Source organism: Actinomadura sp. GC306 (assembly GCF_004348665.1).
Classification (GTDB): Bacteria; Actinomycetota; Actinomycetes; order Streptosporangiales; family Streptosporangiaceae; genus Spirillospora.
Genome location: NZ_SMKM01000013.1, coordinates 1 through 49,032 on the forward strand (window position 1 = coordinate 1; position 49,032 = coordinate 49,032).

The following is a 49,032-nucleotide window of genomic DNA, read 5'->3' on the forward strand; positions in this document are numbered from 1 at the left end:
CGGCAGGACGGAACGCAAATCGTTCAGCGATGTCTGAGACCGCGTGAAATACCGGTGCACCCCCGTCGGGTGCACCGGTATTTTGCTGACCCCGCCGGCCGGGGGCCGGGCTATTTCGGCCGGGCGAATGCGGGCTTTCCCGGTGCGTCCGCGCGCCGCCGCGCCGGCCGCGCCGGCGGGCCGCCCTCGCCGTCGCCCTTGTCCTCCAGAGCCGCGGCAATGCGGTGCAGCGCCTCCGCGACCGAGACCATCGCCTGCACCTGGGCGGCCGCCATGAGGTTTCCCGGCGACGGATCGGCGGCCTGTGCCTCCGCGGCCGCGTCACATGCCTGCTGGCTCCACCAATGCACGCGGCGATTCTATTGGCCGGTCGAATTCCGCACCCGCCGCCGCGCCGCCCGTTACCGGAACCGAAAAGGAAAGGCTTTTATCCGTGACCACGGAACCGCGCGCCGCACCGCGTCCGGCGCCCCCGCGCTGGGCGGGCAAGCCGGTGCGCCAGCTCACCACCGGCGAGCTCGCCGAGGCCCTCGCCTACCTCGAAAGGCACCGTCCCGACGACGACGTCCTCGGCCGGGCCCTCGCCGGCGAGTTCGCCCGCCGCACGGCCGCCGCCGAGTTCGCGCGCCGCACCGCCGACCGCGCGCCGGAGCCCGGCGGACCGCCGCGTACGTGAGGGTTGGGAGGGAATGGGAGGGAGCATGGAGGTACGACTGCGCAGGGTGTACGACGACGCCTCGTCCGACGACGGCAAGCGGATCCTCGTCGACCGGGTGTGGCCGCGCGGCCTGTCGAAGGACAAGGCGCGGCTGGACGAGTGGGCGAAGGACGTCGCCCCGTCAACGGAGCTCCGCAAGTGGTACGGCCACGAGGCCGGCCGATTCGGCGAGTTCGCCCGCCGCTACGAGGCCGAGCTGGACGAGCCGGAGCGCGCCGCCGCCCTGGAGAGGCTGAGGGAGATCGCCGGCGGCGGACCGGTGACCCTGTTGACCGCGACCAAGGACGTCGACCACAGCCAGGCCGCCGTCCTCGCCGACCGTTTGCGCGAGGACTGACGGTTCCGGCGACGCCCCCCGGCCCGCCGCCGGGGGACGCCGCCGGGGGACGCCGCCGAACCCGTGGCAGGGGCTGTCACGTGCGGTGATGCGCACGTCCTACAGTGGAGGGGTCTTCGAGGAAGGGATCATCACATGCCGTTGGCCCCCCGCCTGCCGGCCCCACCCGAGATGCTGTCTGCCCTAGAGGAGACCTACGACAGGGTGCTGCGGCGCGATCCGGGCGAGGCGGAGTTCCACCAGGCCGTCCACGAGGTACTGGAGTCCCTCGGGCCGGTGCTCGCCGCGCGGCCGGGCCTGGCCTCGGCCAAACTGGTCGAGCGCCTGGTCGAGCCGGAACGTCAGATCATTTTCAGGGTGCCCTGGCAGGACGACCAGGGCCGTGTCCATGTCAACCGCGGCTTCCGCGTCGAGTTCAACGGGGCGCTCGGCCCGTACAAGGGCGGGCTGCGGTTCCACCCGACCGTGAACCTCGGCATCGTGAAGTTCCTCGGTTTCGAGCAGATCTTCAAGAACGCGCTGACCGGGCTGGGCATCGGCGGCGGCAAGGGAGGCAGCGACTTCGACCCGCACGGCCGCTCCGACGAGGAGGTCATGCGGTTCTGCCAGTCGTTCATGACGGAGCTGTACCGGCACGTCGGCGAGCACACCGACGTCCCCGCCGGCGACATCGGCGTCGGCACCCGCGAGATCGGCTACCTGTTCGGCCAGTACCGACGCGTCACCAACCGCTGGGAGGCGGGGATGCTGACCGGCAAGGGCCAGATGTGGGGCGGGTCCGCGGGCCGGACGGAGGCGACCGGCTACGGCAACGTCATGTTCACGGCCGAGATGCTGCGGCGGCGCGGCGAGGACCTGGACGGCCAGCAGATCGTGGTGTCCGGTTCCGGGAACGTCGCGATCTACACGGTCGAGAAGGCCCAGCAGCTCGGCGCGAACGTCATCACGGTGTCCGACTCCAGCGGCTACGTGGTGGACGAGAAGGGCCTCGACCTCGATCTCCTCAAGCACGTGAAGGAGGTCGACCGCGGCCGCGTCTCCGACTACGCGGACCTGCGCGGGTCCTCGGCGCGGTTCATCCCCGGCGGCTGCGTGTGGGACGTGCCCGCCGACATCGCGCTGCCGTCCGCGACGCAGAACGAGCTGGACGCCGCCGCGGCGCGCACCCTCGTCCGCAACGGCGTGAAGGCCGTCTCGGAGGGCGCGAACATGCCGACGACGCCCGAGGCCGTCCACATCTTCCAGGAGGCCGACGTCGCGTTCGGCCCCGGGAAGGCCGCCAACGCCGGCGGTGTCGCGGTCAGCGCGCTGGAGATGCGGCAGAACGCGAGCCGCGCCGCCTGGACGTTCTCCCGGGTCGAGGAGGAACTCGCCTCGATCATGACCGGCATCCACGAGAAGTGCTACGAGACGGCCGAGCGCTATGGCGCGCCCGGCGACTACGTCGTGGGCGCCAACATCGCGGGCTTCGAGCGCGTCGCCGACGCCATGCTCGCCCAGGGCCTGATCTAGGGTCCGCCCCCGCCCGGCCGCACGCCGGGCATCCGTTTCCGACGGGTCGTCCGCCTTCAACGGCGAGGGCGGCGACACCGCGCCGGACGAGCGGACGAACGCCTCCGGCGACCCCCCGCACCTGCACGACTTGCCTGTACGCGCCCATGCGGGGCGCTGATCGGATGATCCGGGCAACGCGTCGTTCCGCGCACCTCGCAGCCGGGTTTCCGGGATCCTGCCACGGGCAGGGGTTCGACCATTGCCAGACGTTGTCGTTCCGTCCGGGGGGTCTTGGAGATGGCATCGGGGTGGTACGGGTCCGGGGGCGGCATGGACCCGTTCGAGGAGATGCTCGCGCGGTTCTTCGGGTCGCGGGCACACCGCCGTCCGATGGAGCGGATCAGCATCGCGCGGCTGATGAGCGAGCCCGCGCGGGAGCTGGTGCGGGACGCGGCCACGCAGGCGGCGCAGTGGGGCAGCGTCGACCTCGACACCGACCACCTGCTGTGGGCGGCGACCCGGCAGCAGGGCACCCGGCACTGGCTGGAGCGCGCCGGCGCCGACCCGGACAAGATCCGGCGCGAGATCGAGGAGCACGTCCGGCGCGGTGAGCCGCGGGACGTGCCGCCCGAGCTGACGCCGTCCGCCAAGCGCGCCCTGCTGGACAGCCACCAGGTGTCGCGGGCCCTCGGCTCGTCCTACATCGGGCCGGAGCACCTGCTGTTCGCGCTGGCGCTCGACCGCGGCTCCGGCGCGGGCCGGATCCTGGACGCCGAGCACGTCACCCCGGACACGCTGCAGTCGGCCGCCGGCGCCGGGCAGCACCCCGCGGGCGGCGGGACCGGCGGCGGGCAGCAGAGCGGCACCCCGACGCTGGACGAGTTCGGCCGCGACCTGACCGCGCTCGCCCGGGAGGGCCGGATCGACCCGGTGATCGGCCGCGACGCCGAGATCGAGGAGACCGTCGAGGTCCTGTCCCGGCGCACCAAGAACAACCCGGTGCTGATCGGCGACCCGGGCGTCGGCAAGACCGCGATCGCGGAGGGGCTCGCGCAGCGGATCGTGGACGACGACATCCCGGAGACGCTGCGCGGCAAGCGGCTGGTGCAGCTCGACCTCGGCGGCGTCGTAGCCGGCACCCGCTACCGGGGCGACTTCGAGGAGCGGCTGAAGAAGGTCGTCGACGAGATCCGCGCGCACGCCGACGAGCTGGTCGTGTTCATCGACGAGATCCACACGCTGGTGGGCGCGGGCGGCGGCGAGGGCGCGATGTCGGCGGGCAACATGCTGAAGCCGCCGCTGGCGCGCGGTGAGCTGCACGTCGTCGGCGCGACGACCATCGACGAGTACCGCCGGCACATCGAGAAGGACGCCGCGCTCGAACGCCGGTTCCAGCCGATCCTGGTGCCCGAGCCGTCCGTGGACGACAGCATCGAGATCCTGCGCGGGCTCCGCGACCGGTACGAGGCGCACCACCGGGTGCGGTTCACCGACGAGGCGCTGGTCGCGGCCGTGGACCTCGCGAGCCGCTACCTGACCGACCGCTTCCTGCCGGACAAGGCGATCGACCTGATCGACCAGGCGGGCGCCCGCGTCCGGCTGCGCTCCGGGCGGGACGGCGGCCGCCGCGAGCTGGAGGACCGGCTCGACCGGCGGCGCCGCGAGAAGGACCAGGCCGTCGCCGACGAGGACTACGAGCGGGCGTCCGAGCTGCGCGACGAGGTCGCCCGGCTGGAGAAGGACATCGAGGCGCTGCGCGACAACGGCGGCCCCGCCACCGTCCCGGAGGTGACGACGGAGGAGATCGCCGAGGTAGTGTCGCGGATCTCCGGCGTCCCGGTGACCCAGTTGACCCAGGCCGAGCGGGAGCGGCTGACGCGCCTTGAGCAGACCCTGCACGAGCGCGTGATCGGGCAGCAGGACGCCGTCGCGGCGGTGGCGCGCGCCGTCCGCAGGTCCCGCGCGGGCATGGGCGACCCGGACCGCCCGATCGGCGGGTTCCTGTTCCTCGGCCCGACCGGCGTCGGGAAGACCGAGCTGGCCAAGGCACTCGCCGAGGCGCTGTTCGGCAGCCGCGACCGGCTCATCCGCTTCGACATGAGCGAGTTCCAGGAGCGGCACACGGTGAGCCGGCTGATGGGCGCGCCGCCCGGATACGTCGGGTACGAGGAGGCCGGCCAGCTCACCGACGCCGTCCGGCGGCAGCCGTACTCGGTGATCCTGCTCGACGAGATCGAGAAGGCGCACCAGGACGTCTTCAACGTCCTGCTGCAGCTGCTGGACGACGGCCGCCTCACCGACGCGCAGGGCCGCACCGTCGACTTCCGCAACACCGTCGTCATCATGACCAGCAACCTCGGCTCCGAGCTGATCACCGGCCGGACCGACATCGGGTTCGGCACGGCCGGCGGCGAGTCCGCCGCGCTCAGCGAGCGGATCACCCGCCGGCTGCGCGAGGCGTTCCGGCCCGAGTTCCTCAACCGGATCGACGAGATCATCGTGTTCCAGCGGCTGGAGGCCGGGCAGCTCCGACAGATCACCGACCTGCTGCTGGACGAGACGCGCCGCCGCCTCCGCGCGCAGGACGTCGACGTGACCTTCAGCACCGAGGCCGTCGACTGGATCGCCGAGCGCGGCTACCAGCCCGAGTTCGGCGCCCGCCCGCTGCGCCGCACGATCCAGCGGGAGGTGGACGACCAGCTGTCCGACCTGCTGCTCGCCGGCGACCTGCGGCACGGCAGCCACGTGCGGGTCGGCGCGGTGCAGGGCGGCCTGGAATTCCACGTGATGACCGAGGAGAAGGAGCCGGGGGAGGGGCTACAGTCGCGGTCGTGACGACCGCTCCCCTCCACGGCTCCCTCCGGCTCCCCGACGGCACCTGGGTCCGGGCGCGCGGCCTGCGGCACCCGATGCCCGCCGGCCCCGCCCCCGCATTCGGCCTCTACCTCGGCTCCGGCCGGCTCCGCGGCCGGCACGAAGCCGCGCTGACCTGGCCGTCGGTGTGGCTCGACTGGCCCGACTTCCGGCTGCCCCGCGACCGGGACGAGGCCGTCCGGCAGATCCGCGCGCTGCACGAGCGGGCCCGCGCGGGCGAGGCGGCCGAGGTCGCCTGCGGGGGCGGTGTCGGGCGCACCGGGACCGTCGTCGCCTGCCTCGCCGTCCTGTCCGGCGTGCCGCCGTCCGAAGCGGTCGCGTGGGCGCGCGAGCACCACCACCCGAGGGCCGTCGAGACGCCGTGGCAGCGCCGCTGGGTGGCCGGTTTCCCGCACTCCGGTCTCCCGCACTGACCCGCCGTGCCGACCGGGTCAGCCGCCGAGGATCAGCGACGCGGCGTGCTCGCCGATCATCATGCTCGGGGCCGCGGTGTTCCCGCCGGTGATGCTCGGCATGATCGAGGCGTCGGCGACGCGGAGCCCCTCGATGCCGCGGACGCGCAGCGCCGGGTCGACGACGGCGCGCTCGTCGGTGCCCATCCGGCAGCTCCCCCCGGGGTGGTAGACGGTCGTCGCCCGGTTCGGCAGCTCCCTGGCCATCGTCGCGCGGTCGGGGAAGTCCGGGCCGGGGGACAGCTCGGCGGTCACGTCCGCCGCGATGATCTTGTTGGCCATGATCTCCCGGACGAGTTCGATGCCGTCCAGCAGCAGCCGCGCGTCGTCGGGCTCGGACAGGTAGCCGGGGTCGATGACGGGCGCGGCGGCCGGGTCCGCGGACGCGAGCCGCACCGTCCCGCGGCTCTTCGGGTAGATCAGCGTCGGCATGATCGTGAGGGCGGAGCGCTTGTCGACCTTGTGCCGCGTCGGCGCGTCCTGGTTCGGGAACGGGTACGACCACGGCAGCGCGTGGATCTGCAGGTCGGGGATGTCGCCCGCCTGCGGGCTGCGGACGAACCCGACCGCCTCGAACACGCTGCGCGCCATCCACGTCCCGCCGCGGGTCCACTCCTTGAGCAGCCCCGAGGCGAAGTAGGGGGCGGTGCCGCGGTGCCGGGCCGTGCCCATGACGAACGTCATCGGGACGAACATGTGGTCGTGGAGGTTGTCGCCGACGGGCAGGTCGGCGTGGACCTCGATGCCGTGCTCGCGGAGGTGCGCCGCGGGCCCGACCCCCGACAGCATCAGCAGGTGCGGCGACCCGAACGCGCCCGCCGCGAGGATGACCTCGCGCGTCGCGCGGATCGTCCCGCGGCCCTTCCCGGTGACGACCTCGACGCCGGTGGCGCGGCCGTCCTCGACCACCACGCGGCCCACGGTCGCCTTGGTGACGATGGTCAGGTTGTCGAGGCCGTGGTCGTCGAGGTACCCGACGGACGAGCTGTAGCGCAGCCCGTCGTGGGCGCTCTGCTGGAAGATCGACGCGCCCTCCTGCTCCTCGCCGTTGTAGTCGTCGTTGCGCTTCACGCCCGCCGTGTCGGCCATCGCCTCCAGGAACGCCTCGGACGCGGGCGTGAGGTCGCGCTGCCGGGTCACCTGGATCGGCCCGCCCGCGCCGCGCAGGCCGGTCGAGCCGTCCTCCCAGTTCTCCATCCGCCGGAAGCTCGGCAGGACGTCGTCGTAGCTCCAGCCGGTGCAGCCCTCCGCCGCCCAGTCGTCGAAGTTCTTCCGGTGGCCGCGCACGAACAGCATCCCGTTGATCGACCCGGAGCCGCCCAGCACCTTGCCCCTGGTCTGCGGGATCTTCCGGTCGAGCGCGTTCGCCTGCGGGGCGCTGTAGAAGCCCCAGTCGAGCCGCTTCTTCAGCTGCGGCACGTTGTGGAAGATGGCGATCAGGCCCGGCTTGCGGACGAGCGCGGTCCGGTCGGGCCCGCCCGCCTCGACCAGGACGACGTCCGCCCCCGACTCGGCCAGGCGCTTGGCCAGCACGCAGCCCGCGCTGCCGGCTCCCACGACGACGTAGTCAGCGGTCCGATCCATGTGCACCTCTTCAGCGTCCGCGGAGGCGACCACTCGTGCGGACCGCGCCTGTCCCGATCGCCCGGATGGCTGCACGGTAGAAGCCTCCGGACGTCCTGGAAACCGGGAGTCCCGGTGACCGGAACCCTCGGCCACCCGCTCACTCGTAAGGGTTCTTCGGCTTCTCGACCTTCTTGAGGGAGTGGGCGCGGAGGGTCTGGACGACGGTGCGGTCCGTCTGGCGGGGCGGCTCCCAGACGCCCGTGACCCGGACCCAGGAGTCGGCGGGCGGCTGCGGGACGCCGCGCACCCGCACCGGGAACGGGACGGCGTCGCCCGCGCAGCACGCGATCTTCATCCGGGTGAGCTGCCAGCCGCCCCGTTCCGTCCCGGCCGGTGTCACGAAGCCGGTCAGCCGCACGGGGACGCCCTGGAGCTCGGCGGGGTCGCCGGTCTGGGCCTCGTGGGCGCGGCCGATGAACTCGCCCAGCGACATGTCGACCGGGCCCCCGGCGGCGGACAGCGGCCGGAAGCCGTCGTCCGGCGGGGCGGGCGGCGGCGCGGCGCGTCCGGTGTCGCGCGCCGCGCTGAACGAGCCGAGCGCGGGCGGCGCCACCAGGAAGATCGCCAGCACGGGCAGGCCGAGCAGCCACGCCACCCGCGGCCCGCGCGAGTGGTCATGCCCGTGCCCGTGCCCGTGGTCATGCCCGTCGTCATGGTCCGGGACGTCCCGCCACTCGCGGCGCAGCCCGGCGCCGCCCAGCACCAGCAGCGCCACCGCCGCGGCCACCAGCGGAAACCGGAAGCCGGGCCGCACGTAGTTGACGTACTCGCCGCTGACCAGCGTGATCCACAGCACCGCGGCGCCGAGGAACACCAGCAGCAGGTTCTGCGCGGCCCTGGTCACGACAGCAGCCCTCCCACCAGCACGCTGACGCCGACCGCCAGGCAGAACGTCAGCGGCACGAACCGGACCGCGAAGCGGCGGCCGAAGAAGCCCGCCTGGAGCGCGATGAGTTTCAGGTCCACCATCGGGCCCACGACCAGGAAGGTCAGTTTCGCGGTCGTCGAGAACTGCGACAGGCTCGCCGCGACGAACGCGTCGGCCTCCGAGCAGATCGACATCAGCACGGCCAGCAGCGCGAGCAGCAGCACCGAGACGACGGCGTCCCCGGCGGCGGCGTTCACCCAGTCCGCGGGGACGACCACGTTGATCGTGGCGGCCGCGGCCGCACCGACCACAAGGAACCCTCCGGCGTGGACGATGTCGTGCCGCATCGCCTGCCGGAACGCCTCCACGCGCCCCGCCCGCCCGTGCGCCTCCGGCCGGGACGGGATCCGGATCCACTCGCCCTTGCCCACCAGCAGCCACACCCAGCCGACCAGCACCGCGACGATCAGCGACGCGGCGAACCGGCCCACCACCATCTCCGGCCGCCCCGGGAACGCGACCGCCGTCGCGATCATCACGACCGGGTTGATCGCGGGCGCGGCGAGCAGGAAGGTCAGCGCCGCGGCGGGCGCCACCCCGCGGGCCATCAGCCCGCCCGCGACCGGCACCGACGCGCACTCGCAGCCCGGCAGCACGGCCCCCATCGCGCCGGCGGCGGGCACCGCGGCACCCGGCCGGCGCGGCAGCACCCGCCGCCACAGCGACGCCGGGACGAACGAGGTGATCGCGGCCGACAGCGCGACCCCGAAGACCAGGAACGGCAGCGCCTGCACGCACACCGCGACGAAGATCGTGGTCCACGCGTCAAGGGCGGCGGCGCCGGCGAGCGGCGCCACCCACGTCCGGCCGAGGACCAGCACGGCGGCCAGCAGGCCGAACACCAGGGCGGCGCGGGTGCCCGGAGCGGCGGGCTCGCGGCGGCCCCAGTCGGCCGGCGGAAGCAGCTCGTCCTCGGCCTCCCGAAGGCCGACGCGGTCGCTCATGGCGGCAATCGTGCCAGAGCCCCCGGTCCGAAACGGGGACCGTTCGTGAAACACATCCGGACCGAATCGTGGGGTCGGGCTGCCTGTCGGGCCCCGGGAGGCGCATACTGGTCATTGATGAAACCCACAGGAGCCGCCAGGCGGCGACATCTGCCCACCAGTCCCTTCAAGCCCCCGCCCGCCGCGCCACCGGCCAAGGTGTTCGAGCCCGAGGACCGGGTGACGCACGACAAGTACGGCCTCGGCCGCGTGCTCGAAGTCGAGGAGGGCCAGGCGGTCCTCGTCGATTTCGGAACGGGGAAGGTCCGCATTCCGGCCCCTTACAGCAAGCTTCTGAAGCTCTGACACCGGCTCAGCGTTCCGGCGGGGGGTCCAGGAGGCCGTGATGCAGGGCCTTCAGCACGGCCCTGGTCCGGTCCCGGACGCCCAGCTTCGCCAGGACGCTGGACACGTGGTTCTTCACCGTGCCCTCCGCCAGGTGGAGGGCATCGGCGATCTCCCGATTGGCGTACCCGGCGGCCAGCAGGCGCAGCACGTCCCGTTCCCGGCCGGTGAGCGGCTGGGGCGGCAGGTCCCGCGGCTCGTCCGGGTCCGGCATGCGCCGCATCGCCTGGAGCAGCCGTTCGGTCAGCCCCGGCTGCACCAGCGTGCCGCCCGCCGCGAGCGTGCGTATCGCGGTGACGACCTGGTCGAGGGTGACGTCCTTGAGCAGGTAGCCGGCGGCTCCGGCGCGCAGGGCGCGCAGCACCAGCTCGTCGTCGTCGAACGTGGTGAGGACGAGGGTGGGGACGTCGATCCCGCGCTCCCGCATCGCGGTCAGCGTGGCGATGCCGTCCCGGCCGGGCATCCGGAGGTCCAGCAGGAGGACGTCCGGCGGGTCGGACTCCAGGACGGCCAGCGCCTCGTCGCCGTCCGCGGCCTCGGCGGTGACGGTCACCTCGGCGGACAGCTCCAGCAGGTGCCGGATGCCCTGGCGCACCAGCGTCTGGTCGTCGGTGACGCATACGCGGATCACGGCGCCGGCACCCTGGCGCTGACGGTGAAACCCGGCGAGGTGGCGAACGACACCTCGCCGTCGAGCTGGGCGACGCGTTCGCGGACGCCGGTCAGCCCGTTGCCGAGGCGCAGCGCGGACGCCCCCCGGCCGTCGTCGCGTGCGGTGAGGACGATCTCGCCGTTCCCGGCGTGCCCGACGTCGATCCAGAGGTTCTCGGCCTCGGCGTGGCGGACGGTGTTCGTGACGACCTCCTGGACGCAGCGGATCAGCACGGCGGTGCGCGTCTCGTCCGGCTCGATCCCGCCGGCGACGCTGAGGTGGATGCGCGGGTGCGGCAGGTCCGCGACGACCTCCGCGAGCGCGTGGTGCAGCGGCGTGGTGCGGGCGCGCAGTTCCCCCACGGCGGTGCGCACATCGCCGAGGAGGTCCCTGGCCAGCCCGCGGGCGCGGGCCACGTGGGCGGCGGCGGGCGGCGTGCTGTGGTGCGCGGCCACTTCGAGTTCGAGGACGAGCGCCGTGAGCTGGTGGCCGAGGAGGTCGTGCAGCTCGCGCGAGATCCGCAGCCGCTCGGCGGACCGGCTCGACTCCGCCAGCAGCGCGGTGGCGGCGCGCAGCTCGGTGTTGGCCACGGCGAGGCGTTCGCGAGCGGCGGCCTCGCGCCGCTCGCTGCGCACCGCCCACACCGTGCAGACCTGGAGCATCGTGTAGAGGGCCGCGGTGAGGACCACGTCCATGACGGTGCCGTCGCGCAGCAGGGGGGCGGCGCCGGCCACGAGGCCGTTGAACACGAGCAGGACGGCCGTGTTGCGCAGCGTCGTCCGGTAGGCCGCGATCGCGGTGCCGAACACCAGCAGGATCGCGAGCCAGGCGGCCTGCGCGCCGAGCAGCACGGTCGCGGCGCCCGCCGCGGCGAGGGCGAGCAGCACCGCCCACCGGCCGGTGCGGCGCGGGGCGTCGTCCAGGAGCGCCACCGTGAACAGCCCGAGGAACCCGAGGTAGCAGACCCACCACAGCCAGGCCGGCCCGATCGTGGCGTCCCCGGCGGAGAACGCGACCGGCGCCCCGACCAGCAGGCACACGGCGAGGACGCTCGCCGCGCCCCAGACCGCGAGATGGGACTTGGCCATGTCCCGAGGTTACGGCCATCGCGCCGGCGCGGACCGTGCCGGAAGTCACGGGTGCGGTTCGTGACGTCCGGCACGCGCGTGCGCGCACGGCCGCCGCCTAGCGTCTACCGCCGAAAGGGGCGTGGCGATGGCTGTGGTCGAGGTCGAGGGGCTGCACAAGCGGTACGGCGAGACGGTCGCCCTGGACGGCGTGTCCTTCACCGTCGAGCAGGGGGAGATCTTCGGGATCGTGGGCCCGAACGGCGCCGGCAAGACGACCCTCGTCGAGTGCGTCGAGGGGGTGCGGCGGCCCGACGCGGGCCGGATCAGGGTGCTGGGCCTTGATCCGCTGCGGGACCGCGCGCGGCTCAGGCAGGTGATGGGGGCGCAGCTCCAGGGCGGCGGGCTGCCCGACAAGCTCCGGGTCGGCGAGGCGGTCGCGCTGTACCGGTCGTTCTACACCGACGGCGCCGACCCCGAGCGGCTGCTGGACGGGCTCGGGCTGACCGGCAAGCGCGACACGGCGTTCGAGGACCTCTCCGGCGGCCAGGCGCAGCGGCTGTCGATCGCGCTGGCGCTGGTCGGCGCGCCCCGGATCGCGGTGCTGGACGAGCTGACCACCGGCCTCGACCCGCGGGCTCGCCGGACCACCTGGGCGCTGATCGAGCAGATCCGCGAGACGGGCGTGACGGTGCTGCTCGTCACGCACTTCATGCCCGAGGCCGAGCGCCTGTGCGACCGGGTCGCGGTCATCGACCGGGGGCGGCTCACCGCCCTGGACACCCCGGCCGGCCTGATCGCGCTGGCCGGGGAGCGGACCGGTGTCCCCGCGACCGGGACGGCGAGCCTCGAAGACGCCTTCCTCGCGCTGACCGGGCGCCCGCCCGAGGAGGAGTCCCTGTGACGGCGCACCGGCCGCCCGCGCGGGCGTGGGCCATGCTGACATGGACCGAGGCGAAGCTGATCGCCCGGGACACCGCCGGGCTGGTCATCCCGCTCGGCCTGCCGATGCTGATCATGGTGATGTCCGGGCTCGGCGCCGGCGACGCGGGGACGGAGCGCTTCCGCGGGCTGCCCGCCATGGACGCCTTCGTCGTCCCGATGGTCCTGGTGATGGTGGTGGCGCTGATCGGCCTGGTGAACATGCCGGCCGTCCTCGCCACGTACCGCAGGACGGGCGTGCTGCGGCGGCTGGCGGTGACGCCGGCCCACCCGCTGATGGTGCTGGCCGCCCAGGTGGCCGCCAGCCTCGCGCAGGTGCTGGTCGGCGTGGTGGGCGCGCTGCTGGTGGCGCGGCTGGCGTTCGACGTGTCGATGCCGCGCTCCGCGTTCACCGCGGCCGGGGTGTTCTGCCTGGTGACGATGACGATGTACGCGCTCGGCATGCTGGTCGCGGCGGTCGCGCCGTCCGCGAACGCGGCGGTCGCCATCGGGCTCGTCGGGTTCTTCCTGACGATGGCCTTCGGCGGCGGGTTCGGGCCGCGCGACAATCTGCCGGACGCGTTGGCGACGCTCGGCGGGTACCTGCCGTACGGGGCGGGTGTGGAGTCGTTGAGCGCCGCGTGGACGGGAGTGTCGCCGGACCCGGCGCACCTCGGGGCGCTCGCCGTGACGGCGCTGGTCGCCGGGGTGGTCGCGGCGAAGGTCTTCCGCTGGGACTGAGTTCCGCCGGGCGCCCGCGAGGCCGGGAGAGGGGACCTCCCCCGGCCTCGCCGGTCGGTGCGGCGCTTCGTCAGTTCTTACAGCGGAAGATGCCCCACTTCAGGTTGCCGGACTCGCCGCCGCGGACCCAGTTGGCCAGGCCCGCCTTCATGCGCTCCAGGTACTCGGCGCTGATCTCCCGGGAGATCTCCGCCTCCCGCGCCTCGGTCTCCCGCAGGACCCGCCCGTAGTGCGTGGTGAGGTGCTGGGTGAGGTCCTCGAAGGCCGGGGTCAGGCCGAGCCGGGCGATCTCGCGGAGGTAGAAGCTCGGAGAGCCCATGGTGTCGAGGTGCAGGCGGTCGAGGATGGGCCGCAGGACGTCGCGGGTACAGTCGTCGGCCGCCATGGGGTCGGTGAAGACGAGGTCGCCGCCCGGCTTGAGGACGCGGGCGATCTCCTCCAGCGCCCGGATGCGGTCGCCGCCGTGCAGCAGCGCGTCCTGGGACCACACCACGTGGAACGAGTTGTCGTTGAACGGGAGCGTCTCGAAGGACCCGTCGACCACGTCGATGAGGTCGGCGAGCCCCTGCTCCTCGTTCATCGCCCGGTTGCGCTCGTTCTCCACCTCGCTGAGGTTGAGGCAGGTGACGCGGCAGCCGTAGGTGCGGGCGAGGTAGCGGGCGGAGCCGCCGTAGCCCGACCCGAGGTCGACGACGTGCGAGTACGGCGTCAGCTCCAGGCCGGCGGCCATCCGCTCGACCGTCCGGGCGCTGGCGGCGTCGATCGTGTCGCCGTCCTCGTAGATGCCGACGTGGATGTGCTGCCCGCCCCAGACGGAGTGGTAGAACGCGTCGGCGTCACTGGAGTTGTAGTAGTCGCGGGCGGTGCTGACCGCGCTGGAGTAACCCGTGTTCACGTCGTCTTCCAGGTATTTCTTCTCGGCCACGTGGATGAAGAAGTCGGGGTCGTCGTCATCGTACGTGGCCTGGAAGTCGCCGTACGTGTCGATGCGCTGGAAGCCGACCTCGCGCATGAGCCGCCGCATGTAGTCCTTGCGCAGCGGATACATGTTGAGGCAGTACTCGCTGTCGTCGGGGAACCGGTACCGGAACCGCGCGAGCCCCTCGTCGACGTACTCGGGCTCGGCCGTGACCTCTTCCCCGCAGTAGTAGTAGGAGTGCTTGCTGGAGAAGCCGTTGTCGAGGATCGAGTCGTAGTTGCGCTGGTCGATGATCAGCACGCCGTCGTGCTTGAGCATGGCGTAGAACTCGGCCAGGGCCTTACGCCGGTCGCGTTCCGAGAAGAGGTGGGTGAAGGAGTTGCCCAGGCAGATGATGGCGTCGAACTCACCGTGGACGTCGCGGTTCAGGAACCGCCAGTCGGCGTGCACCACGCGCAGGATGTGGCCGCCGAAGGTGAAGCCGTTCTCGAACGCCTTGCGGAGCATCTGGGGGCTGCCGTCCACGCTGACGGTCTCGAAGCCCTCCTGCAGGAGCCGGACGGAGTGGAAGCCGGTCCCGGTGGCGACGTCCAGCACCTTGCGGACGCCGCGTTCCCTGAGCTGGTCGATGAAGAAGCTGCCTTCGCTCTCGTAGCGCCTCTTCCAGTCGATGAGTTCGTCCCACTTCTCGACGAAGCCCTGGACGTACTCCTGCGTGTAGTGGTCGGTGTCGCGTACCTCGGTCGGATTCTCCCCGAACTCTTGGCGCTGAATCGGTCTGCCTCCTGTGAACGAGCTCCCGGTGACCGCACGCGGTCGAGCGCGTACGGTACGCACCGCTGGTCGGTCAAAGCGCCACATATGTGACGAACTTGGGCGGACAGGACGGACATGGCGAACGTTAGCCTTGCGCACGGTCGGGGATAAGGGGTCGGGACGGTAGATCTTGCTGAAAGGTGATGTGATCGTCACCACAGCCCGGTCCCCGGCGGGGTGTCCCGCTCAGCCGCGGATGTAGCCGATGACGAGCTCCGCGAGCTCGTCCACCATCCGGTCGTGCGGGATGGGCGGCCGGTCCAGGACGTACTTGGTCGACAGCAGCCCGACCGTCTCGGCGACGATCCACACCGTCGCCTCGACGTCGAGGTCGTCGCGGAACTCGTCCCGGTTGACCAGCAGGTAGACCCGGACGAGGTCGGTCAGCCGGCGCTGGAGCGCGGCGAGCTTGTCGAGCGGCCCGAGCCGCGGGATCTGCTCCACGATGATCCGCAGCAGGTCCGCGTTCTCCTCGAACAGCCGGATCTGGACGTCGAGCAGCGCGCGGCCCGCCTCCTGCCACGGCAGCCCCATCGTGGCCTCGATCTCGGCGCCCAGGCGGTCGGCGAGCCGGTCGGCGAAGCGGTCCAGCACCGCGATGACGATCGCGTCCTTGTTGGGGAAGTACTGGTAGAGCGACCCGTTGCTGAGGCCGGCGGCCTTGGCGATCCGGTTCGTGGAGGCGCCGTCGTAGCCGCGCTCGGACAGAACGCGAGTGGCCGCCTCCAAGATGCGTTCCACGGTCTGCCGGGAGCGCTCCTGGCGCGGGATCTTCCGGGGTGAAAGCCCAGGTGAGCGGCTCATCGGCGGATTCCCTCCGAACGCGACTTGTAAGCGACTCCTTATTCGCGTTTACCTTACAGGGAGAGCCGTGTCGGCAGGAGGTCGCGCAATGACGGTGACCGATGGGACGCAGAGCCCGTCCGTCGAGCAGGAGAACCCCCGCGAGCCGGTCCCGTTCGGGCCGGGCTCGCTGCTGTGGGACACGATGGGGCTCTACACGTCGGCCATCGCGGGGAACGGCGTGTTCATCCTGCAGGTGATGCACCCCGCGATCGGAACGGTCGTCGACCGGCTGTCCACCTTCCGCACCGACCCGCTCGGCCGCGCCGCCCGCAGCTTCGCGTCCGTGCAGACCTGGGTGTACGGCGGGCAGACCGCGATCGAGGAGGGCAGGCGGCTGCGCGAGATGCACAAGCCGCTGAGCGCGGTCGACGAGGACGGGAACCGCCACCACGCGCTGTCGGCCGAGCCGTGGGCCTGGGTCCACCTCACCGGCTTCTACGCCGCCGTCACCGCCTCGAAGTACTTCGCGCCCGCGCCGATGACGCCCGACGAGGAGCAGCAGGCGTTCGACGAGTTCATGCAGCTCGGCCGGATCCTGCGGGTGCCCGAGCGCATGCTGCCGAAGAGCATCCCCGACTACTGGGACTACTTCCACGACATGGTCGAGAACACCCTCGTCCCGCACAAGGTGGCACACGAGGTCCTCGCCCAGATGGGCCAGGTCCCGCCGAACGTGCCGGGGCCGCTGCGGCCGGCGGTCGCCCCGCTCAGCGCGGCCGGCGGACGGCTCGGCAGGCTGATCACAATCGGCACCCTCCCGGCGGAGGCGCGCCGGAAGCTCGGGGTGTCGTGGACCGCGTCGGACGAGCGGCGGCTGAAGGCGGCCGGGCAGCTCATCGGGCGGAGCACGCCGCTGCTGCCCGAGCGTGTCCGCTACATGCCGATCGCCTACCGCGCCCGGCAGGCGGCCCGCGCCCGGGAGCGGCTGGAGCGCACCCTGGCGGAACGCCCCATGTGACCGTGCAACGGGACCGCGGCCGCCGCCGGCGGCCGCCCGAACCGGCCGCCCGCGCGGCCAAGGAGGTCGAGCACCGTGACCGCACCGCCCGGGGACCCGCTGGCGCTGCTGGCCGCCGCCGAACCCGCGAGGACCGCGGTCATCGAGGACGGCCGGCGCGTCACCTACGCCGAGTTCAACACGCTCGTGAACCGGTACGCCAACCTGCTGCTGGACCACGACGTCCGGGCGGGCACCAAGGTCGTGTGGTGCGGCCGCAACAGCACCGAGGTCGTCGCGCTGATCGCCGCGCTCCGCAAGTGCGGCGCGGTCGGCGTCCCGCTGAACTACCGGCTGACCCCGGACGAGGCGTCCTACGTCATCGAGAACGCCGACGCCGCCCTGGTCGTGTTCGACGCCGAGCAGGCGCCGCAGCTGGAACCGGCGTCCTGGCGGTCGCCCGGCGTCCGCAGGTGGCTCGCCTTCCGCGGGCACGCGCCGGACTGGGCGTCCTCCTTCGACGCGCTCGCCGCCAAGAGCCCGGCGGCCGAACCCGTCCCCCGCGGCGCCGACCCGGTGGCCGGCAGCTCGATGTTCTACACGTCGGGGACGACGGGCAAGCCCAAAGGCGTCGTGCGGGGCGAGATCGACCAGTCCATCGTGCTCGGGCTGGTGGGCGAGATCGGCTTCCAGCCCGGCGACGTCTACCTCACGACCGGCCCGCTCTACCACTCCGGCCCGCTGAGCTTCATGCTGATCGTCCAGCTCATGGGCGGGACGGTGGTCGTGATGCGCGACTTCGACCCCGAGCGCTGGCTGGACCTCATCGAGCGCCACCGGGTGACGACCACGTTCTCCGCCCCGACGCCCATTCGCCGCGTGCTGGACCTGCCGGACGAGGTGATCGCCCGCCGGGACCTGTCCTCGCTGCAACGGATGATCGCCAACGCGGCGCCGTGGCCGTTCGAGCTGAAGCGCCGCTACGTCGAGAAGATCGGCGCGGACTCGCTGTTCGAGGTGTACGGCTCCACCGAACTCGGCGTGGACACCGTGCTGCGGCCCGAGGACCAGCTCCGCAAGCCCGGCAGCTGCGGCCGGGCGGCCCCCGGCGTCGAGATCGCGCTGTTCGACGAGGAGGGGCGGCCCGTCGAGGAGCCGCACGTCCCCGGCGACCTGTACGTCCGCGGCAAGGCCGTCTTCAACGACTACTACAAGGCCGGGGAGAAGTACCGCGACGCCAGCCGCGGCGAGTGGCTGACCGTCGGCGACATCGCGTACCGCGACGAAGAGGGCTTCTACTACATCTGCGACCGGCGCACCGACATGATCATCTCGGGCGGGATGAACATCTACCCGGCCGAGATCGAGGCGGTGCTGACCGCGCACCCGGCGGTGGCGGACGCGGCCGTGTTCGGCGTCCCGTCCGACGAGTGGGGCGAGGCGGTGCACGCGGCGGTCGTGCTGCGCGACGACGCCGTCACCGACGAGGAGTTGCGCGAGTTCTGCCGGGAGCACCTCGCCTCGTACAAGACGCCGCGCGGCTTCGACCGCATCGCGGAGATCCCCCGCAACCCCTCCGGCAAGACGCTGAAGCGCGCCCTCCGCGACCCCTACTGGGCGGACCGCAACAGCAAGATCGGCTGAGCACCCGGGGTGGTTCAGGCGGCCAGCAGCCCGCTCGCCGTGAGGAGGCGCATCCACCGGTCCTTATGACGGCCCTTTCGGTCGGTCGCGGTGACCGCGCCGGGTCCGAGCACGCCTTCGACCAGTCGCGGGTAGCGCTCGCCGAGGACACAGTGGTTGAAGAAGGTCACGATGTCGTCGGCGAAGTCCTCGCTGTCGATCTCTTCGACGTCGACGTGCTCGTACATGAAGACGTAGTCGTCGGGGTCCACGTAGTAGACGCCGCCGTCGTTGAGGTCCAGCCGGACGGGGGCGCTGCCGTCGATCTCCGCACGGAGATCGGCCGGAATCCCGTGCAGTTCCCAGCCGATGACCAGGGGATCGCCCAGCGGGCAGTGCTCGATCCACTGCCGCTTGGCCCAGGCGTCCGGGTTGCGGATCTCCTCGGGCTGCCGGAAGCGGAAGTAGTCACCGGCCAGGTGGGAGAACAACCGGAAGACTTCCGTCACCCCGGCGGGGAGCTCCGGGACGTCCACCAGCCCCAGGGGTTCCTCGATGGTCACCCCGAAACCGTGCTCGGCCTCCGTCCGCCGCAGCAGCTCCAGCTTGGCCTTGATCTCGGCCAGGCCGGCGCGCATGTCGTCGTTCATCAGGCCCCCGGTGCGGTGTCGGTGTCACCGGAGATGATGCCCGGACGGTCGGACGTTCCGCGGCGGGCGCCGGGCGGGGGTCCGGCCGGCGCCCGGGGCGGGTCAGTACTTGATCATGCCGCGGATGTTCTTGCCGTCGCGCATGTCCTGGTAGCCCTGGTTGACCTGGTCGAGGGTGTAGGTGTTGGTGACCAGCTCGTCCAGCTTGAGCTTGCCCTCGTCGTAGAGGCGCAGCAGGCGCGGGATGTCGCGGCGCGGGTTGGCGTTGCCGAAGATGCTGCCGACCAGCTCCTTGCGCTGCATCGCCAGGTCGAACAGGTTGAGCTTGACGTCCTCCTGGGCGATCGGCGCTACCGCGACGACGACGCCCCGGCCGCCCTTGGCGACCAGGCCCATCATCGGGCCGACGAGGTCGCCGGTGGCGACGCCGGTGGTGAGGATGGCCTTGTCGGCGTTGGCGCCCCAGGTGAGCTCGCCGACCTGGGCCGTGGCCTCCTCGATGGACGCGGCGGTGTGCGTGGCGCCGAACTCGGCGGCGGCCTTCTCCCGCTTCCAGTCGACCGGGTCGACGGCGATGACGTGCCGGGCGCCGGCCATGGCCGCGCCCTGCACCGCGTTCATGCCGATGCCGCCCAGGCCGATGATGACGACCGTCTCGCCGGCCTCCACCTCGGCGGCGTTGACGGCCGCGCCCCAGCCGGTGGTCACGCCGCAGCCGACCAGCGCGGCCTTGTCGAGCGGGATCCAGTCGTCGATCTTGACGGCGGACGCCTCGTTGACCACGGTGTACGGCGAGAAGGTGCCGGTGCAGCACATGATGCCGAGGTCCTTGCCGCTCTTGGAGCGGTGCCGGCTGGTCATGTCGCTGATCTGCCGTCCGGCCAGCAACACCGCGCCCATGTCGCAGATGTGCTGGCGGCCCCGCGCGCACGAGGGGCAGCGGCCGCAGGCGGGGACGAACGACAGGACGACGTGGTCGCCCTCCTGGAGGCTGGTGACGCCGGGGCCGACCGCGACGACCTCGCCGGCGCCCTCGTGCCCGCCGATGACCGGGAACTGCTCCAGCTGCAGCAGCGCGGCGATCTCGGGGTCGAGCACCATGTCCCCGCTGACGAGGTGCTCGTCGGAGTGGCACAACCCCGAAGCCGCGAGCTTCACCTTGACCTCGCCGGCCTTGGGATCGTCGAGCTCGATGTCTTCGATGCTCCAGTCGGTGTGCGGTTCCCATAGGACCGCGGCTCTGGTCTGCACTGATGCCTCCTGATGGACGTACTGGAGCCAGTTGTGTCTCTTGATACTAGAACTTGATTCGGAACTCCATAGTTCGGCGGGTGCGGATCGCTCCTGGCCGCATCCGGTTCACCCGGCCCCAGCTTCCTGCAATATTGTTGCACCTGCTGTCTCTATGCATGAAGGGGTGCGGGGCGGCGCGACCGGAGGAGCGTTCCATGAGCGAGACGACCGCCTGGCAGGAGTGGCAGGACAGCTGGGACCGCCAGCAGGAGTGGTACATGCCCGACCGCGAGGAGCGCTTCCGCGTGCTGCTCGACATGGTCGAGGCGCTCGCCGGGGCCGAGCCGAACGTCCTCGATCTCGCCTGCGGCACCGGCAGCATCACCGCCCGCCTGCTGCGGCGCTTCCCCAAGGCCCGCGTCACGGGCGTCGACCTCGACCCGGCGCTCCTCGCCATCGCCCGCGGCACCTTCGACGGCGACGACCGCGTCACGCTCGTCACGGCCGACCTGACCGACCCGTCCTGGAGCGACGCCCTGCCCGGCCGCCCCTACGACGCCGTCGTCACCGCGACCGCCCTGCACTGGCTCGACGCGGACCCGCTCCGCGCGCTGTACGGCCGCGTCCGGGAACTGCTCCGCGACGGCGGCGTGTTCCTGAACGCCGACCACATGACCGACGACTCCGCCCCCCGCATCACCGCGGCGGCGCTGGACCTCCACGCCGCCCGCCGGGAACGCGAGCTGGCCGAGGGCGCCCTGGACTGGCGCGCCTGGTGGACGAAGCTCGCCGACGACCCGGTGCTCGCCGAGCCGGCCCGCCGCCGCTTCGAGATCTTCGGCGACCCGCGCGGCCCCGCCCGGCCCGCGGCCGACCCGTCCGAGCGCCCCACCGACGTGCGCTGGCACTTGGACGCCCTGCGCGAGCAGGGCTTCGCGGAGGCCCGCCAGGTCTGGTGCTCCCACAGCGACGCCCTCGTGGCCGCCCTCCGGTAGCGCGCCCGCGCCTCCGCCGGCTCGCGCCTAGCGGCCTTCGGCGGCCGCGGCGCGGCGCTCGGCGCCGGTCTCCTCGTAGTAGCCGACGTCGTCACCGGCGATGCGTCCCACGAAGGTGCCCTTGGGCGTGGTCCCGGTGGTGCTGGCCTGGTCCGGGTGGGCGGGGTTGGCCTCCCCGCCCACGGCGCGCGTCCACGCCACCGCCTTGTCGAGCGGCACGTCGGACTCCGGGCCGTTGCGGTGAACGAAGGTTCCCATGGCCGTCCTCACGATCGGTTGGCCCCGGGCCTACCCCCGCCTCCGCGGCCCATGCGTCCGCGATCAGGCGGCCGCGGGTAGATCGAAAACCCCGCGCGGGCACGCGAGTGCGTGTTCGATTGGTCGTGACTTGTCCGGGACGGAAGGCGGGTGCCATGGAGGCTCTGCGGCCCGGCGACCCACGGCGCGTCGGCGGGCACCGCCTGCTGGGCAGGCTCGGCGCCGGGGGCATGGGCATGGTGTACCTGGGGCGCTCGCCCGGCGGGATGCTGGTCGCGGTCAAAGTCGTCCACCCGCACCTGGTCGAGGACCCCGACTTCCGGGCGCGGTTCCGCCGGGAGGCCGCCGCGGCGCGGGCCGTCAGCGGCGCGTTCACCGCGCCCGTCGTGGACGCCGACCCCGAGGCCGCGCTGCCCTGGCTCGCCACCGCCTACCTGCCGGGCGTCCCACTGGACCAGGCCGTCCCGCTGCCGGTGCCGGCCGTCCTCGCGCTGGGCGCGGGGCTCGCCGAGGCGCTCGTGTCGATCCACCGCGCGGGGGTCGTGCACCGCGACCTCAAGCCGTCCAACGTCATCCTGGCGCCCGACGGGCCGCGGGTGATCGACTTCGGCATCGCGCACGCCGCGGACGCCGCCGCCGTGACCCGGACGGGCTCCGCCGTCGGATCGCCCGGCTTCATCGCCCCCGAGCAGGCCCGGGGCGCGCCGACCGGGCCGGCCGCCGACGTGTTCTCGCTCGGCGCGGTCCTGGTCTTCGCCGCGACCGGTGCGAGCCCGTACGGGCACGGGCCGCCGCACGTGCTCATCTACCGGGCCGTCCACGAGCGGCCGCGGCTCGGCGGCGTCACCGACCTGGCGCTGCGGGCCGTCGCCGAGTCGTGCCTGGACCCGGACCCGGCCCGCCGCCCGAGCCCCGGGGAGCTGCTGCGCGCGCTCGCCCCACACGTGCCGCCGAGCGGCGACCTGCACGGCGTCGGCTGGCTGCCCGCCGCCCTGGGCGAGCGCATCGCCCAGGCGGGCACCGACATCCCGGAGCCGCCGCCGACCGGGATCGCGACGGTCGCGGCGCCGGGCCGCCGCCGCTTCCTCGTCGTGGGCGGTGCCGCCGCGGCCGTCGCGCTCGGTACCGGGGGAATCGCGGCGCTGGTGCGGACGATGGGCGGCGATCCCCCCGCCGGTCCCGCCGCGCGGACCCCCGCGGCGTCGCCCGCCGCGTCCGCCGCGCCTCCGCCGATGCGGGACGGCAAGGTCCTGTGGCGGCGTCCGTCCGGCGACACCTACCTCGTCTCCGCTCCCGCGGTCGCCACAGGGGCCGTGTTCGTGGGCAGCGAGAAGGGGAACCTGCTGGCGTTCGACGCCAGGACCGGCCGGCCGCGGTGGACGTACAAGGCCGCGCAGCGGATCACCACGGGCCCGGCCACCGCGGCGGGCATCGTGTACGTGCTCTCCCAGGACGGCGTCCTGCACGCGGTCGACGCCCGCACCGGCCGCCTGAAATGGCAGCGAACGGTCGGAGACACCCAGGCGGACCCCATCGCCGCGGGCGGCCTCGTCTACTCCGGCGGCGCGGCCGGCCACGCGCTCGATGCGGCCGGCGGAGCGGTCCGCTGGCGGGGGAGCGCCGCCGCCCGGACCCCGGCCGCGACGGACGGCACCGTCTACGTCCCCGGCGAGAAGCGGCTCGTCGCCCACGACGCGGCCACCGGCCGGACCCGCTGGACCTACCCCTCGCCCAAGGGCGTCCAGGACACGGCGGCGGCGCACGGCCTCGTCTGCTTCGCCGACTTCCAGGGCGAGCAGGTCCACGCCGTCGATGCTCGCACCGGCAGGCGCCGCTGGACGTTCGACATCGGCGAGACCGCCACGTCCCGGCCCGTGATCACCCGGGAGGCGGTGTTCGCCGCCGACTACGGCGGCAAGGTGTCCGCCCTCGACCCGGCGACCGGGACCATGCGGTGGCAGGTGCAGCTCGAAGGCCAGATCCAGGAGAACCCCGTCGTGGCCGGCGGGGTGCTGTACGTCCCGAGCGGGGCCTACTCCAACGGCGGCGTGTACGCGCTGGACGCCGCCACCGGCCGCAAGGTGTGGCGGTTCCAGGTCGACGAGGGCGTCGAGTCGAGCCCGGCCGTCGCCGGCGGGATCGTCTACACCGGCTGCAAGGACGGCTACCTGTACGCCCTCGACGCACGCGGTGGCTCGGGCACCGCGACCGGCTGAGAACGGAGCACCGATGTCCGCGACACGTCCGGGAGACCCGCGGGAGGTCGGGCCGTACCGCATCGTCGGGAGGCTCGGCGCGGGCGGCATGGGCCAGGTCTTCCTCGGCCGCTCGCCCGCCGGCCGCACGGTCGCCATCAAGGTCATCCATCCGGCCATGGCGGACGACGGCGACTTCCGGGCGCGGTTCCGGCGCGAGATCACCGCGGCCCGCGCCGTCGGCGGCGTCTACACCGCGCCGGTGGTCGACGCCGACCCCGACGCGTCGCCGCCCTGGTTCGCGACGACGTACCTGCGCGGCATGTCCCTGCAGGAGGCCGTCGCGACGCACGGGCCGCTGCCGCCGCCCGCGGTGCGGGCGCTCGGCGCCGGGCTCGCCGAGGCGCTGCGCTCCGTCCACGCCGCCGGGATCGTGCACCGCGACCTGAAGCCGTCCAACGTGATGCTCACGCCCGAGGGGCCGCGCGTCATCGACTTCGGCATCGCCCGACCGAGTGAGGCCACGACCATCACCCGGACCGGCGCGACCCTCGGCACCCCGGCCTACATGTCCCCGGAGCAGGCGGCCGGCCTGCCCGCCGGCCCGCCGAGCGACGTCTTCTCGTTCGGCTCGGTGCTGACCTACGCCGCCACCGGCACCGGGCCGTTCGGGGTGGGCGCGCTGCACGAGATGGTCTACCGCGTCATGCACCTGCCGCCCTACCTGGACGCCGTGCCCGACCTCGGGCTGCGCGCCCTGATCGCGGCGTGCATGGACAAGGACCCGGACCGCCGTCCCGGCACCGACCGGCTGCTGGCGGAGCTGTCCGCCGACCCCGCCGCCGCCCCGCAGGGCGTGCGCTGGCTCCCGCCGCCCGTCGCGCACGACGTCGCGCGGCGGGGGGAGACGGCCGTCCCCGGCGGGCCGAGCCGCCGCCGGCTCCTCGCCATCGGCGCGGCCGGGGTCGCCTTCACCGCGCTGGCCGCGGGCGGCACCGGCGCCGCCTTCCTCCTGCGCCGCGAAGCCGGCGACCCCGTCCGCTGGACGTTCGCGCTGCCCGACGGGATGTACGTCCAGGCACGGCTGGTCGCGCACGACGGCACCGTGTACGTGTTCGGCTCCGCCGGACTGTCCGGCACGACGTTCGCTCTCGACGCCCGGACCGGTAGGCAGAAGTGGCGCGGGAGCTTCACGGCCGGCCGCGGCTCGGCGGCGGAACTGCGCGACGGCAGGGGCTTCGTGTGCGAGTCGCCCGGCGACCGGCTGACCGGGTTCGAGCTGGCGACGGGCAAGGCCCTGTGGACCGAGGAGCTCCGCACGTTCGGGCTCGCGCCCGCCCCGGTCGCGGGCTCCGGCGTCGTCTGCCTCCCCGGCAGCGCCGCGACCGGCGAGTACGGCCTGTACGGGTTCGACGCGGCGAGCGGCCGCCGCCGCTGGCGGTACAGCACGGACGACCTGGAGATGAGCCGGGCGGTGCTGGCGGGGGACACGTGCTACATCGGCACGCGGGACGGCTTCGTCTACGGCATCGACGCAGGCACCGGCAACGCCCGCTGGCAGCGGCGGACGGGCGCGCCCGCCACCACGGACCCGATGGCGGCGGGCGACGTGCTGGCGGTCCTCGTCGGGAACGGCTCCCTGCTCGGCCTGGACGCGGCCACCGGGCGGCAGCGGTGGCGCACCGACCTCGGGGACGACGCGGCGACCGGCGCGACCGGCGCGACCGGCGCGACCGGCGCGACCGGCGCGCCCGGCGGGCTGCCGGCGGGCGTCGTCGGCGGCCTCGCCTTCATCACCGGCCTGAACGGCACCCTGTACGCCATCGAACCGGGGACCGGGCGCCTCCGGTGGAAGCGGCCCGGCCGGGGCGCCACCGGACCGCGCGGGTTGCGCATGCACTCGATCCCGTCCGTGGGCGGCGGGCTGGCCGTGACCACCGACGACAAGGGACTCCTCACCGCCCTTGACCTCGCCACCGGCGAACCCCGCTGGGAACGCGACGTCGACAAGGGCCTCGGCGAACGGCCGCTGATCTCCGGCTCGCTGGTGTACTACGGCGCGGTCGGCGGCATGTCCGTCTTCGACCTGGCGACCGGCCGCCTCCGCCACCGGTTCGAGTTCGAGGACGTCCAGCGCGCGGTGGGCTCGACGCAGCACTACACCGAGGCGGGCGGCACGGTGTACTGCGTCGTGGACAACGCCGTCGTCCAGGCGATCCGCCTCACCACATGACGCGGGCCTGGCGACCTGGGCCCCGGACGCCGTCCAGGCCCGGGAGCGGGCACCGGGCCTGGAGCGAACCGGCCGGGCTCCCCGGCCGGGCGGGCGGCCGTCACGCGTAGGAGCGGATGACGGCGACGGGGCCGCGGGCGTGGTGGAGCACGCCGTGGCTCACCGATCCCAGCGGGACGACGCGCTCCCGGGAGCCGACGACGACCAGGGCGGCGTTCGCGGACGCGGTGGCCAGGGCGTCGACCGGGTGGCCGATGTAGACCTCCTCGCTCACCTTGACGTCCGGGTAGCGCTCCCGCCAGGGCGCGAGGACGGCGGCCAGGCGCTCGCGGGCGACCTCGGTCGCGTTCCGCTTGTCCACCCGCGCCTCGACGGCGAGCGGCGCGGGCCGCCGGACGTGCACCACGCGCAGCGGGGCCTCGCGGGCGGCGGCGGTGGCGAACGCGTGGTCGAGGACGGGGGCGGGGTCCTCGGCCAGGTCGACGCCGGCCACGATCTCGTCGGCCGTGATGTCGGCCCGCTCGCGGACGACGATCACCGGGCCGGGGTAGCCGCCGGTCAGCCGCAGGCCGGTGGACCCGAGCAGCAGCCCCGTGAAGCCGCCCCGGCCGCGATGGCCGACGACCACCGCCGCGGCCTCGCCGGCGAACCGCCGCAGGCCGCTCGGCACGGTCGTGTCCTGCACGACCTCGGTCTCGATGACGAGCCGCGGCTGCCGGCGCAGCGCGAGGGCTTCGGAGTCGCGCAGGATCCGCCCGCCCGACTCGGTGAGTTCCTCGACGATGCCGTCGGTCGTGCGGCCGGGGACGTCCAGCATGGCCGTCTCGACGACGTGCACGAGGCGCAGCGACCTGCCCGTCCGTGCCGCTTCGTCGGCGGCCCAGGCGACGGCGAGGTCGGAGGGCGCGGAGCCGTCGGCCCCGACGAGGATGGTTCTTCGTTCCGTTGCCATTTCCTCCTCCTTTATGGAGTGTGTACGGCGGGTGTCGGTGAAGTGAGGCGGCGGGGTTCGTCCGTACACTGATCCCGTCAATATGAGTATCCGTCGTATTTCCATTGGCGAATAGAGGCCATGGTCCTCTCCCCGGGCGCCATTGGTCCTTTTCTGTTGGGCGAGTGAAAGGCGGGGACGTAGTTGATCACTCTGCGTGGCGACCGGCCGGACGGTGCGGCGGTGCGGCGGCGGCCCGCGGCCGAACCTTTCGTGATCACTCCGTCCGGTCTTGATCACGATTGAGTTGCGGAACGGTACGCGTTTCTTGCCGCTATAGAACCCTTTTCATAGGTTCGTGCAAACGGGGGCAAAGATCCTTGTCAGGCCGTCGTCCGGCACGCTTGAGACCCGAGCGGCACGGGCACGGCCCCTATCTCCACGAGGAGACGCCATGTCCGAGGTCAAACGCCGCGACCTGCTGGCCGGAGCCGCGGCCTTCGCCGGATTCGCGACCGTCGGCCTGCTCCCCGGCACCGCCGCCGCCGCGACCCGGCAGCGCCCCGGCGCCGCGCTGCCGCCCTCCCTCTCCGTCGGCGACCGCGCCGTGGTCGCCCGGGTCGACGCGCGCCGGGCGCTGCGGCACCTCAGGGTGCTGAGCGACGAGATCGGCTGGCGGATCGCCGGCACCCGGTCCGAGCACCGCGCCGCCCGCTACATCGCCGGAGTCCTGCGCGGGTACGGCTACGACGTCGAGCTGCAGCCGTTCCCGGTCGCCGACAAGTACCTCGCGGAGATCCGCGCCCGCGGCGAGCGGCTCTGGCAGTGCAGCGCCGCGCCGCAGGGCGCCGTCGGCCCGGTGGACGGCAAGGTCGTCGACGCCGGCCGGGTCACCGAGGTCACCGGCGACGTGCGGGGCAGGCTGGTGCTGTTCGACCGCGTGCCGGGCCAGGAGACCCAGCAGGCCAAGGCCGCCGAGGCGGCGGGCGCCAAGGCGGCGCTCATCGTCAACGCGCGGTCGGAGACCTACCCGGAGCGCAAGCCCGGCTCGTTCACCCCGAACCTGGGGGAGCAGGTCGCGATCCCGGTGCTGGGCCTGGCCGAGTACCACGGCGAGCGGATCCGTGCGGGCGCCCGGCGGCTGTCCGTCGAGGTCACCCACCACTCGGGGCTGACCTCGTACAACGTCCTGGCCGAGCGGAAGGCCACGCTGCCCAACCCCGGCGGCAAGGCCGTCATCGTCAGCGCGCACTACGACAGCGTCCCCGGCTCGCCCGGCGCCAACGACGACGGCAGCGGGACGGTGCTGTGCCTGGAGCTGGCGCGCGTCCTGCGGCGGCTGCCCACCCAGCAGGCGATCCGCATCTGCCTGTGGGGCTCGGAAGAGTACGGCCTGATCGGCGCCCGGCACTACGTGCGGGAACTGGACGAGGCGGGCGTGGCGCAGATCACCGGCTGCTTCCAGAACGACATGGTCGCCACCAGCCACCCGCCGGCGGACACGTACTGGCTGCTGTCGGTGGACGGCGCCGACAACACCACCACGGCCGCGGTGAACGCCGCGGCGGGCCGGCTCGGCTACGCCGGGCAGGTCCAGGGCCCCACCGCCCGCGGCTCCAGCGACCACGAGGCGTTCTACGAGCGCGGCATCGCGGCGGGCAACTTCAGCTGGCGCGGCGGTGAGGCGCCCAGCCAGCTCGAACCGCTCTACCACACCCCCGAGGACACGATCGCGCAGAACATCAGCCTGAAGCGGCTCCAGGTCTCCCTGGAACTGATCGGCTGCGCCGCGTACGACGTGGCGCGCCGCAGGTAGCCGGACGCAAGGCGGCCGGAAAACGAACGTGCCCGCCGCTCCGGGGAGACCCCGGTGCGGCGGGCACGCCCGCAATGTCGCCGGTCAGGCGGGAACGATGTTCTCCGCCTGCAGGCCCTTCTGGCCCTGGGTGACGTCGAACGACACCTTCTGGCCCTCCTGGAGCTCACGGAAGCCCTGGGCGGCGATGTTCGAGTAGTGGGCGAAGACGTCGGCGCCGCCGCCGTCCTGCTCGATGAAGCCGAAGCCCTTTTCCGCGTTGAACCACTTGACGGTACCGGTGGCCATGTTCATTTCCTTCTGGGTCTATCCCGGCCGCACACCGTGCGCGACCGAAACGCCGCGATGGCCCCATCCGGAAGATCCAGAACAACAAAAAATGCGCCTGAGGTCAGATCCGACAGGCGCACAAGAATGTCTATGGGAACCGCAACTACTCGTCACGCTACCACATGCTCCGGGGCACGGACCGGGGCGTCTCGGGATTTTACCTCCGGGCCGGGTCACGCCCGCGGGGCGCGCGGCGGCTGGACCGGGAGGACGCCGGCGTCCGCGGGGTTCCGCGGGACGGCCGCGCGCCGGTCCTCGGCGAGCTGGACGAGGCGGGCGGCGGTGTCGGCGAACAGCAGCAGCTGCCGGGCGGTGGACGGGCTGCACGGCGCCGCCCCGGGCGGGCCGAGCGCGGCGAGCACCCCGCGGGTCGCCTCCCCGGTGTCCAGCGGCAGGATCAGGATCGGGCCGGCGGGCAGCGCGCTGAGGGTCTGGTCGGCGACGATCCGGGCCGACAGCGCCCGGTGGGAGCTGAACACGCGGCCGAGCATCGACCGTCCGCGCCGCACCGTCAGCCCGCGCACCCGCTCGGCGCCGGCCCCGACCGCGATCTCGACGCGCAGCATGAGGGGGTCCTCGGCGGGCAGGGCGATGAACGCCAGCGGCACCGCCGCCATGGCGCGGGCCTGCTCCGCCACCTGGGTCAGCAGGCCGTCGAGCGGGGTCCCGTCGCGGACCGCCGTCATCAGGTCGAACGAGGCCGCGAGGCGCCGGGCGTCCTCCGCGCCGCTGGGCGGCCCCCAGGCGCCGGGCCGCAGGCGGTCACCGGTCATGCCGCACCCCCGATCCCCGGCTCGGCACGGTGCTCGGTGAGGGGACGGGCCGCCGCATCGGCGGCGTCCGTCGGCGGGAGGGAGGGGCGAAGCGCTGGCGTCACGGCGGGGACCTGTCCGGCCCGGAAGCGAGCCGAGTGGCGAGAAACCAGGGAGACGCGGACCGGCCGCCCGCGATGAGAACTCCTGATCACCGCAAGTCTACGCGCCGGGCCGTTCACGCGGCGTGACGTAGACTGGTCGGCGCCGAGGGCACCCCGCGCGCCGGCCGTCCTGCCGCGCCGCCCCCGGCGGTATACGAACCGGTCCCGTACGGACCGAGAATGGGGCCCGTCCATGGCCCGTCGATCAGTTCAGCTCGCCTCCGCGGGCGCACCCCCCAAGACCACCCTCTCCGTGACCGCACCTCACGCCGCAGCCCCCCTCGACACCGCGCCTCTCGAAACCGCACCCCTCGAAACCGCGGCACCGCTCCGCCCGCGCATGCGCCTCGTCCCGAGCGGCACCGGCCGCGGGGTCCTGGACGGCGGCTGGTGGCCGCGGTCCCGCGACGCCGCCACCGAGCTCACCGAACTCCTGACCGCCCTGGCCGGACCGGACGGTGCTCCGGCCACCCGGGTCACCATCGACTTCTACGACTGGGACGAGATCCCCCTCCACATCACCGTCAAGGGACGCGAAGTCCGGGTGGGCTGGCTGGCCCACCTCGACCACGTCGTCGCGGTCACCCTCGGCCAGGCCGACCCGATCCTGCTCCTCGTCGTCCCGCCCGGCACGGCGCCCGCGTCGGCCGAGGCCGCGCTGGCCAGGTCCGCGGTCGAGACCGGGGACATGATGCCCCAGGAGATCCTGGCCTCCTGCGACGTCTCCACCAGGCGCGCCTGAGCCCCTGAGCCCGCCCCGCGGCGGGCGATGCGCGGCCCCCCGTCCCGTGCGGGGGGGCGCCGCATGTCCGCGGGCATACCGGGAACAACGCGGACAGCAGTCAGTGGACGTGCCTGTTCGATCGGAGAGCGAAGTGACCGCGTTCACCCAGCACAACGTCGACGACGACCCGGGGCCGGGGCCGCGGATCGCCCGATGCCGGCTGCCGGGCGGGCGGGCCGCGACCGGCCAGATCCGCCGGACGGTCCACGGCGCCCTGCGGGGGTGGGGCCTCGGCCCCTTGGCCGGTGACCTCACCGACCAGCTGACGGCCCTCGTCCAGGAGCTCCTCGCCCGCACCGCCTCGCGGCCGCGCGGCCCCATCGACCTGCGCCTGGAGTTGCGGGCGTCCGCGCGGCTCCTGCTGGGCGAGATCCACCACGCCGCCCCGGACCCCGCGCCGGAGTCGCCCGGCCGCGGCATCGTGGCCCTCACCTACGGCCGCCGCCCGGCGCGCGACGGCGTCCGGTACGTCCACTCCTTCACCTGGTGGCACCAGGACGCCCTCACCGCCGACCACTGACCCGCCCTCCGGCGGGACGGCCGTGCGCCGGCGCCCTCCCGGCTCCCGGGCGGCCCGTTCTACATGGGGTCGCCGACCCAGCGCCAGCCGTCGCCGTCGTACCGCGCCCGGACGAGCCGCGGGCCGGCGCCGTCCAGCTCGCCGATGGTCTTGATCAGCCGCCGGTGGAAGTCGTCGGGCGGGCGCGGCTCGGCGGAGCCCTCCAGGAGGGTGACGCTGACCCGTGCCTCGTCGCGGAGCTGCGCCGTCAGCCGTCCGGTCTCGTCGAGACGGAGCACCACGATCATGTCGGCGCGGACCAGGTCCTGGCCCCCGCCGGCCTCGATCCAGACCTCGGGGACCGCCCCGTCCATGGCTCTCATCTCCTCGCGTCCGGTCGGGATACACGGCGTGGCGGGTTCGTCCTGCCCGTGCCGCGGCACCGGAAACCCGCGCCGCCCGCACCAGTAATGAACATTTCCGGTTGACTTAGTAGGGAATTGCGTCCATGATGGGTCGCATGCACTCGGGGTTCTCTCTGTGGAAGCGGCCGCACGTCGACCTGGGCCGGCTGTCGAGCGGCCTGTGTCGCCGTGCGGCGTCCCGGCGACGCACGACGCGCGACCCACAGGACACAGGGAGAGGAACGACGGATGGCGAGCACGATCGCCCCGGTGCGGGACACGGCGGCCGCGGCGCTGGCCGCGGCCGTGACGGAACTGGCCGCGAGCCCGGACGCCTGGCTGCCGCGGGTGCGGCTGAGCCCGGCCGGCCGCTGGTACGAACGGCTGCACCACGACGGTGACCAGGAGATCTGGCTGATCAGCTGGCTGCCCGGCCAGACCACCGGGCTGCACGACCACGGCGGCTCGCGCGGCGCGTTCGCGGTGGCGCTGGGCGGCCTCCAGGAGCGCGACCTCGGCGCCGTGCGGGACGTCGGCCCGGGGACGGTCCGCACGTTCGGCGCCGACTACGTCCACGAGGTGCGCAACGCCTCGGCCGCCCCGGCGGTCAGCGTGCACGCCTACTCCCCGCCGCTGTCCACCATGAACCGCTACGACCTGGCCGGCGGCCGGCTCGTGCGGCTCGCGACCGAGGACGCGGGCCAGTGGTGACGCCGCCGCCCGCGCGGCTCGTCACGCTGGTCGGCAATCCCCGGCCGCGGTCGCGGACCCGCGCCGTCGCCGTCCTGGCCGCCGAGGCCCTCACCGGACGGCTCGGCTCCGCCGCCGGCCGCGAGATCGTCGACCTGTCGGCCCTCGCGGCGGGGCTCGGCTCGGCCGCCGCCCCCGCCGCGCTGCAGGCGGCGGAGCGGACGGTCCAGGACGCCGACGTCCTGGTGGTGGCCAGCCCGACCTACAAGGGCACCTACACCGGCCTGCTGAAGACCTTCCTTGACCGCCTCCCCGGCGGGGCACTGGCCTCGGCCGTCGCCCTGCCGCTGATGGTCCTGGGCGACGCCCGCCACGCGCTGGCCGTCGAGGTCCACCTGCGCCCGCTGCTGACGGAGCTCGGCGCCTTCGTCCCGACCCCCGGCGCCGTCGTCCCGGAGAACCGGATCGAGCAGGCCGGCGAGCTCCTGGACGCCTGGGCCGCCCAGGTCGCCCCCCAGGTGGCCGGGCTGCTCGCCGCCAGGACCGCCCTCACCTCCTGACCGGTCCACACCCCCCGACCGTCTTCCTCTTTCCCTCGAAGGGACCAGGAGTCCCCATGTCCACGACCTCCGTAGACCTCGCGCGCCCCGCGTCCGGTGCGCGCCCCCGCCTGCCCGCCCTCCCGCGGCTCCGCGTCGGGCCGCGCGTCCTCAGCCCGCTGGCGCTGCTGGCCCTGTGGCAGCTCGCGAGCAGCGCGGGCGTCCTGCCCGAGCGGCTGCTGGCGTCCCCCGCGACGGTCGCCGCCACCGCGGTGACCCTGACCGCCGACGGGACGCTCGGCGCCGCCGTCGCCGTCTCCCTGCAGCGCGCGGTCATCGGCTTCCTCATCGGGGCCGCCGCCGGGCTCGCGCTGGCCCTGCTCGCCGGACTGAGCCGCCCGGGGGAGCACGTCCTCGACCCCCCGATGCAGATGCTGCGCGCGCTGCCGCTGTTCGGGCTGATCCCGCTGTTCATCCTCTGGTTCGGCATCGGCGAGACGCCCAAGGTCGTCCTCGTCGCGTTCGGCGTGCTCTTCCCGATCTACCTCAACACCTACTCCGGCATCCGCGGCGTGGACGCCCGGCTCGCCGAGCTCGGGCAGGTCCTGCGGCTCGGCCGGACCGCGCTGATCCGGCACATCGTGCTGCCCGGCGCGCTGCCGCAGACGCTCGTCGGCCTGCGGCAGAGCCTCGGCGTCGCCTGGCTGGCGCTGATCGTCGCCGAGCAGATCAACGCGAGCTCGGGCCTCGGCTTCCTGATCAACGACGCCCGCGAGTTCCTGCGCATCGACGTCGTCGTGCTCGGCCTGCTCGTCTACGCGGTGCTCGGCCTCGCCACCGACGCGCTGGTGCGGCTGCTCGAAAGGAGGGCGCTGTCATGGCGACGCGGACTGCTCGGGACGTGACCGAGACCCCCGAAACCGGCACCGAAGCGGGCATCGAGACAGGCATCGAGAAGGGCACCGGCCCGGTGGCCCGCATCCGCGGGCTGGGCAAGCGGTTCGGGTCCCGGGCCGTCCTCGACGGAGTCGACCTGGACATCGAGCGCGGCGAGTTCGTCGCCCTCCTCGGCCGCAGCGGGTCGGGCAAGTCCACGCTGCTGCGCGTCCTCGCCGGGCTCGACCGCGGCTCCACCGGCGAGCTGCGGGTGGACGGCGCGGTCGCGGTCGCCTTCCAGGAACCGCGCCTCGTGCCGTGGAAGCGGGTGCTGGACAACGTCACGCTCGGCCTGCGCGTCCCCGACCCGGTCGCCGCCGCCGGCAAGGCGCTGGCGGAGGTCGCGCTCACCGGCCGCCGGGACGCATGGCCCCTCACCCTGTCCGGCGGCGAGGCACAGCGGGTCTCCCTGGCCCGCGCCCTCGTCCGCAACCCCGACCTGCTGCTGCTGGACGAGCCGTTCAGCGCGCTCGACGCCCTGACCCGCATCAACATCCACCGGCTCGTCCTGGACCTGTGGGCCCGGCACCGGCCCGGCGTCCTGCTCGTCACCCACGACGTGGACGAGGCGCTGCTCCTCGCCGACCGCGTCCTGGTCCTGGACGAGGGCCGGATCGCCCACCAGTCCGCGGTCGAACTGCCGCGGCCCCGCCGCCGCGACGACCCCGAGCTCACCGCGCTGCGCGGCACGCTCCTCGCCCGCCTGGGCGTCACCCCCGAAGAAGGATCGATATGACCAGACGCCTCGGCGCCGTACTGCTGCTGACCGCGCTGCTCGCGGCGGTGACGTCCTGCTCCTCCGGCGGGACGGAGTCCGAGCCCGGGAAGGTGGTGCTGCGCGTCGGCGACCAGAAGGGCGCCGGCATCCAGGAGATGATGACCGCGGCCGGGCAGCTCGACGGCCTCACCTACAAGATCGAGTGGTCGATGTTCACCTCCGGCCCGCCGGTCCTCGAAGGCGTCAACGCCGGCGCCGTCGACTTCGGCTCGGTCGGCAACACCCCGCCGGTGTTCGCGGCGGCGTCCAAGGCGCGGATCGTCATCGTGGGCGCCACCGAGTCCCGCCTGACCGGGCAGGCGATCGTGGTCCCCAAGGGGTCCGCGCTCCGCTCGCCGGCCGAGCTGAAGGGCAAGAAGGTCGCCGTCGCCAAGGGCAGCTCGGCGAACTACCACCTGCTGTCCGTCCTCAAGAAGCACGGGCTGGGGTTCGACGACATCGAGGCCCAGTACCTCCAGCCCGCCGACGCCCTCACCGCCGTCACCGGCGGCCGGGTGGACGCCTGGGCGACCTGGGAGCCGTACACCGCCCAGGCGGAGATCCAGAACGGCGCCCGCATCCTGGCCGACGGCCGCGGCTACACCAACGGCTACGGCTTCCAGGTCACCTCGGAGGAGACCCTGGAGGACGAGCACCGGACCGCCGCGCTCAAGGACTTCCTCGCCCGCTACCAGCGGGCCATCCAGTGGTCCAACACGAACCCCAAGGAATGGGCGGGCATCTGGGCGAAGCAGACCCGGCTTCCCGCCCCGGTGGCCGAGCGCGCCGTCGACCGCCGCCTCGCCGACATCATCCCCATCGACGACTCGGTGATCGCCGCCGAGCAGGAGATCGCCGACTCCTTCTCCGCCGTCGGCCTGATCCCCGGCAAGGTCGCGATCTCCGGCTTCTTCGACCGGCGCTTCAACGACCTCGCCACCGCGGCCAAGCAGAGGAAGTGACACCGATGACCCTGCGATTCCACTGGTTCCTGCCCACCACCGGCGACGGCCGGACCCTCGTCGGCGGCGGGCACAGCGTGCCCAAGGGCGTCGCGCTCCCCGCCGAAGCGCCCGGCACGGCCGACCGCTTCCGCGAACCCGGCATCGACTACCTCGCCCAGGTCGCGCGCACCGCCGAGCAGCTCGGGTTCGAGGCCGTCCTCACCCCCACGGGCACGTGGTGCGAGGACGCCTGGCTGGTGACGGCGGCGCTCATCCGCGAGACCAGCCGGCTGAAGTTCCTGGTCGCGTTCCGGCCCGGCCTGCTGTCCCCGACGCTCGCCGCGCAGATGGCCGCGACCTACCAGCGCGTCTCCGGCGGGCGGCTCGCGCTGAACGTCGTCACCGGCGGCGAGGCCGCCGAGCAGCGCCGCTTCGGCGACCACCTCGGCCACGACGAGCGGTACGCCCGCACCGACGAGTTCCTGTCGGTGGTGCGGGGCGCCTGGGGCGGGGAGCCGTTCGACTTCACCGGCGAGCACTACCGGGTGGAGGGCGCGACCGTGCGGCAGCCGCCCGCCCCCGTCCCGCCGGTCTACTTCGGCGGCTCGTCCGGCGCGGCGGGCCCGGTCGCGGCCCGGCACGCCGACGTCTACCTGACCTGGGGCGAGCCGCCCGCCCAGGTCGCCGCCAAGATCGCGCACGTCCGCGACCTGGCCGGGCGGGAGGGCCGCACGGTGCGGTTCGGCATCCGGCTGCACACGCTCAGCCGCGACACGTCCGAGCAGGCGTGGGCCGAGGCGGGCAGACTGCTGGACGGCCTCGACCCCGCCGCCGTCGCCCAGGCGCAGCAGGTCCTCGCCGCCAGCGAGTCGGTCGGCCAGCAGCGGATGCGCACCCTGCACCAGCGCTACCGGGACGGCTCGGCCACCGGCGTCCGCGACCTGGAGATCCACCCCAACCTGTGGGCGGGGGTCGGGCTCGTCCGCGGTGGCGCCGGCACCGCCCTGGTCGGCAGCCACGCCGAGGTCGCCGACCGGATCGAGGAGTACGCCGCGCTCGGCATCGAGGAGTTCATCCTCTCCGGCTACCCGCACATCGAGGAGGCGTACTGGTTCGGGGAGGGCGTCCTGCCCGAACTCCGCCGCCGCGGCCAGCTCCCGCGCCTGCGGGCCACGGGCTGAGGCGGCGCCATGACGATGCTGGACCTCGATCTCCGCCGCGTCTACGGCGCCCACCCCACCGGGGTCGCCGTCGTCGCGGGCCTGGTGGGCGGCGAGCCCGCCGGCCTCGCCGCGAGCTCCTTCGTCCCGGTCTCCCTGGACCCGCCGCTCGTGTCGGTGTGCGTGGCGCACACGTCCACGACCTGGCCGCGGCTGCGCACCCTGCCGCGGATCGGCCTCAGCGTGCTGGGCGCGCACCAGGAGGCCGCCGGGCGCCGCCTCGGCGCCCGGACGGGAGACCGCTTCGCGGGCGTCCCCTGGCGCTCGACCGCGAACGGCGGCGTGCTCGTCCCGGGCGCCGCGGCCTGGTACGAATGCGGCGTCGAACGGCACGTCCCGGCCGGAGACCACGACATCGTGCTCTTCCGCGTCCACGACCTGGACGCGGCCTCGGACGTCCCGCCGCTGGTCTACCACGCCGGCGGCTTCCACCGCCTCGCGCCCCCGGCGCCCACCCGGTGACCGCGCTCCCGGCCCGCCCGCCGCCGAAGGCGCGCGTCGGCGGGCGGGCCGGGCGGCGCCCAGCACCTCGCCGCCGCCCGGGGCCGGGCCGCCGGGGCCCGGTCATCCGTCGGCGAAGCCGGCGTCCGCCCCGCGGGCCTGCTCCTCGTCGGTCATGCGCATCCGGAAGAGGCGGTCGATGACCTTGCCGATGACGAAGGTGACGGCGAACGCGTAGAGGCCGACGGCGACCACGGCGACGAACTGCTTGCCCAGCACGGACGCCGGGCCGCCGTAGAACAGGCCCGCCGTTCCCACGTTCCAGCCCGTGGCCAGGAACCCGAGCGACAGGACGCCGACGATCCCGCCGGCGCCGTGGATGCCGGCGACGTCGAGCGTGTCGTCGTAGCCGGCGACGAGCTTCAGCTCCACCGCGTACGTGCACACCGCGGCGGCCAGGACCCCGATGAGGAGGGCGCCCTCGACGGCGACGAAGGCGCACGACGGGGTGATGGCCACGAGCCCCGCGAGCGCCCCGGACGTCGACCCGAGCCTGGTCAGATGCCGGAAGCGGAGCCATTCGATGAGCCGCCACGTCAGCATTCCCGAGCAGCCCGCGAGCATCGTGCTGACGAAGGCGCGGGTCGCGACCGCGCCGTCGGTCAGCGCCGAGCCGGCGTTGAACCCGAACCAGCCGAACCACAGCAGCCCGAGCCCGAGCATGACGAACGGGATGTTGTCCGGCCGCGGGCCCTCCCCGCGGCGGAACGCGACTCCCGGTCCCAGCACCAGTGCCATGGCCAGTCCCGAGATGCCGGAGTTCAACTCGACGACCAGGCCGCCGGCGAAGTCCATCACCCCCCACTTGTTGACCCATCCCGAGTCGGCGAACACCCAGTGCGCGACGGGGAGATAGACCAGCGTCACCCACGCGACCACGAAGAGGACCCACGGGCCGAACCGGGCGCGGCCGGCGATCGAGCCGCTGATCAGCGCGACGGTGATGATGGCGAACGTGAGCTGGAAGCAGGCGTAGATCTGCTCGGGGATGCGGCCCTGCAGGGCGTCGGGCGTGATGTTGCCGAACCGCCAGTCCCCCCAGCCGATCAGCCCGAGACCGCCGGCGTCCTTTCCGAACGCGATCCCGTAGCCGTAGAGGAACCACAGCACCGTGACCAGGCTGATGCTGATGAAGCTCATGTAGAGCATCGTCAGCATGTTCTTCGAGCGGACCATGCCGCCGTAGAAGTAGGCGAGCCCCGGCGTCATGAGCAGCACCATCGCGGTACTCACCATCATCCAGGCGGAATCGCCGGTATTCAGACCGCTCGGCATTTTCTGTCACCTATCGGGTTATATGCGCTGCCGAAGTGAGTGGAGAACCGCTCCTATGCTTCGCTCCCCGATCGCGCTGCAAACGCGATCTTTCGGGGTTTGACTGTTTGTTGGGGAATGCACGAATTTAGGGGGTGATGCCGGGGGAACGGGGGTCGGTGTCCCTTTCCGTGCAATGGGCGGAAGCGGCCGCCGGCCGCCGAACCGACCTCCGATGGGAGCATTCGTGCCGCCAGCGTCGCCGTCCGGGGAGTCGCGGACCGGGAGACCGGCTGCGGCTCCCCGGGTGAAGGACGCGGCGCTCACGATTCCCCGGGGCGTGGCACAGGTCGACTTCCAGTCCAACTACTGGACCGGGCTCATCTTCGTCATCGCCCTGTTCGCAGGCGGCTGGCAGTTCGGGGTCTTCGGGCTGCTCGGCACCGTCACGGCAACGCTGACCGCCCACCTGCTCGGGGTCACCTGGGACCGGGTCTCGATGGGGCTCGAAGGGTTCAACGGGACGCTCATCGGCATCGGCCTCGTCCTGTACCTCGGCGCGAGCTGGATGACGGCGGCCCTGGTCGTCGGCGGCGCGGTGGCGGGCGGCGTCCTCACCGCGGCCCTGAACACCGTGCTGAAGCCCTACGACCTGCCCACCTTCACCGCTCCGTTCTGCGTGGTCACGACCGTGGTGGTGATCGGGGCACCGGCCTTCGAGCGGGTGTGGGCCGGCCACCCCGACACGCCGCCGCCGTCGGCCGCGGACCCGGGCACGGCCCTGTCCTGGCACGAGTTCTGGCAGGGGTGGTTCAGCGGCATCGGCCAGGTGTTCTTCCAGGACGAGTGGTACGTCGGCCTGATCTTCCTGGCCGGGCTTGCGGTGGCGAGCCGCCTCGTCGCCGCGACGGCGCTCGCGGCGAGCCTGATCGGGCTGCTCGTCGGCTGGTGGTTCGGGGCGCAGGCCGCGGACCTCGGCGCCGGACTGTACGGCTACAACGCCGTGCTCACCGGCATCGCGCTGACCGGGACGTTCGTCGCGCTCTCCCGGGCCGGCGCCGCCTACGCGGCGGTCGGGGCGGCGACCGCGGCCGGCCTGACCGCCGGCCTCACCGTGCTGTTCGACGCGGTCGGCGGCCACACCCTGACCTGGCCGTTCGTGCTGGTCACCTGGGTGTTCCTGGCCGCCGTCCCCATTTTCTCCAGGATCCGGCGGGCGGCGTGACGACCGGCCCGCCGTGCCGAGTCCCGGCGGTACCGGGGCAGAGAGAGGACCACAGATGAACCTGTCACCACGCGAGATCGACAAGCTGCTCATCTTCGTCGTCGCGGAGATGGCGCAGAAGCGCAAGGACCGCGGCCTCAAGCTGAACCACGGGGAGACGGTGGCGCTGATCAGCTCCGCCATCGTGGAGGCGGCGCGGGACGGCAAGACCGTCGCCGACTGCATGGAGCTGGGCAAGCGGATCGTCGGCCCGGACGACGTCATGCCCGGGGTGCGGGGGATGCTGAACCTCATCCAGGTCGAGGCCGCGTTCGACGACGGGACCAAGCTGGTCTCCTGCCACGACCCCGTCGGCGGCGGCAAGTGACCGTACCTCCCGGCGGGCGCCGTGCGGTGCTCCCGGTCGGCGGGCACGAGTGCGCCGGCGCCGCCGGCGCGCACGGCCCCGGGCGGGAGCTGCGGACCGCGCTGCGGGACCGGCCGCGCGCCGTCGCGGTGCCGATGACGCTGGGCCGCGATCCCGGCCTCCCGGCCGCCGCGGCGCAGACGCTCGGCTGGGCGGCGCGCGACCGGATGCCCGGTGACCTGCTGCTCGCCGAGCCGCTCGGCACTCTGACGCACCTCGTCGGCTGGATCCGGGCGGCGGTGCTGCGCGTCCTGCGCGGAGGGTTCGACGGGGCGGTGCTGCTCGTGGCGCCCGCGGCGGACCCCGAGGCGGACGCGGAACTGTTCAAGGTGGCGCGACTCGTCTGGCGGTATCTGCCGGTGCGCTGGGTCGAGGTCGCGCTGGCCGGCGGGGAGCCGGAAGCGGCGGAGGGCGCCGAGCGCTGCCGCCGCCTGGGGGCCGGTGAGGTCGCGCTGGTGCCCGCGTCGCTCGTCCCGCCGCCGCCCGTCCCGGGGACGGTGCCGCCCGCGGGTCCGCTCCTCGGGCCGGCGGCGCTCGCGGCGCTGGTCCGCGCACGCGCGGCCGAGGCGGAACGGCGCTGGGAACGCGTCGGCGACGACGGCCTCGCCGCAGCCACGGACCACGCGCACGGCCACGGCCACGGCCACGGCCACGGCCACGGCCACGGCCACGGGCACGGGCACGGGCACGGCCATGAGCAGCCCCGTGGCGAAGAGCACGGGCGGCGCCGGCACGCCGCCCTTCCTGAAACGCGACAAGGACTGGAGGGGGCGACCGCACATGGCGGATGACGTCTACATCTTCGGAGACGGCGAGATCGAACTGAACGCGGGGCAGCGCAGGGAGACGCTGACCGTGCGCAACACCGGGGACCGGGCCGTCCAGGTCGGTTCGCACTTCCACTTCTTCGAGGTCAACCGGGCGCTGGGCTTCGACCGCGAGAAGGCGTTCGGGATGCGGCTCGACATCCCGTCCGGGACCGCCGTCCGCTTCGAGGCGGGCGACACCAAGGAGGTCGGCCTCGTCGAGTACGGCGGCGGCATGCGCATCGTCGGGTTCGGCGGCCTGCTCAACGGGAGCATCCGGTCCGGCTCGGCGCGCGAGGAGGCGGTCGCCCGGATGCACGCCCAGGGCTACCTCGACGAGCACGACGGCCGCCCGGACGGGTCGGGCAACGGGCACCGGGACGGCTCGAAGCGCCGCGAACGCACGCACGCGGGCTCGTCCCGCTCCAAGAAATAGGGATGACGACGATGACGACGATGTCGCGCGAGCAGTACGCGAGCATGTACGGGCCCACGGTCGGCGACCGGATCCGCCTGGGCGACACCAACCTGGTCGTGGAGGTGGAGAAGGACTACAGCGAGGGCCACTACGGGGACGAGTGCCAGTACGGCGGCGGCAAGACCGCCCGGGACGGGATGTCCGCCGACCCGGCCTCGCTGAACGCGACCACGACCCTCGACACGGTCATCACGAACGTCGTGATCATCGACCCGATGCTGGGCGTCGTCAAGGGCGACATCGGGATCAAGAACGGCCGGATCGCGGGCGTCGGCAAGTCCGGCAACCCGCACACCCAGAACGGCGTCGACCGGCGCCTGATCATCGGGCCGGGCACCGAGGTGATCTCCGGGGAGAACCTCATCGCCACCGCGGGCGCGATCGACGCCCACGTCCACTTCATCGCTCCGCAGCAGGCACAGCACGCGCTGAGCAACGGCATCACCACGCTTCTCGGCGGCGGCACCGGCCCCGCCGACGGCACCCGCGGCACGACCTGCACGCCGGGCCCGTGGAACATCTCCCGCATCCTCCAGGCGTACGAGGACATCCCGGTCAACATCGCGGTCTACGGCAAGGGCAACGGCAGCCTGCCCGGCCCGCTGGACGAGCAGCTCAAGGCCGGCGCGTGCGGGCTGAAGGTGCACGAGGACTGGGGGACGACCCCGGCCGTCATCGACTGCGCGCTGCGGGTCGCCGACGACCACGACGTCCAGGTCTCCATCCACACCGACACCCTGAACGAGGCGGGGTTCGTCGAGGACACGATCAACGCCATCGACGGCCGGGCGATCCACACCTACCACTCCGAGGGCGCGGGCGGCGGCCACGCCCCCGACATCCTGCGGATCACCTCCGAGCCCAACGTCCTGCCGGCGTCGACCAACCCGACGCTGCCCTACACGGTGAACTCGGTGGACGAGCTGCTGGACATGACGATGGTCTGCCACCACCTCAGCTACGACGTCCCCGAGGACGTGGCGTTCGCCGAGAGCCGCGTCCGCGCCGAGACGATCGCGGCGGAAACGGTACTCCACGACCTCGGCATCATCAGCATCATCAGCTCGGACTCGCAGGCCATGGGACGGATCGGCGAGTCGGTCACCCGGGCCTTCCAGATCGCCCACCACTGCAAGGACCAGCGCGGCCCGCTGCCCGAGGACTCCGCGCGCAACGACAACACCCGCGTCCTGCGCTTCCTGGCCAAGGTCACCATCAACCCGGCCCGCACGTGCGGCATGACCGACGAGATCGGGTCGCTGGAGGACGGCAAGCTCGCCGACATCGTGCTGTGGCCGGTCCGCTCCTTCGGCGCGAAGCCGTTCATGGTCGTCAAGGGCGGGCTGATCAACTGGGCGCAGATGGGCGACCTGAACGCCTCGCTGCCCACCCCCCAGCCGGTGTACCTGCGGCCGACGTACGGGGGGTTCGGCAAGGCGCTGCAGAAGACCTGCGTGACGTTCATGTCGGACGCGGCCATCTCCGAGAAGGTGCCCGAGCGGCTCGAACTGGAGCGGCTCGTCCGGCCGGTGCGGCAGTGCCGCACCGTCGACAAGCGGCACATGAAGTACAACGCGACGGTGGCGGAGGTGCGGGTCGACCCGGAGACCTACAAGGTCACCGTGGACGGCGAGCCGGTCTCCATCAAGCCGGCGAGCAGCCTGCCGCTGAACCGGCTGCACTACATCGCATGACGCGTGCGGACACCGGAGAGCTGGAGGCGCTGCTGGCGCACCTCCAGCTGACCGACTCCGGTTTCCCGAGCGGCCTCTACACCTTGTCGCACGGGCTTGAGGGGCACGTCCAGCTTCGCCTGGCCGGGGCGGAGAACATCCGCGAACTGGTGTCGGACCTGGTGCGGGCGGCGGGCACCGCCGACGCGGCGGCGCTGGCGCTGGCGCACCGGGCGGTGACCGCGGAGGACTGGGACCGCCTTGCCGAGACCGACCGCAGGCTGCACGCGATCAAGCTGAGCCGGGAGCAGCGCAGGGCGTCGGTGCGCACCGGCCGGCAGGTCCTGGACTCGGCCGGCCCCGCGTTCGGCTCGGCCCCCGCGGCGCGGCTCGCGGAGCTCGTCGCCGCCGGGACGGCGCCCGGCAACCACGCCGTGGTCGTCGGTGCCGTGCACGCGGGGCTGGGGGTGCCCGTGGAGCGCGCCGTGGCCGGTGACCTGTTCGCCTTCGCCGCGAGCTGCTCCGCGGCGGCGGTGCGGCTCGGCCGGATCGACTTCCGGCGGGCGCAGGCGCTGCTGCGCGAGGTCCGGCCCGACCTCGTCCGGGCGGCCGGCGCCGCGCTGGCCGCCCAGGAGCCACGGGACCTGCACGCCACCCTGCCCGCCGCGGACGCGGTCTCGGCCGTGCACGAGCGGGCCGAGGCCCGGCTGTTCATCACCTGACCCGAGCACCGTCCGGAGGAAGCATGGAACTGGAACAGGTCTACAAGATCGGCATCGGCGGCCCGGTGGGGTCGGGCAAGACCGCCCTCATCGAAGCGCTGGTGCCCGTCCTGATCGCCCGGGGGCGCAGCCCCGGCGTCATCACCAACGACATCTACACGCAGGAGGACGCCGAGCAGGTCCGCCGCACGCTGGCGGGGACGCTGGACGCGGAGCGCGTCGTCGGCGTCGAGACCGGGGCGTGCCCGCACACCGCGGTCCGGGACGACCCGACGATGAACCTCGCGGCGGCGGCCGAGCTGCTCGACCGCTTCCCCGACATCGACGTGCTGCTGTTCGAGAGCGGCGGCGACAACCTCACGCTCACGTTCAGCCCGGCGCTGGCCGACGTGTACGTGTTCGTCCTGGACACCGCCGAGGGGGAGAAGATGCCCCGCAAGCGCGGGCCGGGCACCACCGACTCCGACCTCCTGGTCATCAACAAGATCGACATCGCGCCGTACGTGCGGACCGACCTGTCGGTGATGGAGCGGGACGCCCGCATGGTGCGCGGGACGGGCCCGGTCGTGCTGACCGACTGCCTCACCGGGACGGGCGTCAAGGAGGTCGCGGACTTCGTCCTCGAACGCAGGGACGCGCTGTGCTCACCCGCGTGACGGCCCCGCCGGACGCGCCGCCCGGCCCCGGGTCCGCCCTCGGCCGGACGGCGGCCGAGCGCTGCGCCCCCGGATGGCTGCCCGCCGAGGTGTCGCGCCACCGGGCCGAGCCCGACACCCTTCCCGTGGGGTCTCCGGGCAAGGTGGGGGTCTTGGAGCTGGGGTTCGGGACGTCCGGCGGCCGGACGGAGCTGACGTCCCAGTTCCAGAAGGCGCCGCTGCACATCACCCGTCCCCTGTACCCGGACAGCGCTCTATCCGGTATGCCGTACGTGATGTTCATGTCGTCCGGCGGGGGCGTCCTCCAGGGGGACCGGTACCGGATCGAACTCGACTGCGGGCCCGGGACGTCCGTCCACTTCGGCACCCAGACCGCCACGCGGCTCTACCGGATGGAACACAACTACGCCACGCAGGTCGTCGAGCTGAGCGCCGGGCCCGGCAGCTACGTCGAGTACCTCCCGCAGACCACGATCCCGTTCGGGGACTCGCGCTTCTACCAGCGGACGAGCGTCACCGCCGCACCGGACGCGACCGTGGTGCTGGGAGAGAAGCTGATGGCGGGGCGGCTCGCCCGCGACGAACGGCACGCCTACACCGCCTACTGCGCGGACCTGGAGGTCCAGAACACGGAAGGCGGGCTGCTGTTCGCCGACCCCGTCAGGCTCGTCCCAGAGGAACACGACGTGACCGGCCCGGCGGTCATGGGCGACTACGGGCTCATGGCGTCCATCTACGTCGTCACTGGCGCGAAGCCGCCGCAGGACGTGGCCGACGTCATGCACGAGACCATCCGCGGCACGGGCCTGCGTGGCGGCGCGAGCCTCCTGCCAGGCGAATGCGGAGCGTGGGCGCGGCTTCTCGGTGACCTCTCCCCTGAGGTGGATGCCGCGTTCCACCGGACGTGGGACGCCGTCCGCCGCCTCCTACTGGGCGTGCCCGCGTCCGGCCGGGGCGGGCGCCAAGCACAGCCCTAGGGACCTTCCGCAGGGGCCGCGAAATCGGTGGAAAAGGGGCCTTGTCGAAGCCGCCTTCCGGGCGGACCATGCAGGCAGCCGAGAAGGAGTCGGGGGCATGTTCCGCCGGGAGGCGCCATGAGCGAAACCCCCGAACCCACCGGCAAGGGCCCCGCAGAGCAAGGCGGCGCGCCCGTGGAGGGGACGGCCGGAGCCGCCGTCACCGGGACGTACAAGCTGGGGGTGAGCCGCCCCGACCTGCCGGTCACCGACCTGCCCACCCCGGAAGAGGTCTTCGGCGTCCGGCGGATCGGCCCCAAGGAGCTGGTCAAGTACGCGCTCGGCCCGAGCCTGATCGCGCTCGGCATCTCCATCGGCAGCGGCGAGTGGCTGCTCGGCCCGCAGGCGGTCGGCCAGTTCGGGTTCGAGGGCGTCGGCTGGATCATCCTCGTCTCCGCCCTGCTCCAGACCCTCTACAACATCGAGTGCTCCCGCTACGTGGTCGCGACCGGTGAGGCGCCCGTCGTGGGCTGGGGACGCGTCCCGCCCGGCTGGTTCCTGTGGGTGCCGATCTCGGTGTTCCTCGTCCTGTTCGCGTTCATCGCCGGCGGCTGGGCGGCCTCCGCGGGGGAGGGGCTGTACGCCCTCGTCCACGCCGAGCTCCCGCCCGAGGACGCCGAGGAACCGCGCCTCTGGGCGATCGCGCTGCTCGTCGTGGTGTTCCTGATGGCCGCCGCGGCCCGCCGCGTCTCCCGCACGCTGGAACTCGCCAACTGGATCATGATCGGCATCATCCTGATCACGCTCCTGGTCCTGTGCGTCGCCCTGGTGCCGTTCAGCGTCTGGTGGGACGGCATCACCGGCTTCGTCACCCCCGCCGCACCCCCGGAGGGGATCACCGCCACCCAGATCGGCGGGCTCGCCGGGTTCACCGCGCTCGCGTCCGGCCTCAACTGGTACGTGATGGGCCACTACCGGGACAAGGGCTACGGCATGGGCCACCGGGTCGGCTTCATCGCGGGCCTGCGCGGCCGCCGCGTCGAGATGCTGCCGAGCGGCGTGACCTTCCCCGACGACCAGAAGAACCGGGGCCTGTGGAAGCGCTGGTACCGGCTGCTGCTCACCGACATGTGGGCCGTCTTCTTCGCCGGCGCGATCATCGGCATGCTGCTGCCGACCATCCTGATGGCCCACGCGGTCGAGATCTCCGGCCAGGAGGTCACCCAGGAGAACGTCCCGACCTTCGTCGCCGGCGCCCTGGACGCCGAGTACGGCCGCTGGCTGTTCTACATCGCGCTGATAGTGGGCGTGCTGATCCTGTTCACCACCCAGCTCGGCATCTTCGAGGCGATGGTGCGCGTCACCACCGACGCCGCGCACGCCACCAGCCCCCGCCTGCGCGCCCTCCTCGAAGGCGACCCGCGGCGCTTCTACTACCCGTTCATGCTGCTGCTCCTGGTGGTCATCGGGGTCATCCTGCACCTCGCGCTCCCGGTGAGCCTGGTGCAGTGGTCGGCGAACATGTCGAACCTGGGCGCGCTGATCTTCCCGTTCATGCTCATGTACCTGAACAGCAGACTCCCGCGCCCGGCCCGCCCCCGCCCCTGGCACTACGTCATCCTGCTGCTGAACTTCCTGTTCTTCGGCTTCTTCTTCCTCAACTTCATAGCCGACTTCATAGGCGACCCCCTGGTCACCTTCTGACCCCACCCGTCCACGCCGCGCAGTACGGCACCACGTCCGCGCCCGGCCCTCGCTTCTGAAGCTCTGCGTCTGCCTCGGCTTATGGCGGGAGTTTGTGCGGGACGGCTAAAACGCGTCCGCCGGATGTTCGCTCGCGGGCATTGGCGGCGGCCCGGACGGGACTTACCGTGGCGCGACCCGGGTTCCCAGGAGGTACCTGCCGTGGTCCACCCCCGCCCCAAGTTCTGGCGCGGCCTCGCCGCTGCATGCCTCGCGGGAGCGGCGCTGAGCGCCGTGCCCGCCGTATCCGCCCATGCCGCCCCGCCCGCCGACGACCGGGTCACGGTCACCGTTGCCGGTTCGCCTGCGTACGACCTGACCGGGGAACTGTCCTCGGGTGCCATCGCCGTCCTCGACAACGTCGGCACATACGAGACCGACAAGATTCAAGGGACGGGCACGCTCCCCGGTACCAACGGCGGAACGGCGGAGGTCTCCTTCCAGATCGCCCGCAGCCTCTTCGGGCTGAAGGGCGACTTCACCCTCAAGGACCCTGGAGCCGGGGTGGAGATCTCCGCGAGGGTCAACGGCGGGGTCACCGTCCCAGAGCAGGCGACGGTGCGGTGGGAGGGGAACGGTACCGTCCGGCGCGGGGACGCCTCCGCGACCCGGCCGGTCACGTTCACGATCGAGGACCGGCGGCCCGACCCGGGTGACCACGCCATCCGCATCCCCCACGCCGGGCAGGCCCGGAACGCGATCCTCCGCCTGCCCGACGACTACGACGGCACCCCGCGGCCGGTGCTGTTCCACTTCCCCGGGCTCCTGGAGTGGCCCGGCGCCGCGGAGTTCTTCGGCCGGATGGCCGACTACGCCCAGACCCGCGGGTTCATCATGATCACGCCGGAGCACCACGGCATCGGCTGGCAGGGCGTCCCGGGCGGGGCGTCCTCGCCCGACGTGGACGACCCGGGCTTCGTGCGCCGCCTCCAGGACATCCTCGTCGAGCGCTTCAACGCCGACCCCGCGCGCCTGTACGCCTCGGGCATGAGCAACGGCGGCTTCTTCACCCACCGGATGGCCTGCGAGAACGACCGGTTCGCCGCCTATGTCGCCGTCGCCGGCCAGTTGACCGGCTCCGCCGCCTGCCACCCGAAGCGGCGCGTCCCGATCGTCATGATCCACGGGGACGGCGACTTCATCGTCCCCTACTCGACGGTGCGGCCGGCGCTCGACTTCTGGACGCGCCACAACGGCTGCGGCGACCGGGCCGTCGCCACGCGGCTGCCCGACATCGCCCCCGACGACAACACCACCGTCGTCCGCCACGACCACCCGGACTGCCCGCCCGGCACGCCCGTGATCCTCTACCAGATCGAGGGCGGCGGGCATAACTGGCCGGGCGGCATCCCGTTCCTCGGCCCGTTCCTGGGCGGGACGACCTACGACATCGATGCCAATGCCGTGATCTGGGACTTCGTCTCCCGCTACCGCCTCTCCTAGGGCGCCGCGGGCCGCCGCAGGTGGAGCATGCGGAAGACGGTGGCGGTGAGGTGGCGGCGCAGCGTCTCGTCGTCCAGGCCGGCGAGCCGCGGGTCCAGGCCGGCGATCATCAGGGCGCCGCTGACCATCGCGCTGTTCACCAGCGTCTCGGCGTCGGGGTCCGGGCCGGTCAGCACGGCCTCGATGCGCTCCTCCAGCTCGCGCAGCGGCGGCCGGCTCCGGACGAGCCGGCCCACCTGCGGATCGGTCATGATCATGGCGAACAGCCCGCGGTGCCGCACGACGAGGTCGACCACGCCCTCCAGCGCGACGCGAAGCCGGTCGGTGCGCCGCCGCCGCGCCTCGGCCGCCTCCGCCACGGCCGCCAGCTCCGCCAGCGCGGGCGCGATCACGGCCTCGACGATGTCCTCTTTGGAGTGGAACTGGTGGTAGACGGCGGCCTTGGTCACGCCCAGCTCGTCCGCGATCATCTGCAGCGAGGTGCCGCTGACCCCGTGCCGCATGAACAGCTCCATGGCGGCCGCCAGCAGACGGCTCCGAGCCGTTCCCACCCGCAACCC

At 73.1% G+C, this 49,032-nt stretch carries 49 protein-coding genes and 1 pseudogene; 33 read left to right on the plus strand and 17 right to left on the minus strand.

Features of this window, described 5'->3' with window-relative positions; translation table 11 throughout:
• Positions 1–110: 110 nt before the first annotated feature.
• Positions 111–350: a hypothetical protein gene (locus tag E1200_RS03510; RefSeq protein WP_131950314.1), complete on the minus strand. Its 240-nt coding sequence runs from the start codon at positions 348–350 to the stop codon at positions 111–113.
• 83 nt (positions 351–433) lie between these two features.
• Here E1200_RS03510 and E1200_RS03515 point away from each other — a divergent pair, with 83 nt between their 5' ends.
• The 5 genes from E1200_RS03515 (at position 434) to E1200_RS03535 (ending at position 5,836) form a co-directional block, all read left to right on the plus strand.
• A complete protein-coding gene (locus tag E1200_RS03515) occupies positions 434–676 on the plus strand; it encodes a hypothetical protein (protein WP_131950315.1) in 243 nt (80 codons plus the stop codon).
• Positions 677–701: 25 nt separating this feature from the next.
• Positions 702–1,055: a DUF488 family protein gene (locus E1200_RS03520; RefSeq protein WP_131950316.1), complete on the plus strand. Its 354-nt coding sequence runs from the start codon at positions 702–704 to the stop codon at positions 1,053–1,055.
• Positions 1,056–1,226: 171 nt separating this feature from the next.
• A complete protein-coding gene (gene gdhA / locus E1200_RS03525; protein WP_131950353.1) occupies positions 1,227–2,567 on the plus strand; it encodes an NADP-specific glutamate dehydrogenase in 1,341 nt (446 codons plus the stop codon).
• Positions 2,568–2,846: 279 nt separating this feature from the next.
• Positions 2,847–5,384 (plus strand): ATP-dependent Clp protease ATP-binding subunit, encoded by a 2,538-nt coding sequence (locus E1200_RS03530; protein WP_131950317.1) that lies wholly within the window; start codon positions 2,847–2,849, stop codon positions 5,382–5,384.
• Positions 5,381–5,836, plus strand: coding sequence for a protein-tyrosine phosphatase family protein (locus tag E1200_RS03535; RefSeq protein ID WP_243708319.1), 456 nt, complete (start codon positions 5,381–5,383; stop codon positions 5,834–5,836). The genes E1200_RS03530 and E1200_RS03535 overlap by 4 nt, the downstream gene beginning before the upstream one ends.
• A gap of 18 nt (positions 5,837–5,854) precedes the next feature.
• Here E1200_RS03535 and E1200_RS03540 read toward each other — a convergent pair whose 3' ends face one another.
• The 3 genes from E1200_RS03540 to E1200_RS03550 form a co-directional block, all read right to left on the minus strand.
• Entirely contained in the window at positions 5,855–7,459 is a 1,605-nt protein-coding gene (locus E1200_RS03540; RefSeq protein ID WP_131950318.1) for an FAD-dependent oxidoreductase, read from the minus strand.
• Between the two features lie 139 nt (positions 7,460–7,598).
• Positions 7,599–8,345, minus strand: a complete 747-nt coding sequence (locus tag E1200_RS03545) for a TIGR03943 family protein (protein WP_165950184.1) — start codon at positions 8,343–8,345, stop codon at positions 7,599–7,601.
• On the minus strand, positions 8,342–9,373 hold the full coding sequence (locus E1200_RS03550) for a permease (RefSeq protein ID WP_131950319.1): 1,032 nt from the start codon (positions 9,371–9,373) through the stop codon (positions 8,342–8,344). Before E1200_RS03550 ends, E1200_RS03545 begins: the two co-directional genes overlap by 4 nt.
• Positions 9,374–9,490: 117 nt before the next feature.
• On the opposite strand from E1200_RS03550, the gene E1200_RS03555 reads away from it, so the two are divergent.
• A complete protein-coding gene (locus tag E1200_RS03555) occupies positions 9,491–9,718 on the plus strand; it encodes a hypothetical protein (RefSeq protein ID WP_207933142.1) in 228 nt (75 codons plus the stop codon).
• Positions 9,719–9,725: 7 nt separating this feature from the next.
• On the opposite strand, the gene E1200_RS03560 is transcribed toward E1200_RS03555, so the two are convergent.
• Positions 9,726–10,388, minus strand: a complete 663-nt coding sequence (locus tag E1200_RS03560) for a response regulator transcription factor (protein ID WP_131950320.1) — start codon at positions 10,386–10,388, stop codon at positions 9,726–9,728.
• Positions 10,385–11,497, minus strand: coding sequence for a histidine kinase (locus tag E1200_RS03565; protein ID WP_131950321.1), 1,113 nt, complete (start codon positions 11,495–11,497; stop codon positions 10,385–10,387). Before E1200_RS03565 ends, E1200_RS03560 begins: the two co-directional genes overlap by 4 nt.
• Positions 11,498–11,624: 127 nt before the next feature.
• Here E1200_RS03565 and E1200_RS03570 point away from each other — a divergent pair, with 127 nt between their 5' ends.
• Positions 11,625–12,380, plus strand: coding sequence for an ABC transporter ATP-binding protein (locus tag E1200_RS03570; protein WP_131950322.1), 756 nt, complete (start codon positions 11,625–11,627; stop codon positions 12,378–12,380).
• Positions 12,377–13,138: an ABC transporter permease gene (locus E1200_RS03575; RefSeq protein ID WP_207933144.1), complete on the plus strand. Its 762-nt coding sequence runs from the start codon at positions 12,377–12,379 to the stop codon at positions 13,136–13,138. The genes E1200_RS03570 and E1200_RS03575 overlap by 4 nt, the downstream gene beginning before the upstream one ends.
• A gap of 70 nt (positions 13,139–13,208) precedes the next feature.
• Here the strand turns inward: E1200_RS03575 and E1200_RS03580 are convergent, their stop codons facing one another.
• On the minus strand, positions 13,209–14,894 hold the full coding sequence (locus tag E1200_RS03580; protein ID WP_243708320.1) for a class I SAM-dependent methyltransferase: 1,686 nt from the start codon (positions 14,892–14,894) through the stop codon (positions 13,209–13,211).
• Positions 14,895–15,059: 165 nt separating this feature from the next.
• A complete protein-coding gene (locus tag E1200_RS03585) occupies positions 15,060–15,677 on the minus strand; it encodes a TetR/AcrR family transcriptional regulator (RefSeq protein ID WP_131950324.1) in 618 nt (205 codons plus the stop codon).
• An 88-nt stretch (positions 15,678–15,765) separates the two neighbouring features.
• Here E1200_RS03585 and E1200_RS03590 point away from each other — a divergent pair, with 88 nt between their 5' ends.
• A complete protein-coding gene (locus E1200_RS03590) occupies positions 15,766–16,677 on the plus strand; it encodes an oxygenase MpaB family protein (RefSeq protein ID WP_131950325.1) in 912 nt (303 codons plus the stop codon).
• 75 nt (positions 16,678–16,752) lie between these two features.
• Positions 16,753–18,300 carry an AMP-binding protein gene (locus tag E1200_RS03595; RefSeq protein ID WP_131950326.1) on the plus strand — a complete coding sequence of 516 codons (1,548 nt, stop codon included), beginning with the start codon at positions 16,753–16,755 and terminating at the stop codon, positions 18,298–18,300.
• A 14-nt stretch (positions 18,301–18,314) separates the two neighbouring features.
• Here E1200_RS03595 and E1200_RS03600 read toward each other — a convergent pair whose 3' ends face one another.
• Positions 18,315–18,929, minus strand: a complete 615-nt coding sequence (locus tag E1200_RS03600) for a hypothetical protein (RefSeq protein WP_131950327.1) — start codon at positions 18,927–18,929, stop codon at positions 18,315–18,317.
• Positions 18,930–19,031: 102 nt separating this feature from the next.
• Complete coding sequence (locus E1200_RS03605; protein ID WP_131950328.1) at positions 19,032–20,180, minus strand: NDMA-dependent alcohol dehydrogenase; 1,149 nt, start codon at positions 20,178–20,180, stop codon at positions 19,032–19,034.
• Positions 20,181–20,377: 197 nt separating this feature from the next.
• Here E1200_RS03605 and E1200_RS03610 point away from each other — a divergent pair, with 197 nt between their 5' ends.
• Positions 20,378–21,157, plus strand: a complete 780-nt coding sequence (locus E1200_RS03610; RefSeq protein ID WP_131950329.1) for a class I SAM-dependent methyltransferase — start codon at positions 20,378–20,380, stop codon at positions 21,155–21,157.
• A gap of 27 nt (positions 21,158–21,184) precedes the next feature.
• Here E1200_RS03610 and E1200_RS03615 read toward each other — a convergent pair whose 3' ends face one another.
• Positions 21,185–21,415 carry a hypothetical protein gene (locus tag E1200_RS03615; protein ID WP_131950330.1) on the minus strand — a complete coding sequence of 77 codons (231 nt, stop codon included), beginning with the start codon at positions 21,413–21,415 and terminating at the stop codon, positions 21,185–21,187.
• A 155-nt stretch (positions 21,416–21,570) separates the two neighbouring features.
• Between E1200_RS03615 and E1200_RS03620 the strand changes: the two genes are divergently transcribed.
• Positions 21,571–23,631 carry a serine/threonine-protein kinase gene (locus E1200_RS03620; RefSeq protein ID WP_131950331.1) on the plus strand — a complete coding sequence of 687 codons (2,061 nt, stop codon included), beginning with the start codon at positions 21,571–21,573 and terminating at the stop codon, positions 23,629–23,631.
• Positions 23,632–23,644: 13 nt separating this feature from the next.
• Entirely contained in the window at positions 23,645–25,843 is a 2,199-nt protein-coding gene (locus E1200_RS03625) for a serine/threonine-protein kinase (RefSeq protein ID WP_131950332.1), read from the plus strand.
• Positions 25,844–25,943: 100 nt separating this feature from the next.
• Here the strand turns inward: E1200_RS03625 and E1200_RS03630 are convergent, their stop codons facing one another.
• Positions 25,944–26,795, minus strand: coding sequence for a universal stress protein (locus tag E1200_RS03630; RefSeq protein WP_165950185.1), 852 nt, complete (start codon positions 26,793–26,795; stop codon positions 25,944–25,946).
• Positions 26,796–27,228: 433 nt separating this feature from the next.
• On the opposite strand from E1200_RS03630, the gene E1200_RS03635 reads away from it, so the two are divergent.
• Positions 27,229–28,590 (plus strand): M28 family peptidase, encoded by a 1,362-nt coding sequence (locus tag E1200_RS03635; RefSeq protein WP_131950334.1) that lies wholly within the window; start codon positions 27,229–27,231, stop codon positions 28,588–28,590.
• Between the two features lie 84 nt (positions 28,591–28,674).
• On the opposite strand, the gene E1200_RS03640 is transcribed toward E1200_RS03635, so the two are convergent.
• Together E1200_RS03640 and E1200_RS03645 are read right to left on the minus strand one after the other, a co-directional pair.
• Positions 28,675–28,878 (minus strand): cold-shock protein, encoded by a 204-nt coding sequence (locus tag E1200_RS03640; protein ID WP_067460243.1) that lies wholly within the window; start codon positions 28,876–28,878, stop codon positions 28,675–28,677.
• 215 nt (positions 28,879–29,093) lie between these two features.
• Positions 29,094–29,693, minus strand: coding sequence for a GAF domain-containing protein (locus tag E1200_RS03645; protein WP_131950335.1), 600 nt, complete (start codon positions 29,691–29,693; stop codon positions 29,094–29,096).
• A gap of 396 nt (positions 29,694–30,089) precedes the next feature.
• Between E1200_RS03645 and E1200_RS03650 the strand changes: the two genes are divergently transcribed.
• Positions 30,090–30,578, plus strand: coding sequence for a DUF5994 family protein (locus tag E1200_RS03650; protein ID WP_131950336.1), 489 nt, complete (start codon positions 30,090–30,092; stop codon positions 30,576–30,578).
• Positions 30,579–30,711: 133 nt separating this feature from the next.
• A complete protein-coding gene (locus E1200_RS03655) occupies positions 30,712–31,140 on the plus strand; it encodes a hypothetical protein (protein WP_131950337.1) in 429 nt (142 codons plus the stop codon).
• A gap of 59 nt (positions 31,141–31,199) precedes the next feature.
• On the opposite strand, the gene E1200_RS03660 is transcribed toward E1200_RS03655, so the two are convergent.
• The gene (locus tag E1200_RS03660; protein WP_131950338.1) at positions 31,200–31,493 is read right to left on the minus strand and encodes a hypothetical protein; all 294 of its coding nucleotides are present in this window, start codon (positions 31,491–31,493) and stop codon (positions 31,200–31,202) included.
• 279 nt (positions 31,494–31,772) lie between these two features.
• Between E1200_RS03660 and E1200_RS03665 the strand changes: the two genes are divergently transcribed.
• The 7 genes from E1200_RS03665 to E1200_RS03695 are packed head-to-tail and all read left to right on the plus strand — an operon-like array spanning position 31,773 to position 37,071.
• Positions 31,773–32,234, plus strand: a complete 462-nt coding sequence (locus E1200_RS03665; protein WP_131950339.1) for a cysteine dioxygenase family protein — start codon at positions 31,773–31,775, stop codon at positions 32,232–32,234.
• Positions 32,231–32,773, plus strand: a complete 543-nt coding sequence (locus E1200_RS03670) for an NAD(P)H-dependent oxidoreductase (RefSeq protein WP_207933146.1) — start codon at positions 32,231–32,233, stop codon at positions 32,771–32,773. The genes E1200_RS03665 and E1200_RS03670 overlap by 4 nt, the downstream gene beginning before the upstream one ends.
• 56 nt (positions 32,774–32,829) lie before the next feature.
• Positions 32,830–33,657 (plus strand): ABC transporter permease, encoded by an 828-nt coding sequence (locus E1200_RS03675; protein ID WP_131950340.1) that lies wholly within the window; start codon positions 32,830–32,832, stop codon positions 33,655–33,657.
• A complete protein-coding gene (locus E1200_RS03680; protein ID WP_131950341.1) occupies positions 33,630–34,424 on the plus strand; it encodes an ABC transporter ATP-binding protein in 795 nt (264 codons plus the stop codon). Before E1200_RS03675 ends, E1200_RS03680 begins: the two co-directional genes overlap by 28 nt.
• On the plus strand, positions 34,421–35,407 hold the full coding sequence (locus E1200_RS03685; RefSeq protein ID WP_131950342.1) for an ABC transporter substrate-binding protein: 987 nt from the start codon (positions 34,421–34,423) through the stop codon (positions 35,405–35,407). The genes E1200_RS03680 and E1200_RS03685 overlap by 4 nt, the downstream gene beginning before the upstream one ends.
• Positions 35,408–35,412: 5 nt before the next feature.
• Positions 35,413–36,570 (plus strand): LLM class flavin-dependent oxidoreductase, encoded by a 1,158-nt coding sequence (locus E1200_RS03690; protein ID WP_131950343.1) that lies wholly within the window; start codon positions 35,413–35,415, stop codon positions 36,568–36,570.
• Positions 36,571–36,579: 9 nt separating this feature from the next.
• Positions 36,580–37,071 carry a flavin reductase family protein gene (locus E1200_RS03695; protein WP_131950344.1) on the plus strand — a complete coding sequence of 164 codons (492 nt, stop codon included), beginning with the start codon at positions 36,580–36,582 and terminating at the stop codon, positions 37,069–37,071.
• A gap of 102 nt (positions 37,072–37,173) precedes the next feature.
• On the opposite strand, the gene E1200_RS03700 is transcribed toward E1200_RS03695, so the two are convergent.
• Entirely contained in the window at positions 37,174–38,385 is a 1,212-nt protein-coding gene (locus tag E1200_RS03700; protein WP_131950345.1) for an ammonium transporter, read from the minus strand.
• A 286-nt stretch (positions 38,386–38,671) separates the two neighbouring features.
• Between E1200_RS03700 and E1200_RS03705 the strand changes: the two genes are divergently transcribed.
• The 10 genes and pseudogenes from E1200_RS03705 to E1200_RS03750 all read left to right on the plus strand — a co-directional run bounded on the left by E1200_RS03705 (position 38,672) and on the right by E1200_RS03750 (position 48,472).
• Positions 38,672–39,589 (plus strand): urea transporter, encoded by a 918-nt coding sequence (locus E1200_RS03705; protein WP_279483749.1) that lies wholly within the window; start codon positions 38,672–38,674, stop codon positions 39,587–39,589.
• Between the two features lie 55 nt (positions 39,590–39,644).
• Complete coding sequence (locus tag E1200_RS03710; protein ID WP_131950347.1) at positions 39,645–39,956, plus strand: urease subunit gamma; 312 nt, start codon at positions 39,645–39,647, stop codon at positions 39,954–39,956.
• Entirely contained in the window at positions 39,953–40,786 is an 834-nt protein-coding gene (locus E1200_RS03715) for a cobalamin biosynthesis protein CbiX (protein ID WP_131950348.1), read from the plus strand. The genes E1200_RS03710 and E1200_RS03715 overlap by 4 nt, the downstream gene beginning before the upstream one ends.
• A pseudogene (gene ureB, locus E1200_RS35130) lies at positions 40,776–41,078 on the plus strand (urease subunit beta); the annotation flags it as partial. The gene E1200_RS03715 and the pseudogene ureB, both read left to right, overlap by 11 nt.
• A 170-nt stretch (positions 41,079–41,248) precedes the next feature.
• Positions 41,249–42,973, plus strand: coding sequence for an urease subunit alpha (ureC, locus tag E1200_RS03725; RefSeq protein ID WP_131950359.1), 1,725 nt, complete (start codon positions 41,249–41,251; stop codon positions 42,971–42,973).
• Entirely contained in the window at positions 42,970–43,674 is a 705-nt protein-coding gene (locus E1200_RS03730) for an urease accessory UreF family protein (RefSeq protein WP_131950350.1), read from the plus strand. The genes ureC and E1200_RS03730 overlap by 4 nt, the downstream gene beginning before the upstream one ends.
• A 23-nt stretch (positions 43,675–43,697) precedes the next feature.
• On the plus strand, positions 43,698–44,330 hold the full coding sequence (ureG, locus tag E1200_RS03735; RefSeq protein ID WP_131950351.1) for an urease accessory protein UreG: 633 nt from the start codon (positions 43,698–43,700) through the stop codon (positions 44,328–44,330).
• Positions 44,315–45,307, plus strand: a complete 993-nt coding sequence (locus E1200_RS03740) for an urease accessory protein UreD (protein ID WP_243708322.1) — start codon at positions 44,315–44,317, stop codon at positions 45,305–45,307. Before ureG ends, E1200_RS03740 begins: the two co-directional genes overlap by 16 nt.
• 117 nt (positions 45,308–45,424) lie before the next feature.
• Positions 45,425–46,990, plus strand: a complete 1,566-nt coding sequence (locus tag E1200_RS03745) for an Nramp family divalent metal transporter (RefSeq protein WP_165950186.1) — start codon at positions 45,425–45,427, stop codon at positions 46,988–46,990.
• A 201-nt stretch (positions 46,991–47,191) separates the two neighbouring features.
• Complete coding sequence (locus E1200_RS03750) at positions 47,192–48,472, plus strand: hypothetical protein (RefSeq protein WP_131950352.1); 1,281 nt, start codon at positions 47,192–47,194, stop codon at positions 48,470–48,472.
• On the opposite strand, the gene E1200_RS03755 is transcribed toward E1200_RS03750, so the two are convergent.
• The coding region (locus E1200_RS03755) for a TetR/AcrR family transcriptional regulator (protein ID WP_243708323.1) at positions 48,469–49,032 on the minus strand (564 nt) is incomplete at its 5' end. The two genes, E1200_RS03750 and E1200_RS03755, sit on opposite strands and share 4 nt — an antisense overlap.

Bases quoted from the DNA above. Each gene is read 5' to 3' on its own strand.
- E1200_RS03540 (WP_131950318.1), bottom strand. From the start codon at position 7,459: ATGGATCGGACCGCTGACTACGTCGTCGTGGGAGCCGGCAGCGCGGGC.
- E1200_RS03745 (WP_165950186.1), top strand. From the start codon at position 45,425: ATGAGCGAAACCCCCGAACCCACCGGCAAGGGCCCCGCAGAGCAAGGC.
- E1200_RS03700 (WP_131950345.1), bottom strand. From the start codon at position 38,385: ATGCCGAGCGGTCTGAATACCGGCGATTCCGCCTGGATGATGGTGAGT.
- E1200_RS03615 (WP_131950330.1), bottom strand. From the start codon at position 21,415: ATGGGAACCTTCGTTCACCGCAACGGCCCGGAGTCCGACGTGCCGCTC.
- E1200_RS03565 (WP_131950321.1), bottom strand. From the start codon at position 11,497: ATGGCCAAGTCCCATCTCGCGGTCTGGGGCGCGGCGAGCGTCCTCGCC.
- E1200_RS03600 (WP_131950327.1), bottom strand. From the start codon at position 18,929: ATGAACGACGACATGCGCGCCGGCCTGGCCGAGATCAAGGCCAAGCTG.
- E1200_RS03530 (WP_131950317.1), top strand. From the start codon at position 2,847: ATGGCATCGGGGTGGTACGGGTCCGGGGGCGGCATGGACCCGTTCGAG.
- E1200_RS03675 (WP_131950340.1), top strand. From the start codon at position 32,830: ATGTCCACGACCTCCGTAGACCTCGCGCGCCCCGCGTCCGGTGCGCGC.
- E1200_RS03685 (WP_131950342.1), top strand. From the start codon at position 34,421: ATGACCAGACGCCTCGGCGCCGTACTGCTGCTGACCGCGCTGCTCGCG.
- ureG (WP_131950351.1), top strand. From the start codon at position 43,698: ATGGAACTGGAACAGGTCTACAAGATCGGCATCGGCGGCCCGGTGGGG.
- E1200_RS03610 (WP_131950329.1), top strand. From the start codon at position 20,378: ATGAGCGAGACGACCGCCTGGCAGGAGTGGCAGGACAGCTGGGACCGC.
- E1200_RS03625 (WP_131950332.1), top strand. From the start codon at position 23,645: ATGTCCGCGACACGTCCGGGAGACCCGCGGGAGGTCGGGCCGTACCGC.
- E1200_RS03630 (WP_165950185.1), bottom strand. From the start codon at position 26,795: ATGGCAACGGAACGAAGAACCATCCTCGTCGGGGCCGACGGCTCCGCG.
- E1200_RS03590 (WP_131950325.1), top strand. From the start codon at position 15,766: ATGACGGTGACCGATGGGACGCAGAGCCCGTCCGTCGAGCAGGAGAAC.
- E1200_RS03550 (WP_131950319.1), bottom strand. From the start codon at position 9,373: ATGAGCGACCGCGTCGGCCTTCGGGAGGCCGAGGACGAGCTGCTTCCG.
- E1200_RS03635 (WP_131950334.1), top strand. From the start codon at position 27,229: ATGTCCGAGGTCAAACGCCGCGACCTGCTGGCCGGAGCCGCGGCCTTC.
- E1200_RS03585 (WP_131950324.1), bottom strand. From the start codon at position 15,677: ATGAGCCGCTCACCTGGGCTTTCACCCCGGAAGATCCCGCGCCAGGAG.
- E1200_RS03665 (WP_131950339.1), top strand. From the start codon at position 31,773: ATGGCGAGCACGATCGCCCCGGTGCGGGACACGGCGGCCGCGGCGCTG.
- E1200_RS03520 (WP_131950316.1), top strand. From the start codon at position 702: ATGGAGGTACGACTGCGCAGGGTGTACGACGACGCCTCGTCCGACGAC.
- E1200_RS03570 (WP_131950322.1), top strand. From the start codon at position 11,625: ATGGCTGTGGTCGAGGTCGAGGGGCTGCACAAGCGGTACGGCGAGACG.
- E1200_RS03690 (WP_131950343.1), top strand. From the start codon at position 35,413: ATGACCCTGCGATTCCACTGGTTCCTGCCCACCACCGGCGACGGCCGG.
- ureC (WP_131950359.1), top strand. From the start codon at position 41,249: ATGACGACGATGTCGCGCGAGCAGTACGCGAGCATGTACGGGCCCACG.
- E1200_RS03730 (WP_131950350.1), top strand. From the start codon at position 42,970: ATGACGCGTGCGGACACCGGAGAGCTGGAGGCGCTGCTGGCGCACCTC.
- E1200_RS03640 (WP_067460243.1), bottom strand. From the start codon at position 28,878: ATGGCCACCGGTACCGTCAAGTGGTTCAACGCGGAAAAGGGCTTCGGC.
- gdhA (WP_131950353.1), top strand. From the start codon at position 1,227: ATGCTGTCTGCCCTAGAGGAGACCTACGACAGGGTGCTGCGGCGCGAT.
- E1200_RS03555 (WP_207933142.1), top strand. From the start codon at position 9,491: ATGAAACCCACAGGAGCCGCCAGGCGGCGACATCTGCCCACCAGTCCC.
- E1200_RS03680 (WP_131950341.1), top strand. From the start codon at position 33,630: ATGGCGACGCGGACTGCTCGGGACGTGACCGAGACCCCCGAAACCGGC.
- E1200_RS03660 (WP_131950338.1), bottom strand. From the start codon at position 31,493: ATGGACGGGGCGGTCCCCGAGGTCTGGATCGAGGCCGGCGGGGGCCAG.
- E1200_RS03620 (WP_131950331.1), top strand. From the start codon at position 21,571: ATGGAGGCTCTGCGGCCCGGCGACCCACGGCGCGTCGGCGGGCACCGC.
- E1200_RS03645 (WP_131950335.1), bottom strand. From the start codon at position 29,693: ATGACCGGTGACCGCCTGCGGCCCGGCGCCTGGGGGCCGCCCAGCGGC.
- E1200_RS03710 (WP_131950347.1), top strand. From the start codon at position 39,645: ATGAACCTGTCACCACGCGAGATCGACAAGCTGCTCATCTTCGTCGTC.
- E1200_RS03695 (WP_131950344.1), top strand. From the start codon at position 36,580: ATGACGATGCTGGACCTCGATCTCCGCCGCGTCTACGGCGCCCACCCC.